Source organism: Clostridium malenominatum (assembly GCF_039521365.1).
In the GTDB taxonomy this organism is placed as follows: domain Bacteria; phylum Bacillota; class Clostridia; order Clostridiales; family Clostridiaceae; genus Clostridium_AW; species Clostridium_AW malenominatum.
Window position 1 is genome coordinate 749,729 of record NZ_BAAACF010000001.1, and the last position, 57,671, is coordinate 807,399.

Here is a 57,671-nt window from a genome sequence, read left to right on the forward strand (position 1 = left end):
TATAACAAGACAACATTTATGGTTTTATAAAGATGGAAAACTTATAACTCAAGGTGACGTAGTAACAGGTAATCCTAATAAAGGAAATTCTACTAAAGTTGGAATCTATATGCTTAATTATAAACAAAAAGGATCAACTTTGAGAGGACCAAATTATGAAGCTGAAGTAACTTATTGGATGCCTTTTAACGGAAATATAGGATTACATGATGCAAGCTGGAGACATTCTTTTGGAGGCAATATATACAAAAGAAATGGAACCCATGGATGTGTAAATGCTCCATTATATTTAGCTAAAACAATTTATGAGAATATAGAAGAGGGAACCCCAATTATTTGTTATGAAGAATAATGGTATAAAATGGTTAAATGTGCTATAATTTTAAACATTACAATTATAGCACATTTAATTTTTACGCTTTTGTAATTAAAGAGGAAGTAAAGATTATATTTAAGGGGGAGAATTATGATAGAGCTACGAAAAATCACAGATGATAATTTTGATGAATGTATTAAATTAGAACCAAAAGAAGAACAAAAAAGTTATGTTGCAAGTAATATAAGTAGCCTTGCAGAGGCGTATGTTGCTTTAACTAATAATGAGTGCATTCCTATGCCTTATGCCATATATGACAATGACATCATGGTAGGCTTTATAATGTTATCATATAATGAAGCAAGTGAGAATGACGATGAAAATTCTTATTGGGTGTGCAGATTAATGATTGACAAAGTATATCAGGGCAAAGGTTATGCTAAGGAAGCTATGGCAAAGGCAATTGAATTGATTAGGACCTTCCCCTATGGAAAAGCTTCGAAAGTTACCCTTTCTTATGAACCAGAGAATGTGGTAGCAAAGAGGCTTTACGCATCTTTGGGTTTTGTGGAAACAGGCAAGATTGAATATGGTGAATTGGTAGCGAAACTGTCTTTGTAGAAGTTATAAAAAATTTACGTTAGAATTCTAGGCTCTATGCATTAAAGCATAGGGCTTTTTTATTATTACGAGTATCTTTCGAAATTCTTCATAATTTATAAGGAAGTTCTTTAAAAATATGTTTTAGAATAAAATTATGAAAAATCTTAGAGGGGAGGTAGTGTTATATGAAGGTAATGGTTGTAATACCTGCCTACAATGAAGAAAAAAATATTTTTAAGGTTGTTCAAGGAGTAAAAGACCACTATCCAGAGGTTGATATTGTGGTAATCAACGATGGTTCAAGGGATAACACTGGACTTGAAGCTGAAAGGGCAGGGGCATTTGTTATAAATCTTACACAAAACCTTGGTATTGGAGGGGCTGTGCAGACTGGATATATTTATGCAAACAGAAAGGACTATGATGTAGTAATACAAATTGATGGAGACGGACAGCACAATCCAAAAGACCTTTCCAAGATGATTGACGCAATTGCGAAAGATGAGGTGGATATGGTTATAGGTTCAAGATTTGTTAAGAAAACTGATTATGAATCAAGCAGTATAAGAAAGGTTGGAATCAATTTCCTCTCAAGGTTTGTATCTTTTGTATGCAAAAGGGATTTCTATGATACCACCTCTGGCTACAGGGCAGTTAATAAAAAGGTTATTGAGCTTTTTTTATGGTATTATCCCAGGGATTATCCAGAAGTGGAAACAATAGTATATGCTTTAAAAAGGGGAGTAAGAATTAAGGAAGTTTCTGTAGATATGGATAAAAGACAGGGAGGAAAATCATCTATAACGCCATTAAAATCAGTCTATTATATGATTAAAGTTACTTGTGCAATTTTACTTCAACCATAATGAAATGAGGTGTTCTTATGAATCCATATATATATTGTCTAGTGCTTTCGGCTTTGTTTTTATCAGGGACATTATACTTCGTTAAGAAAAGAGTACTTGATTTTAAGTACAGCATGTTTTGGATTTTAACAAGCTTGGTACTGATTGTCCTTTCGCTTAATAAGGATCTTACTGAAAATATGGCAAGAGCTGTTAGTATCTCTTATCCGCCAGCCTTTTTATTTGTAACGGGTATTGTATTCATTTTCTTTTTAATATTTTATTTAAACCTTGTTATATCCAAAATGCAAAACAAAATTACACTGCTCGTTCAGGAAATAGGTATATTAAAAAGCTGCGGCAGTGAAGGAGAATGCAAAAAATGATATACATTTTACTTTCGATAAATATAATACTTCTTGTTGCAGGGCAAACCCTGTGGAAAATGGGATTAACAAAAATTGAGTTAAAATTTACCATACAGCATATTGTGAAGATGTTTTTTGATCCCTATATTTTTGGAGGATTAATTATATACGGTGCAGCCACAGTGATATGGCTGTATATTTTATCAAGGAGTGAACTGTCCCTTGTATATCCCCTACAGAGTCTTTGCTATGTGGTAGCAGCAGTAGTGGCTGTTTTAATATTTAAAGAGAATATACCACTTACAAGATGGGTGGGAATTGGACTTATAGTTCTTGGAGCATATTTTGTATCTATTAAATAGGAGTGATTATATGTTTAGCATTAGGAAAGAAGATAAATGGATAAAAATCAGTCTTATGATTATTTTATCGCTGTTTTTTATATTAAATCTCTACTCGGTTTTGAAATATGGAAATTTAAACTATCTTGGGAGCTTTGAGAAATTTGATAACGATGATGTAAAATACATAAGAAGTGCCTGGGAACTTATTGATAGTGGACACTTTATATATCATAAGGTTGATGAACCAACGGTTTTTATAATGCCTGGGTTAATTTATACCCTTGCTTTTTTTATGAAGCTATTTGGAAAGTTTGGTGGGATTACAGCCTTTAGAGTTTTTCAGGCTGTAATTCAAGTGGGGTCAATGTATTTTTTATTTCTCATTGGAAGAAAAGTATTTAACAGCAGGGTGGCACTTATTGGATGCATATTAAATGCATTATATGTTGTTGAATACTACGCACCAACATTGATATTAACTGAAATTATTTTTAAGTTTCTACTCTTGGTTCTAATATATGTTTCCATTTGTGCCGTTGAAGAAAAAAATATGATGTTGTATACTATAGGAGGGGTTGTTTGGGGGCTTGGATGCCTTGTCAGGCCAACAATTGCAGCTTACCCAATAGTTATTCTTATAATGTGGATAATTAAAAAATACACCATTAATGAAATGGTAAAATATACAATAGTTACAACACTTGTATTTTCATTAATAATGGGACCCTGGTGGATTAGAAACTATATTGCATTTGATCGATTCATACCCCTTACCATGTCGTCAGGAAACCCCTTTCTTCAGGGAACCTATGTAAATTACAATCATGAGAATGAATATACCACCTATGAGCTAGGAAAAACAGTTATAGAAACGAATCAAAATGAAATAAATGCAGGGTTATACAGACTTAAAACCTATGGAAGAAAAGAGCCCTTAAAATATATTTATTGGTATACCATAGGAAAGTCATGGTATCTTTGGAACTCCCCTTTCTATTGGAAAAGTGTCTTCGGAGTATCCTTCAACGCTGTAACAATATACCATTACATAGTTCTTTTACTTGGAATAATTTCAACCATAGTTTTATTTAAGAAAAGAGAGAAGAAGTTTATATTTTTGTTTTTAACAATATTGTTTTTTAATCTTATATATTTACCCTACTTTACCTTTTCAAGATATTCCTACCCAATAATGCCAATAGTTTGCATTATAGGTGGTTTTGGAGTATATGAAGTTCTAGTTAAAAGGAGGTTGTGATTTGGATAAGCAGCGAATTTTAATAGTTGATGATGAAGAAGATATTAGAGATTTACTGGAAATATACCTTATTAATGAGGGATATGAGGTTGTTAAGGTTGCTGATGGCTTTGAAGCACTTGAGGTTCTTGAAGGGAAAGAGATTAATTTGATAATACTTGATATAATGATGCCTAAAATGGATGGAATTCAGGCCTGTATGAAAATAAGGAAGGAAAAAAATGTTCCTATAATAATGCTCTCTGCGAAAAGTGAGGATATTGACAAAATACTTGGTTTAAATACAGGTGCGGATGATTATGTAACAAAGCCTTTTAATCCACTTGAGATTGTTGCGAGAGTTAAGTCCCAGCTTAGAAGGTGCACCATGATGAGTACACCCAAAGAAATAAAATCCGATGAGGAAATCGAAATAAGCGGACTTGTAATAAACACTGCAACCCATCAGGTTAGGGTTGATGAAAGAGAAATAAGGCTTACTCCAACTGAATTTTCAATTCTTGAGGTTTTGGCAAGAAATAAGGGAAGAGTTTTAAGTACAGAGGTAATATATGAGAGGGTTTGGAATGAGCCCGCCTATGAATCTGAAAATACTGTTGCAGTTCATATAAGAAACATAAGGGAGAAGATAGAGATAAATCCTAAGGAACCAAGATACATAAAGGTTGTATGGGGGGTAGGCTATAAAGTTGAGTAGTAATAACGAATCAGAAAAGGTCATTGTATTGAAGGGAAAAACATTAAAGATAATATCATTGATAATAAGGCTTTTTATAAGTCTTATTATAGCTTTTATAGGGCAAAGCTTGTTGGTATCTTTATTAAACATATACTATTACCCAATCTTACGTAGTTGGCCATATTTTAATAACTACACACTAATTGGACTCACCATATTTATAGTATGTTTCTTTTTAGGAACTAAAATAAAGAGTATAGGAAATATTTTTACTGCCATATATAAATTTAATATGAAATACATGATGAGAAGCATAGGCATTGAAGTTTTTGTAGCTAATCTCACAAGCCTCATTGCAGCAGGAGTAGTGTATTTTACTTCTTTTAACATTAGTTTTGGAAACAATATTGCAGCAGTACTTTGGGCTGTGCCAGCATATATTTTAGTTTTTCATTTCTTAACCAGGAAAAAGATTAAATACGTAAAGGAAATTACAGATGGTATACAGGAGATTTCAAAAGGCAACCTTGACTTTAAAGTAGCTGAAAAGGGAAATGATGAATTTAAGATTCTTGCAAAAAATATAAACAGGATGTCAGTGGAACTTAAAAACAAGATTGAGGATGAAAGAAAGGCTGAGCAAACGAAAAATGAGCTTATTACCAATGTGTCCCATGATTTGAAGACTCCTCTTACAACAATTATAGGATACCTGACACTTGTTAAGGATAAAAAGTATGATAGTGAAAAAAATATGGATGACTACATTGAAAGAGCCTATTCAAAGTCCTTGAGACTAAAAAAGCTTATTGAGGATTTATTTGAGTACACTAAAATTACCAACGGAGTTATAAAGGTTAATAAAACCAATGTTAACCTGGTTGAGCTTATGGAGCAACTCATCGGAGAAATGTCTGTTTTAGCAAAGGAGAACAATTTATCCATTGAAAGGGATTATTCCAGTGCTGAAATATATGTGAATGTTGATTCGGATCTAATGGCGAGAACCTTTGAAAATATACTTTCAAATTCAATCAAGTATAGTTATAAAGAATTAAATGGAAAAATAAAGGTTACTATAAAACAAGATGGGGATCATGTGACTTTGTCAATTGAAAATCAGGGCGACACAATTCCAACTGAAATGCTGCCGTTGTTATTTGAAAGATTTTATAGAGTTGATAAATCAAGAAATTCAAAGATATTAGGTTCCGGTCTCGGACTTGCAATTGCAAAAAGTATTGTAGAGCTTCATGGTGGAACTATCAATGCAGAGTCTGAGGCCAATAGAGTTAAAATAAATGTTATTTTATAAATAATATCCAATGATAAATGGAGCATAGGTACTGTTAATTTATTTAGTGGAATAATGTAACTTTAATAAGGAAAAACTATGGTTTAGAATTCATATGGAAAGGATGAATAATATGTCTTCAAACCATAGTATTTTTGTTTATAATGAAATTGGAAAATTAAAATCCGTTCTTCTTCATTGTCCAGGTGAAGAAATAGAAAACATAGTACCAGATTACCTAAGAAGACTTTTGTTTGATGAAATTGCATATTTAGATCAGGCCCGCAGAGAACATAATCAATTTGCGGATATTCTGAGAAATGAAGGAGTAGAGGTTATATATCTTACAGATCTAATGGCAGAGGTTTTAGAGGATGCAGAAGTTAGGAAAGAATTTTTAAAGGAATTCATGGAGGAAGGAAAAGTTGTAACAGGAGGGCTTCAAGAGGCTATAATAGAGTTTTTAGACCCTTATTCCCCAAAGGAATTTATAAAGAAATGTATAGCGGGAGTTAGAAAAGAAGAACTTAAACATATAAAGCCTAAATCATTGGGTGATATGGTTAAAAATCCGTATCCTTTTTATTTAGATCCTATTCCTAATATGTATTTCCAAAGAGATCCCTTTGCTTCTATTGGAAATGGAATTTCCCTAAATGTTATGGCTAATGAAACCAGAAATAGAGAAACTATATTTGCAAAGTATATTTTTAAATATCATCCTAGATTTAAAGGTGTACCTAGATGGTACAACAGAGATAAAACTCACCCAATTGAAGGGGGAGATATTTTGGTTCTTTCTGACAAAGTTTTAGCTGTAGGAATTAGTGATAGAACTGAACCGATAGCTATCGAAAGGTTAGCTTACAATCTTTTAAGCTCCCAGGAAAGTTTTGAAACTGTTTTAGCTTTTGATATTCCAAAGACAAGGGCCTTTATGCATTTAGATACAGTATTTACTATGGTTGATTATGATAAGTTTACTATATACCCAGGCATAGAAGCTCCTCTAGACGTATATAGTATTACCAAAGGGAAAAATAATGAAATTAGTATTAAATATGAGCAGGATGATTTATCCAATACATTAAAAAAATACTTAAACTTACCGGCGGTAAATTTAATCAGGTGCGGAGATGGAGATAGTATTGCAGCTAGCAGAGAACAGTGGAATGATGGAAGTAATACCCTAGCTATTTCACCAGGGAAGGTTGTTTGCTATAATCGTAATCGTGTAACAAATGAAGCTTTAAGGAGAAATAATATAGAGGTGCTAGAATTTGAATCCTATGAATTATCACGAGGACGAGGAGGGCCAAGATGCATGAGTATGCCTTTGGTTAGAGAAAATCCATAATAAAGATATTCTTGAAAATTTGTGAAAACTCTTGTATGATATAGATTATAATCAAAATAATTTAGAATTAACATAAGGGGAGTGCTTTATGAGTACGGTAGTTCTTAACTAACCAACTAAATAGTTGTTTCTTAAAAAATTTAAAGCCTGAATATTTTAGGTTTATTTGTTGATAAATTTTTTAAGAGTAAGTTAAGACACGGATAGCATTCAACCTTATTGATATACGTTAATAGACCGTGCTTTTGCACGGTATTTTTATGTTTAAATATAGTATTTAGTCTATATTTTTATAACTATTAGATATATACTAAAGGATTAAAAGGCTGTGGTGATTTTGTGTTGCTATGGCCTTTATATTTTTCTATTCATGTCCTAGCTTACTTTTAGTTGGTTGGTACAAATGTATATATTATTCAAGGAAAATAGAAAAGAGTTATATAAATATGGAGGGAATTAAAATTGAATAATAAATATGAATGGGACTACCTACAGCAAGTAAGTGAAAATGTTAATATAGAGGATGGAAAACAGTGTATAGAAAAAGTGTTGATAAACATTTATTTTAAAGAAGGCATTTCTACTAAGGAGTTGGCAAGAAATAATTTACTACCAATTCCTATAATTACAGCAATTAAAAAGGAATTCATTAAATATGGATTATTAGTACAGTATAAGGGGATAAGGCTTACAACAAAAGGCAAATCTTTTATGGAAGACGAGCTAGGATTTAAAGGATTAAACAAAAATTTATATGCGAAATTGTTATCAGAACCTTGGGAGGAACACGAGGAAATTCTTGATATAAAAGAAGAAGTAAGTGAAATATTTATAAAGCGACCTCAGGCTAATGTGATAATAGATCAATCTAAATGTACTGTTGACACTGCTGTTCGAAGGGCAGTGTTGGCACTTACAAATTCCGTATTAATAAATAAGAAAATTTTATGCATAGGTGACGATGACTTAGTGAGTATAGCCATAGGATTTTTATTGAAAAAATTGTTTGTTGATATAAAGTATTGTAAAACAACGATTTGCGTAATGGATATTGATGAAAGGATTCTTAATTATATTCAAGGAGTAGCTGATAAAGAGAATTTACCTATTAAATGTTATCATACAAATTTTAAGCTACCATTATCAAAAGAATTTAAGGAAGGTTTTGATTGCTTTTTTACTGACCCACCCTATACTCTTCAAGGAATGAACTTATTTATGTCTAGAGGAATTGAAGCTTTAAAAAAGGAGAAGGGTATGCCAATTTTTCTTTCATACGCTCATAAATCACCAGAGTTTGATTTTACAATGCAAAAGAGTTTTATAAATATGGGACTTATGATTTCAAAAATCTTAAGTGCATTTAATAGCTATGAGGGAGCAGGTATAATTGGAAATACAGGACAAATGATTATTCTTAAAACTACTAGTAAAAGCAAACCATTAATAGAAAGTTCTTATAATGGATTAATTTACACAGGGGAATTTAAGATTACAGTTCGACAGTATAAATGTAAAGAATGTGGTGAAATAACTAAAGTAGGTATATCAGAGAATATCAAAACCATAGAAGAACTAAAAGAAAGAGGTTGTGGTAAATGTAATACATCCATATTTAAAATTTGTGAAAAAACAAAAATAGTTTAAAGTAATTGAAGCATCACTATACAAGGCTGCAACAAAGGGCTAAAAACCTTTTGTTACAGCCTTTATATTTAGAAGTTTATTAATTTCGTTATTAAAATCTACATCATTTATATTTTCTAGCCATTTTTCAGAAATTATAATATGTTTGCAGTTATTAGCTTGGCTTTTTAAGTAAGTATATATTATCTGGGCTTCATCTAGCTCCTCTTTTCCTAATTCTTTTGGATCTTCTTCATACTTCTGGTTAAAGTAAAATACAATGTTATCTTTTAAAGTTCTTTTTAGTCTTTCTAAATCTTTTAAAGCATAGTGCTCTCTGAAAAGAATTTTATTTCCTTTGATAAGAAAAAATTTAATATTATCATTGCTTAGAGGTTCAAGTAAAGCTATGTTTTTATTTTCCACTGAGAATTCTAGAACTTTAACTTTGCTTGTTAAGTAATTTACTGCGCTTAAATAATCTCTATATTTAATAGCCTTTTCAAAATCAAATTTTTCTGATGCAGTATTCATATTGAGTTCTAGTTCTTCAACAATGCTTTTATCACTTCCATTAAGTAGGCCTAGTATTTTATTAAATATATGGAAGCACTTTTCCTTAGAATCATTACCCAAACACATGCCAATGCACAAGCCTAAGGAGTAGTTTAAGCAAGAGGAAGCTTTTTTAGAATTATTATTACATTGTATTTTGCAACATTCCTTTATTCCTTCAATGGCTCTTTCTACTGTGTTTTTATGTGTGTATGGTCCAAAATAAAAACCTTCACTGTTTTTGTTATACTCTATTGATAGATCGATATAAGGATGTTTTTCATTGAACTTTGCTTTTAAGTAGCAATAAGATTTAGGGCTTTTCATTTGTCTATTGTACATGGGTTTTATCTGTTGTATTAATTTGCATTCTAACATAAAGGCTTCAAATTCCGTGTCAGTAATTATGTAATCAAAGTCTTTTAGATTTTTAACTAACTTTAAAACCTTAGGAGAATGGGACTTTGAGTTTTGAAAATAAGATGAAACTCTATTTTTTAAGTTTTTTGATTTACCCACATAAATTATGCTGTTAAGAGAATCTTTCATAAGATATACCCCAGGGCAAGAAGGAAGTTTTTTAATTTTTTCTTTTAAGTCCATACTATCTCCTCCTAGAAATATAATAAGATATATCAGTTATATATTGTATTTATAGTATTGCTTAGGGGACAGTTGAAATTCCTTTTTAAAGGCTCTTACAAAGCTAGAATAATCTCCAAAGCCACAAAGGGAGCAAACTTCTCCAGCAGCAATGCCACTTTTTATAAGATCTGAGGCCTTTAAAAGCCTCTTTTTTTGTATATAGTTATACAAAGTATAACCTGTTTCTTCTTTGAATAAATGCATCAAATAATATTTATTTAGATAAACTTTTTTTGAAAGAATATCTATAGATAAATCCTTATCAAGACTTGAATTTATAAAATTCAAAATATGTTCTATCCTAGGGTCGTATTTAATGTCATCTATGTTTTTGTTAATATCCATTCCAAGAAATAATCTATTTATTTTTACCATGAACTGAAGGAATAAAGAATTTCTTAATATACTACTACCAAACGCTCTATCATGTATGGAGTCTTCAAGATCGTCTAAGTTTTGTTTTAATAAGTTTATCTGGTTTTTGTTTACTCTAATAAGATTGAGCTTTCTTTCATATGCCAATTGGAAACAGCTTAGAAGATCACAATTATTTTTATTATGTTCTTCTAAAAATAATGGGTTTAACCAAAGTATCATTCTTTCATAAGGAGCGGTTGGGCTTATTATTGGGAGATGAAGATCATTTTTGCCAACTAATAATATATCCCAAGGCTTTAGTTTATAAGACTTTCCTTCAATTATGTATGTTACTTCTCCTGATATAAAAATAATTATTTTATTAAAATCGTGGTAGTGAAATTCAATTTCATTTTTTTTCTGGTCCTTTAGATTAAAGAAAAGAAAATCTTCGTTAAGATAACCTCTTTTTATCTTTCCTATAGAAACATTATCGTCCATACAAACACCTCTATTATATTATAGCAGTTTATACAATAAATTCAGCATTAAATACAATAAAAATAGCAAATATAGCGAATATAATAATTAATAAGAATTAAAGATTTATAGGAGTTGAATATGTATGGAAAGTTTTTTTAAGAATTATAAAATATCTTTAGTGCTACTTTTATCAATATTACTAGGAGGAGTAATAGGCGTTATTTTAGGACCAAAGGCTACGGCACTTGAACCTTTTGGGCAAATATTTTTAAACTTAATGTTTACTATAATAGTACCGTTAGTGTTCTTTAGTGTAACGTCAGCCATAGCTAACATGAGTGGCATGAATAGATTGGGAAAGATAATGATAAATATTGCAATAATTTTTGTAATTACTGCATTGATATCTGGTATATTGGCTATTGTAGGGGCATTAGTTTTTAATCCAACTAAAGGCTTAAATGGTGAAACTATTAATACTATTTTATCTGGAGCAACAGGGGAAATTGGTAAGGAAGCTCACCAAATGTCCTTATCACAACAGTTAGTAAAGACAATTACAGTAGGGGATTTCTCAGGATTATTTTCAAAAGGAAACATGCTTCAAATAATTGTTTTTTCAGTATTGCTTGGAATAGCAATAGCATTGGTTGGTGAAAAAGCAGCAAATGTAAAAAAACTTTTAAATGAAGCTACAACTGTAATGATGAAGATGGTGGAAATTATTATGTACTACGCTCCAATTGGATTAGGGTGTTATTTTGCTTCCGTTGTAGGGCAGTTAGGAACGCAGATATTGCAAGGGTACTGGAAAGCTTTTCTCTTATATTTAGGGTTGACAGTAATATATTATTTTATATTTTTTAGCATATATTCATATGTATCAGCAGGAAAAATGGGTTTTAAAGCATTTTGGAAAAATTCTATTTCACCAACAGTGACAGCCCTTGCCACTTGTTCTAGTGCGGCATCAATTCCGATTAATCTTGAAACTATCAAGAAAATAGGGGTTCCAAAGGACATAGCAGAGACTGTAATTCCCCTTGGAGCTAACACACACAAGGATGGCTCTGTTATTGGTGGAGTGATAAAAATAGTATTTCTATTTGGTTTGTTTGGAAAAGAAATTAACAGTATTCCAGTACTTTTATCAATACTTTTAGTAAGCTTTTTAGTAGGAGCGGTTATGGGAGCAATTCCAGGTGGTGGAATGATTGGAGAGATGCTTATAATAAGTGTTTATGGGTTTCCTCCTGAAGCACTTCCTATAATAGCTGTTATTAGCACCATCATAGATGCACCAGCCACAGTGTTAAATTCAACAGGAAATATAGCCTGTGGTATGTTAGTTTCAAGATTTGTTGATGGAAAGGAGTGGATGAAGAATAGAGATGCCTTGTGATTTATAAAGGCATCTCTTTATGTTCTTTATTTTTGATATTATCTAATAAGTAGCTTTTCGCATGGGCAAAGTGACTTTCCATAAGTGAGGCCGTTTTATCAAAATCCATAGCTGTAATGGAGGATACAATAGCTTTATGTTCTTTAAAAACCATTGATTGTGTAACTGTGAAATTTTGGTATATAGTTGTTAATATGCTAAATTGACTTCTTATGTTTTTTGAAGCGTTATATAGTCTTGAATTATCAGCATATCTAAAAAAGATATCATGAAAATTATCTGAATGTAATTTAAAATCCCATATGTTTCCTGCTTCTAGTGATTTTTCTTGTAATTCAATGCAACTATTAAGTTCATATATAATATCATCTACTTTTTCACTTTTCAAAGCTAAATTTAGCGCAGCTAAATCTAAATATAGACAGAAGTCATAAATTTCTATAATATCGTTTTCGTTAATATCAATTACTTTTGCGCCCAAATTTGTTATATGATCAATTAACCCTTCTTGACTTAGTCTATTTAAAGCCTCCCTAATTGGTGTTGAACTTGTATTGAATTTTTCTTTGAGAATTTTTAAAGTTAACTTTTCTCCACATTTAATATTTTGATTGATAATATCTTCTCTTAAAATTGTATAAATTTGATCTGCTAAAGTCATTCTCACTACAGTTCTCATTATCTTACCTCTTTAAATGTTAATTATATTTTATAATTGTCTCTATTATATTTTATTATAATCATCTTTATATTAAAACTCAACGATAATGTTTTGCAATATGTATTTTGCATTTTGCAAAATACATATTGCACAATGCAAAACCCTATGTTAGCATTAAATTACAGGATAAACAGTGAAAGTTTGAAAGGAGAAATAAATGTATAATTTTAAGTGGCCTTATCCTTTAGAATGGAATAAGGAAAAAACTATAAATGCAGATGTTCTCGTTCTTGGAGGTGGCATTGCAGGATGCATGGCTGCCATTGCTGCTGCCAGACGTGGTCAGAGTGTTGTACTGGTAGAGAAAGGTGCAACGAAGAGAAGTGGTGCAGGTGGTTCAGGGTGTGATCATTGGGAATCTGCTGCTACTAATCCATGTTCAAAAATAAGTCCAGAAGAGCTTACAAAGGCCATGCTCAATGATAATGAAGGTTTTAATAATGGTATATCTCATTACATTGAATGTCGTGAAGGATATGATAGACTGCTAGATATTGAAAAAATGGGTGGAAAGATAAGAGATACAGAAGATGAGTTCAAAGGAGCAAAATTTCGTGATGAGAATACTAAGCTCATGTTTGCTTATGACTATGAAAATAAATTCACGTTAAGAATATGGGGTTCAACATTTAAGCCTGCTATGTATAATGAACTTAAAAGTCTAGGTGTAAAAATCTATGACAGAATTATGATAACATCATTGCTAACTGAAGATGGGAAGCAAGGGGGCAGGTGTATTGGTGCAACGGGTATTCATACTAGGACAGGTAAGTTCTTTGTTTTTAAAAGCAAGGCCAGTATTATGTGTATGTCTAGGCCTGCACGTATATGGTTATTTTCCGCTTCTTATCCAGGTTTGTGCGAGTTTAGACCAACTCAGTGTATTGGAGATGGACATGCAATGGGATGGAGGGCAGGAGCTGAATTTACAATGATGGAAAAATCAGTAGGGGCAGAGTTTTCAGCTTCAGGAAGAAGTTATCCTCCTTACGGTGCAGGAAATAATCATAATACATGGTACCCTGCATCTATTGTTGATTCGAATGGAAGAGAAATTCCCTATGCAAATAGAGATGGAAGCATATTAAAAGATGTGGAGGATAGATTTAAACCCTCAGAAGGTCAGAAGTTTTTCCTAAAAGGAGGATGTGTAGATTATCCAAAGTATGAATATGAAGGACCAGAAACCTTATCTTTTTCAAAAATGCTAGAAGAGGGTTATAAATTACCTTTTTATGCTGATTTATCAGCGTTACCAGAGCTTGAAAGAAAGGTGATTTGGGGAATGATGGTAGGAGAAGAAGGAAAGACAAAGGTTCCAATTTATAAAAACTATAAAGAGGCAGGTTTTGATCCCGAAAAGCATCTTCTTCAATGTTATGGAACTGGATGGACCTCTGCTGATTTTCTACCACAGGAAAGACAATTATTTGGGCTTCCAGGTGGATTTTTAAATGATTGGACATTAAGTACAAACCTAAAGGGGTTATATGTGGCAGGGGATTCTTTATTTGCTTCAAATTGTTTTGGACATGCAGCAGCTACTGGTTACTATGCGGGAAGACATGCAGCAAAATATGCGGAAACGAATCAGCTAATAGAAATAGACAAGGGCCAGGCAGAGATGGAAAAACAGAGGGTGTATTCACCTATAAAAAACAATCCTCAAAATAGCGTAGGATGGAAAGAATTAAATATGGGTATATCTAAAACCATGCAAAATTACTGTGGAGAAATTAAGCGAGATGAACTATTAAATATTGGATTGGCAAGGTTAAAGGAATATGAAGAAAAAATTATTCCAAATACTTTTGCTTATAATCCTCATGAACTTGTTAGGTTACTTGAAGTTTTTGATATACTCACTGTATCCCAGCTTATTATACAATCCTGCTTGGAGAGGAAAACAAGTTCAAAACCATTATGTTTTAATAGAGGTTACAGTAAAGAAATGAACAAAGAAAGAGATAAAAAGTTTATTACTTTAAAACAAGTTGATAATCAAGTAGTTAGTAGAGGGCTAGGACTTAACTATTTTGGTGATTTGAAAGGAAATTATGAGTATTATAATGAGGACTATGTTAGGGGGGAATAAGGGTGGATAATAGAACAAATTATATGTTGCCAGAAATGCCTATATCTAATCCTATAATATATAACAAGGACAAATGTATAGGATGTAATAGATGCGTAGATATATGTCAAGTAGACATACTAATTCCAAACCCTGAAAGAGGTAAGTCGCCTATTGTGGCATATCCCGGTGAATGTTGGTATTGCGGATGTTGTGTAATGGAGTGTCCCATAGAAGGAGCTATAAAACTTCGTCATCCATTGATGAATGAAGTTCATTGGATTGAAAAAGATCAATTAATAAAGAAACAGAATTATTAAAGAGAGGGGCAATTATTATGATTTTAAAAGAAATAACTCAGGCCTTTGGAGTAAGCGGTTACGAAAGAGAAGTAAGAGACATTATAAAAGAGGAAATTAAGGACTATGCAGATGATATTTTAGTTGATGCTTTAGGTAATTTGATTGTATATAGAAAAGGTTCGGGAGCAAATAAAAAGAAGATAATGCTAGCGGCGCATATGGATGAGATAGGTATTCAAGTAACTAAAGTTGAAGATAATGGAATGATTAAGGTAAAATCCTTAGGTTTTCTTTGGATTCCAACCACATATATGAGTAGAGTTAAATTTAGAAACGGAACAATAGGTATTGTTTCAAGTACGGTAAAGGTAGAAGATTTAAAAAATGATTTTACCAAGCTATATATAGATATTGGAGTTAAATCAAAAGAAGAAGCCTTAAAACATGTAAAGGTTGGAGATGTAGCTTCCTATATAGGAGAATATGCTGAACTTAAAGATAACAATATCACTGCAAAAGCATTGGACAATAGAATAGGTTGCTACATGCTGATTGAGGCTTTAAAGAAGATAGATAATCCGTATAATGATACTTACTTTGTATTTACAGTACAAGAAGAAGTAGGTTGCAGAGGAGCCATAGTGGCATCAGAAAGAATAAAACCTGATTTAGGAATAGCTGTTGATATTACACCAGCTCATGACTATCCTTGTGATTTGGAAGGAAGTAATAAGGTTGGTGAGGGGACTGCAATAAAGGTATCTGATACCTCAGTAATTTGCGATGAGTACCTTGTAGGGGAAATGGTAAAATGCTGTGAAGAAAATAATATAAAATATCAAATGGATGTGATTTATGTTGGGGGTACTGATGCAAGTTCTATTAATAGGTCCAACTTTGGAGTGAGAGCAGGAGGAATATCTGTTGTAACAAGATATCCACATGGACCAAATGCAATAGTAAATATGAAGGATGTAGAGGCGTCTATTGAATTACTAACTAAATATATAGATAGAGAATTTAACTTTGAATATTAATAAAAAATCCTAATGGAAGCTTTATTTATTTAAAAATTTTATTGACAAAACATAAGAAGGGAATATAATAAATTTAGTAATTTAAAGGCAAAGAGGTTACAAAAGATGAATATGTTAAAAGAATGTAGATTATGTCCTAGAGAATGTGGAGTAAATAGAATAAATGGAGAATTAGGTTTTTGTAAAGCAACAGACAAGATTATGATATCAAGAGCGGAGCTTCATTATTGGGAAGAGCCTTGTGTTTCAGGAGAGAAAGGATCTGGCACAGTATTCTTTTCAAACTGCAACTTAAAGTGTGTGTTTTGTCAAAATCACTGTATAAGTCAAGAGGGGCTAGGAGTAGAAGTTTCCATTGAAAGACTTAGTAAAATATTTCTAGAGCTTCAAGGAAAGGGAGCTAATAATATAAATTTAGTAACTCCTACTCATTATGTACCCCAAATAATTGAAGCCTTGAAACTATCGAAATTGGAAGGATTACATATTCCTATAGTTTATAATTCTAATGGATATGATAACATGGACACATTAAAAGCTTTAGAGGGATATATAGATGTATATTTACCGGATTTAAAATATTGTAATCCTAAATATTCTACCAGATATTCAAAGGCAGAGGATTATTTTAAAAAAGCTTCTTTAGTTATAAAAGAGATGTATAGACAGGTGGGAGAAGCAGAATTTGATGAAAATGGTATAATAAAAAAGGGAGTTATAATAAGGCATCTTATGATTCCAGGACTATTTTTTGATTCTAAAAAGATTATAAAATTCATTTATGAAAGCTTTGGAGATGATGTGTATATAAGCATCATGAATCAATATACGCCTATGTTTAAAGCTCCAGAATATGAAGAAATAAATAAGTTTTTAGATTCAAGGCATTACGATGCAGTTATAGATTACGCTTTGGAATTAGGAGTGAAAAATGCTTTTATACAAGAGAGTGGAACTTCTTCAGAGGAATTTGTTCCAGACTTTGAAAGCTTTATTGGAATATAGTTATTTGGACTTACTGTTATAAGTAAGTCCTTTTATTATTTAAAGGTTTTTAAAAAGTTTCTAGCGGGAACAGATAAATATTTATTTTTAAGCCATATTATAGCTGTTTCTGTCATTAAAGATGGTTCATTGATTTCTTTGTGTTTTAAATTTGCAGTTGAAATAAGATCCACCCAAGTAGCTGGTAAAACGGCTATACCCATTCCGCTATTTGCCCAAGATAGCATTGAACGAACGTCATCTCCTACGCAAATTATTTTAGGTTCAAAGCCTATTTTTTCGCAGGCTTCTATTATTAAATTTTCGTATCTTCTATCTACTAATAAAGGTTTATTTGCTAGTTCTAATAAAGTGATATGTTCATTAGACTCTTCCCAGAGAAAATCACTATTAGTTGCAGCTACCATGGGTTCCTTAGGTAAATATATGGATTCAAAAATTTCAGGATTTAAAGGAGTTCTTATAATTCCTATTTCTATCACTCTATTTTTTAATAATTCTAGTATTTCATATGTACCACATTCACGTATTTTAAAGCTTATATTAGGATGGTTTTTATGAAAATTGTCAATTCTATCGTGTAAAAGAGTAGCACCAGCAGTTGGAATAGTACCTATTGATAAGGTTCCTTGAATTCCCTCATTAAAATCCCTTAATTCTTTAACGGTGGTATCGGTTAATTCTATAATTTGTTTTGCTCTACGTTTTAGCATTAGACCTGCATCAGTTATTTGAAATTTTCTGGTAGTTCGTTCTACTAATTTAACATTTAACTCATCCTCAAGAAGTTTTAATTGTTGACTTAGGTAGGGTTGAGCTATATGTAATCTTTCAGCAGCTTTAGTTATGTTTCCTTCCTCAACTATGGCAAGAAAATAGGTAAGTTGCCTGTTATCCATAATAATCACTCCACACAAGTTATTTATATATATTTACTTATAAGTATAATACTTTTTAGATATTTTTAATATATATTATTCCTTGATATAATTATATCATGATAAATAAAAAATAAAAAATTACAGGTTTGATTATACACCGAAACACTGGTTGGTAGTTGCATCTGTCAAGTAATAAATGGGGAGGCGGTAAAACTGTCTCCCCTCCACCTTTTATATGAATGCCAATGTTATAAAAAGTTTGGTATAATAATTATGGTGGTGAAAATAAATGAAGAAATCAATTTTACTAGGAATAGCAGCATCCTTCTTTTTCGCATTCACCTTTGTACTTAATAGGCAAATGAACCTTTCAGGTGGAAGTTGGATTTGGAGTGCATCATTAAGGTATATTTTTATGTTGCCAATTTTATTTGCAATTGTAGGGGCAAAAAATGAACTATCATATGTTTTAAAGGATATAAGAGAAAAACCCATGGAATGGATTTTGTGGAGTACTGTTGGATTTGGATTGTTCTATGCTCCCTTATGTTTTGCTTCTGCGTATGGAGCATCATGGATGGTGGCAAGTACATGGCAAATTACAATTGTGGCAGGGGCATTACTTTCCCCATTATTTTATGAATCCGCAGAAACTGAAAATGGCATTATAAAAAATAGAAATAAAATTCCTAAGAAATCATTGAAAATGTCTTTAATAATTTTGGCAGGAATATTTTTAATACAGTTACAACAAGCTGTAGATGTGTCTTTTTTAAAAACTCTTATGGGAGTAATACCTGTCATTATAGCTGCTTTTGCCTATCCTTTAGGCAACCGTAAGATGATGGAAGTTTGTGATGGAAAGTTTAATACATTTCAAAGGGTGTTTGGAATGACACTATGTAGTATTCCTTTTTGGATAGTATTATCTACCTTTGGGATATTAAAAGTTGGACTACCAGGTAAGGAACAGATTGTACAAGCTTTAATGGTATCTATTTTTTCTGGAATTGTTGCAACTATATTATTTTTTAAAGCTACAGACATGGTTAGAAGTGATTCTCACAAGCTAGCAGTAGTAGAAACAACTCAAGCTGGTGAAGTTATATTTGCTCTTTTAGGAGAAATATTTATATTAAATAGCGATTTTCCTACAGTACTAGGGCTAATTGGAATAATGCTTGTAGTTATAGGAATGATTTTAAATAGCCTCACATCTTCGGAGTGAGGTACATAACAAATAGAAAACTAGATTTAGATATTATTTAATCTAAATCTAGTTTTTTATTTATTACTGTCAATTTAAAAACCTTTCCGTTAACAAAATCCTCTCTTAGATGATTTAATAAATTTAATAAACTGCATTTCATAAGGGTTTAAGTTATAATCGCTTTTGAAAGCAGCATAGTAATCTGAAGCTATGTCTAAGTTTTCTATTTCTATGTTTTTTAAAGTGCCTTCCCTAAGTTCCTTTTTAATGGTAAGTTCAGGTATAAAGGAGATTCCTTTTCCAGATATAACGGATGCTTTTATTGCCTCCATGGAATTAAGTTCATATATTATGTTTAAGTCTTCAATGCTAATATCCTTGCCAGCAAGACTATCTTCTATATCCTTTCTAACTCCAGAGCCTTTTTCTCTAAAGATTAAAGGAAGTTTTTTTAACTCTTGTACAGTTATTTTGTCTTTCATCAAGGGAAGAGAGGTTACTAAAAGCAGCCTGTCCGAAGTAATTTTTTGAGTTTTAATATTAGGGTTTGTACTACTGCTTTGTAGTATACCTATATTTACATTTCTATTTATAATGTTATTTATTACTTCATCTGTATTGCTTATTTCAAGTTGTATGTTTACGTCTTTATTATCCTGTTTAAAAACGTATATGCTACAAGGAAGAGCATATTCCCCAACTGCCTTGCAAGCTCCTATTATTAAATTCTTTTTATTGGTTTTAAGGTTTTTTAAATCTCTTTCTACATTGTCTTGAAGTGAAATTATAGTATTTGCATAGTCAAATACTATTTTGCCTGCTTCAGTCAATTCAACACCTTTATTGCTCCTGTTTAACAGACTCACTCCTAAATCCTTTTCTAAGCTTTGGATTTGCATACTGAGACCAGGTTGAGTGAGGTGAAGTACTTTTGATGCCTTAGATATACTATTTAATTTTACTGTAACAAAAAAAGATTTTAAGTATTGTATGTTCATAATATCACCTATAAATATTCATTATATTAGTTTGATAGTTGAGTAACGAATTGTAAACATAATTTAACAATTAAAAATTAACAATAAATCTAGAAGCTTCAATGAAATTCTCCAATTTATTGTTAATTTTTAATCTATAATTGTTAATTTATTTTAAATTTATTATATCACATGTATATAAAAAAATCATATAAACTTATGCCATAAGTGGAATATATGGGTATAATCTTTGTTAATTATAAGACATACTTATATACATAAATAAGCTTTATTATATTTTTCACCTTCTATGTAATATAATTATTAAGGAATGTGATTAAAAAAATTAATTTTTTGTTTGATATATAACAAACAAAATACATAGGAGGTCAATATGAATAAAGTTGTTTATCCAAAAGAAGTTTTAGATAAAATGAAAGAGATAGTAGACAACTGTATGGGAGACGCTGCGCCTTATTGTGAAGCAACTTGTCCTATGCATACTGATGTAAAAACATATGTTAATTTAATAGGAGACGGAAAAGGCAACGAAGCCATTAAAGTTATAAGAGAAAAGCTTTTTTTACCAGGAACTTTAGGAAGAATTTGCGCTCATCCTTGTGAAGAAAAGTGCAAAAGAGGAGAAATGAGAAATCCTATGGCTATAGCTGCACTGAAAAGATATGCAGCAGATAATTTCGATAATGAAAAAAATTGGGATTTAAACATAGAAAGTGAAAATGGTAAAAAAGTAGCTGTTATAGGTGCAGGTCCAGCAGGCGCACAGGCAGCTCTTGACTTAAGAAAAAAAGGGTACAAAGTTACCGTTTTTGAAAAACTGCCTGTGGTTGGGGGTATGATGAGAGTTGGTATCCCTGAATATAGATTACCAAGAGAAGTTATAGATTTTGAATACAGCCTATTAAACAAGCTTGGCGTAGAAATGAAAATGGGAGTAGAGATTGGTAAGGATATAGCTTTTGATGATATAAAGAAAAATTATGACGCCGTAGTAATAGCGGTAGGTGCTCATAAAGGTGGATTAATCCCAGTAGAAGGAAGTAATCTTGTAGGAGTTACTAATGCAGTAGACTTCTTAAGAGATGCAAGCCTAACTCATAGGGTTGATGGAATAGGTAAAAGAATTGCAGTTATTGGTGGAGGTAACGTTGCTATAGACGTAGCTAGAACTGCTAGAAGAATAGGTGTGGAAGAAGTTCACCTTGTATGCTTAGAAGATAAAGCCCACATGCCAGCTCACACTTGGGAAGTTGAAGAAGCTGAGGAAGAAGGAGTTGTAGTTCACGATGCCTTTGGACCAGATGAAATACTAGGAGCCGATGGAAAAGTAAGTGGCTTCCAAGTTAAAAAATGTGTAGCTATATTTGATAAAGAAGGAAAATTCAATCCTCAATTTGATTTAGACAATAAGAAAGTTTTAAATGTGGACAATGTAGTATTTGCAGTAGGTCAAGCTGTAGACAACGCTTTTGCAGGAGATAAGCTAGAAACAACTAGAGGTGGAAGATTTGTAGTAGATCCTGTAACTCTTCAAACTAAAGATGCAAAAGTATTTGTTGCAGGGGATGCTAGTGGAAGATCAGTTATAGCCATTGAAGCTATGGCAGAAGGAAGAAAAGCTGCTACTTCCGTTGATAGATATTTAAATGGAAAAGATATGACCATAGATAGAGAAAATGAAGGAAGCTATGAAACTCATTTAGAAACAACTATAAAAGAAGATGAACAAAATCTTCCAAGGGTAAAAACTAAGCAGTTAGATCCAAAAGAAAGAATAAAAAGTTTCGTAGAAGTAGACCTTGGATTTAACAAAGAAGATGCATTAAAAGAAGCTGCAAGATGTTTAAAATGTGAATGTAAGCTTTGTATGAAGGAATGCGTAATGTTAAATGATTTCTGTGAATGTCCAAAGGATTTATTCAAAGGAATATTAGAGACTGGAGAAATTGATCCTAAAATACCATATTCCTGTAATATGTGTAGCCAATGTACACTTGCTTGTCCAAAAGACTTTAAGATGAGCGATAGATTCATGGAAATAAGAAAGAAAATGATCGTAGCAAATAACGGTAAATCACCAATGAAGGGACATAGCGCTATTGAAATGCATCAAATGCTAGGTTTCTCAAAGGTATTTAATACAACAGTTGAAGATAGCAGAGAAGCAAAGGTTAAAAGAGTGTTTATTCCTGGATGTTCCTTACCATCCTATAACCCTGAAGCTGTAGGTAATATATTAGAATACTTACAACAAAAATACCCGGGAACATCCGCTATATTAAAATGCTGTGGAAAGCCAACAAAAGCATTAGGACAAGTTGATAAGTTTAAAGAAAGATATGGAGAACTTCAAGCAGAAATAGATAAATTAGGAGCAACAGAAGTAATAGTTGCATGTCAATCCTGTTATTTAACAATAAGCGAATGTAGCCCTAACTTGAAGGTAAGATCCCTTTGGGAAGTACTACCTGAAATAGGTCTTCCAAAAGAAGCTATAGGAGTAGGTAAAGGCAGTGACATAACAATTGCTATACATGATTCCTGTCCAACAAGAAATAAGAGCTCAATACATGATGGAATTAGATGGGCTATGAATGAAATGGGATATAAAGTAGAGGAACCACCTCACACAAGAGAAAATACTAGATGTTGTGGATTCGGAGGAATGGTTGTTCCAGCTAACCCAGAATTAGCATTAAGAATCATGAAGAAGAGAACAGACGAAGTTAAATCAGATTACATGGTTACTTACTGTGCAGCATGTAGAGAATCCATGGTTAAGGGCGGAAAGAAGGCTGTTCATATTCTGGACTTAGTATTTGGAGGACAGTATAATTCTAAGAGAGAATTCCCAGGACTCCCAGGTGGGCCAATAAAGAGCTGGGCAAATAGATATAAGAGTAAACAAGAAATGAAGAAGAGAAAAAAATAAAGTTTTAAGGAAAAGAAAATTAAATCTTTTCTTTATATAAAAGATTAGGGGAGGAACAAAAAAATGAAGAAAATAGTATCAATTTTAGTTGGTCTTGCTTTAACTGTTGGACTTGTTGGATGCGGAAGTAATGCTCCAAAGAAAACAGCAGAAGACTTAAAGAAACAAGAAACAAAGTATACAGCATATGCAAATAAGGATGCATTAATTAGCGCAACAGATGCTAAGGGAATGCTAGACAAAGGTGGAAAGATAGCTCTTTTAGATGTTAGATCTGGTGCAGACTATACATTAGGACATGCTAAAGGTGCAATCAATATCTGGAGACCAGATTTTGAAAGCAAAAACTTTCCATATGGCGGAATGGCTATAGAAAAAGAAGGAATGGAAAAATTACTAGGAAGCCTAGGAATAGATAATGAAACTAAGATACTTATAATAGATGGAGCAGCTGAAATGGATGCAGCAAGAGTTTGGTGGATTCTTGATATGTATGGCTACAAAAACGTTGCTCTAGTTGATGGTGGATTTGCAGGTTGGAAAGCAGCTGGTCTTGAAACTACTATAGCAAAACCAGAAATAAAAGCTACTGAATTCAAATTCCCAGGAGAAACTGATAAGAGTAAGTTCGCTTCATTAGAAGATGTTAAAGCTGCTAAAGACAACAAAGACGTTGTAATATTAGATACTCGTTCAATAGAAGAAGCAACTGGAAAAGATCTTAAGAAAGGTGCTTTCAGAAAAGGTAGAATACCAGGAGCAGTATGGCTTGAATACAAAAAAGCAGTTGGAGAAGATAGCACATTTAAAACTGCAGAAGAGTTAAAGAAATTATTTGAAGAAAAAGGAATCACTCCAGACAAAACTATAATTCCTTACTGTCAATCAGCAGTTAGATCTGCACACACTACTTTTGTATTAACTGAATTATTAGGATACAAAAACGTTAAAAACTATGATGGTTCATGGATTGAATGGAGTTACAATAAAGACCTTCCAGTAGAAGAGGGAGAAATAAAATAATTTAATTTAGAAATCTAGGGTGGGGACTCCATCCCCTCCTATTTTTTTTAAGGAGGCAACAATGGCTAAAGAAGGAAAAAGTAATAGTTCTTTAAAACTTATAATTGCGGTTTTAGTTATAGCTATAGGATTTTTTATAGCATGGAAAACTGGTCTAGTATCAAAAATACAAGATGTTGAAGCAATGCAAGCTTTTTTTAAGAGCAAAGGAATTTTAGGATACGGAATATTTATATTAATATTTATAGTTGTTTGTGTGTTTATGATACCAGGGTCAATGCTTACAATAATAGCAGGTATTGCTTTTGGACCTATAATAGGAGGAGTAGTTTCTCTAATAGGTGCAACTTTAGGTGCTACAGCGGCATTTTTAGTTTCAAAATATGTGGCAAGAAGCATGATTGAAGAGAAAATAGGAAAAAATGAAATGTTTAGAAAGATAGATGATGGTGTGGAGAAAAACGGAACAAGCTTCTTAATATTAACTCGTTTAGTTCCAGTATTTCCATTCTCCTTCCAAAACTATGCATATGGCTTAACTAAAATAAAATTAAGCACATATTTCATAGTATCATTAATTTGTATGGCTCCAGGAGCATTTATATATGCTTACATGGCTGGAGAAATTGTTACTAATGGATTCTCACCAGCGCTATTAGTTAAATTTGCTGGTGCAGGAGTAGCTTTATTCTTAGTTTCTTTAGTACCAAAATACATTGCAAAGAAAAAAGGAATAGATATGTCCAACCTGAAATAATTACATGAAATTAATACCCTCATAAAAAAGACAATACTAAAATCTAGCATTATATAGATTTTAGTATTGTCTTTTTTTGTGGTATATTATATTTATAGGAAAAATTTAGAAATGGAGTGGGCTTATGGAATGGGGAAATGAGAACATTATTGAAATTAGGGATTTATATATGACTTTTGGAGAGAAAGAAGTATTAAAAGGAATAAATTTGGAGGTGAAAAAGGGAGAGATAATAGGATATATAGGGCCAAATGGAGCAGGAAAAAGTACTACAGTAAAAATTATGTTAGGCCTTATTGAAGGATATAATGGTGAAATAAAAATTTTTGGTGAATCCATAAATAAAGGAATTATTGAATATAAAAGAAAGATAGGGTATGTTCCAGAAACAGCGGAAATTTATGATAGTCTTACTGCGGAGGAATATTTAACATTTGTAGGAGAATTGTATGGATTAAGCTCTGATAAAGTGGAGGATAAAGCTAAAAGACTTATGAAAATTTTTGGCATAGAAAGTGCCTATAATTCTAGAATTTCATCCTATTCTAAAGGCATGAAGCAAAAGATTGTAATAATCTCTAGTTTAATACACAATCCAGATATATTATTTTTAGATGAACCTTTAAGTGGTCTAGATGCAAATACAGTAATGATAGTAAAAGAAATTTTATCAAAGCTTGCTAAAAGAGGCAAAACTATATTTTATTCATCTCACATAATGGAGGTAGTTGAAAAGATAAGTAGTAGAATAGTGCTATTGAATAATGGAGAAATAGTAGCTGACGGAAGCTTTGAAGATCTTAAAAATACATGTAGTGAAGGGTCTTTGGAGCAAATATTTAATCAACTTACAGGTTTTAACAATCACGAAAATATTGCAGAAGAATTCGTATCTATAATTGAAGAAGGTGAAAACCATGAAAGAATTTAAAGTATTAAAATTTATAGATAAGTTTGAGTTTCTATTTGATAAATTTGGAGTAGATTATAGAGTTATGAGAAGAATTCTTCAGATAAAACTTATAATGGATGGTAGGAGAGTACCCACTATTATAAATAATCATAAAAAAGATGAAGAAGATGATGAAAATAAATTTTTTAAATCATTATTACATTATTTCTTACTAGGAATATTTTTAATTATACTAGTGGCAATTAGAGGAAATATAATGTATCAAATGACTACATTTTTTGGTATAACTATGTTTATGCTACTAACTACTCTTATTTCAGATTTTTCTTCTGTGCTTTTAGATTTGAGAGATAAAAATGTCATATTTACAAAGCCTGTAGATAGTAGGACTATAAATTCAGCTAAAATTCTTCATATATTGATTTATATGTTTTATATTACTACTGCGCTAACGGGTTTGGCTCTTTTAGCAGCATTAAGACATGGAGTTGTATTTTTTTTAGTATTATTTTTGGAAATAATTCTTATAGATATCTTTATGATTGTAATTACAGCAATAATTTACACTTTTATATTAAAATTTTTCGATGGAGAAAAACTAAAGGATGTAATTAACTATGTTCAAATAGCTTTGACTATATCATTAACTGTAGGATATCAGTTTATGGGAAGGCTATTTAGCTTTGTAGATATCAATGTGATATTTACACCTAAATGGTGGCAGTATTTAATTCCACCCATTTGGTTTGCAGCGCCTCTTGAGATGATTTTTAATAATAACTATAGTAGTTATCTTATGACATTAGCTTTAATGGCCATGATTATTCCCATTATTTCTATAGTAATATACGTTAAACTTATGCCTACTTTTGAACGAAATTTGCAAAAGCTCAATAATAATTCTAATTTTGTTAAGAGAAATAAAAAATCTATAAGTGAAGTTATAGGAGAGCTTATTTGCCTTAATAAAATGGAAAAGATATTTTATAAGTTTACATGTAATATAATGAAAAATGAAAGGGAATTTAAATTAAAGATATATCCTTCTTTAGGGTTCTCCATAATTTTCCCCTTTATATTTTTATTTAATACTATTTCAAGAGGAAGTTCCTTTGGAGAATGGATCACATACTTAAGTTCAACAAAATATTATTTCAACATATATTTTTGTGCATTAACTTCTTCTACGGTGATTATGATGATTAAATACTCAGAAAAGTATAAGGGAGCATGGATTTATAAAGTTGCTCCTATAAAAGAGATTCCTCCAATTTTTAAGGGAACCATAAAAGCCTGCTTAGTAAAGCTTATAATTCCAATATACTTATTTGATGCAATAGTATTCTTGTGGGTATTTGGAATAAAGATATTACCACACTTAATTATAGTGTTTTTAAATATAATATTGTTTGTAATTGTATGTTTTAAGGCTATGAATAAAGCATTACCATTCTCTAAATCATTTCAGATTACTCAGGATGGGGAAGGGCTAACAAATTTTTTGCTAATTATTTTTCTAGGTATAATTGCAGGGGCGCATTACGGGATCACTCACATTGGATTCAATGTTTATGCATACATGGCGATATTATGTATAGGGGTTATTTTACTTTGGAGAAATTCTTTTAATGTATCTATAGAGGGAATACAGTAGAATTTAGATTTTATTATAATATATGGTATAATATTCAATAATAGGTACAATAATAATAGAAAGAGGTTAGAAAAAAGAATGGAGTGATTTAAAATGAAAATATTGTTCTGTAATATAAAATGGATGAAGGAATATAGAGGAATTAATGAAAATGATGAAATTAGTTCTATGACAAAGAGTTCCAATAAAAAAATTAAAAATGCAGAGCAGTATAACTTTTTAAATTTAGATGGTTATTATTATGGATATGTATCTGCTAAAGCTGGAAGTAAGAAGAAAGTTGAATTACTACTAGAAGACATATATCCAGATAGTAAAGGTAAAGAAATAGTAGATGATGTGCTAGTAATTTGGATTGCAAAGAGACCAAATGAAAAAGCAGGTCATAGAATAGTAGGATGGTATAAAAAAGCTAGAGTTTATAAAAGCTATAAAGAGAATAGCTTAGGAGTTTATAATATAAAAGCTAGTGTAGAGGACTGTTTATTAATACCTCCAATATATAGAAACTATTTAATATATCCAGCAAGAATAATAGGAGCAGAAAAGGGATTAGGACAGTCAAATATATGGTGTCCTAGAGGAGAAAATGCAAGGGAAATTGTAGAAAATTGCATAAACTACATAAATAACTATAGTTATGAAAGATTCGATGAACATATTACAGAGGAACAGCTTAACTTTATCACTAAAGATAAATTAGATACATTAGAGTGTTATGTTAAAAAGGGAGAAGAGCTATTACATATTAATCCCCTTAAAACAGTTCAGTACTGTAATAAGCTGATAAATGAAAAGGGCGAGGACTTAACTGCTTTATATAATAAAGCCCTTGGACTAGAAAGCTTAAGATTTTATAGTAAAGCCAGAGAAGTGTTAGGATACATACTAGAAAAAGATGAACAACACAAAGAAGCTAAAGCTAAGATGGATAATATCAATAGATTGCTTAAGAACATAGAAGAGGTTTCTTAAGAAAAAATAAAGTTTCTAAAAGAAATTCCTTAAGAGGAGTTTCTTTTGTTATTATACGAACATTTAAACAGATAATTAAAAAACTAAGTCTATAGTGAATTTAAGCAGGGGGTGCTGTTTTTACTATAGACTTAGTTTTAAATCTATTAACTGTAAATAACCTATTTTGGGGGAATAAATTATTTACATGTGAGTATTAACTTTTATTTTGCTTCACTAGCAGCTTTTAATATAGCATTATAATTAGGTTGTTCTGTTATTTCATCTAGGTACTCGACATATACAATTTTATTGTTACTATCTATAACAAAGGCAGCTCTAGTAAGCAATCCTAATTCTTTAATGTATGTTCCATAATTCTTTCCAACTAATCTATCCTTGAAATCAGATAGGGTAACTACATTTTTAATTCCATGAGCAGCACACCATCTAGCCTGAGCAAAAGGTAAATCCATTGAAAGTGTATATATAGACACATTTGCATGAGCTGTTGCTTTTTCATTAAAGGTTCTAGTTTCTAAATCACAAACGGGGGTATCTAGTGAAGGAACTGTTAAAAGTATTCTAATTCCCTTTGTATCTTTGAAAGACACTTCTTTTAAATCTTTATCTATAGCCACAAAATCAGGGGCTGTATCTCCAACTTTCAATATATTACCTTCAAGGTTTAAAGGACTTCCGTTAAATTTTATAATCATTTTTGTACCTCCTAAGAATATAATAATTATTAATTAATAATTATTATTTATTAATTTGATTGTATCATATGTAAATAATATTTTCAATAGTTTTGATAAATATTCATTATGTGTATATAATAATATTAAAATCTAGTGATAAAGGTGATAAAAGATGAAGAAAAAAGTGGGAATTTTTATAGTAGCGTTAACAATATGCATAGGAATAACTTATAAATATAATACAAGTAATAAAAAAGAGATAGGTGTAACTCAAAAAACAGTGACAGTAAGTAAACAGGAAAAAGAAGAATTAAACAATCACTTTACTATTTTTTCTAAATATAAACTAGAGGAGTTTAGTGAAAATTCATTAAGTGTAGAGAATGCAATAGATTTTGCAGTTCAGTATAATTTCGATAATAACTTTGAAAAATTTTCTATATATAAAGAAAGATGCTGTGCTTATATAGATAAAGAATATATTGAAAAAACGGTAAATCATTATTTTGGAATTAATATTGATACATATAGTAGTACTGAAAAGCATGAATTTATTGAAGATAAATACATTGCACCCCTTGCTAGTGGAGGGTCCTATAATTTTTCAAAAATAATAAATTTATATGAAATAGAAAAAGATAAATTATTAGCGGAATTAGAAATTTATCATGCTGAAGGAAACTTTATGGGAGATATAAATGAGGATAAGGAAGCTTGGGAAAAAGGTGAGGGAGAAGTTCCAAAGCTCATTGGAAAGAAAAAAGCGGTACTAAAAAGGATAAATGAAGGGGGAAAAGGAAGATATATATTATTGTCCTACGAAAATTTTTAAGGAAGGGTGGGTTATGTATATGAAGAAGAGAATAGTTATAATTGGAGGAGTAGCAGGTGGAACAACTGCAGCAACTCAAGCTAGAAGAAATGATCCAGAGGTAGAAATTATTATATATGATAAGGATAAGGATGTATCCTATTCAGGATGTAGTTTGCCTTATTATATAGGAAAAGTAGTTAATAAAAGAGAGTCGGTTGTACCTAGAGAGGGTAAATACTTTAAAGATAAATTTAATGTGGATGTGAAAGTTTTACATGAGGTTCTTTCAATAGATTCTAAAAACAAAAAGGTAAGAGTAAAAAACTTAGTTAGTGGAGAAGAATTTGAGGATTTTTATACCACATTAATCATAGCCACAGGGGCATCGCCTTTTGTTCCTAATAAAGAATGGATTAATAAAGAAAATGTATTTGTATTAAGAAATGTAGAGAGCGCTGATAGTATAAAAAAATATATAGAAGAAAATAATCCTAAGAAAGCTTTAATTATTGGAACGGGATTTATAGGCATGGAGCTATGTGAGAACTTGATGGAAATAGGCATTGAAACTACAGCAGTAGAGCTTAAAGATCAAATAATGCCACCTCTTGATAAGGAAATGGCAGATAGGATAGAAGAATATATAAAAGAAAAGGGTGTAATAGTATATACCGAAGAAGAAGTGAAAGAACTTAGAGGAGAAAAAAGGGTTACAGAGGTAATAACTAATAAAAGAAACCTAGAAACGGATATGGTTATACTTTCTATTGGTATTAAACCAAATACAGATTTAGCTGTAGAAGCAGGGGTAAAGCTAGGAAAAACTAAGGCTATTAGAGTAAATGAAAAAATGAAAACTAATGTAGAAGATATATATTCAGCTGGAGATTGCGCCGAAATTTATTCATTAATACATGAAGATTATGTTTATAGACCTCTTGGAACTACAGCCAACAAAATGGGAAGGGTAGCAGGGAAAAATGCTACAGGAGAAGATGTTTCTTTTGAGGGAATTCTCTCTACGGGTATATTTAAAATTTTTGATAAAACCGTAGCTTTTCTAGGTATGAGCGAAAAAGAGGCAAGGGGATTAAAGAAAGAAGTAGAGATATATAATATAAAGACATACAATAAACCACCTTTTATGAAGGGCGCCTCTATTATGTATATAAAAATAGTTGTGGAAAAGTTAAGTGAAAGAATATTAGGTATACAAATAATTGGAGGAGAAGGAGTAGATAAGGCAATAGATACTTATGCAGCGGCTATAACCTTTGGTGCTAAAAAAGGAGATTTAGCCACTATTGACCTATCCTATTCCCCACCTTATTCTACGGTAAATACTCCAGTTGTTCAATCTGGAATTATAATGGAGGGAAGTTTAGATAAATAAAACTTTGGAGGGCGAACTATGAAGAGAAGAACTGTAGAAAGAAATTTTAGAAAAATAAAAAATGAAATAGCCCACATAGAAAATTTAGTTAAAAACACAAAAAGTATAAATGGATTATGGGAACATGAAGGAGCAATTAGAAGGAAACTGCGGCATCTAAAGGAATTTGAAGGAGAAGATTTAAGAGACTTTCAAAAGATTTACGATAGATATTTAGAGGCATTAGAAAATGTATCTACTAAATTAATCAATGATTATAATAGAAAAAATAAGACAAATTTTACTTTTCATGAAGTAGTTAGAGGTAATTATGAGGCTTATTTAAAGTCAGGAATAATGAGTGTTTTAATAACTAGCCACATACCCAAGCTAGTTTTTAAAGAATTTGATGAAGTATTTCCTCAAAACCCTAAAGAGGAATATGAAGATGCAAGAAAAATTAAAAGAAATTTCTATCTTCACTTAGGGGAAACTAATACAGGAAAAACTTACAATGCAATGGAACGATTAAAAGAGGTAAAAAAGGGGATATATTTGTCCCCTTTAAGAATATTAGCTCTTGAAAATTTTGAAAAACTTAATAGAGAAGGGGTAAAGTGCCACCTTCTAACAGGAGAAGAAGAAATATTAATTGAAGACGCAACACATATTTCTTGCACTATAGAAAAGCTAAATTTAAAAGAACAATATGATTTAGCAATAATAGATGAAATACAAATGATTAACGATGACTCTAGAGGAGCTGCTTGGACTAGAGCTCTATTAGGATTAAACTGCAAGGAAATACATGTATGTGGTGCAATAAACTCTAAGGAAATATTAATAGATATAATAGAGGACTGCAGAGATAATTACGAAATTAAAGAGTATAAAAGAAGTGTTCCACTGGAAATTCAGCATAGAAGTTTTTCATACGGGGATATAGAAGCAGGAGATGCCTTGGTGGTATTTTCTAAAAAAAGAGTGTTACAACTTGCTTACTACTATGGTGACTTAGGTATAAAAGCTAGTTTAATTTATGGAGATTTACCACCAGAGGTTAGAAGAAAGCAATATGAGCAGTTTATTAACAAAGAAACCACTATTTTAATAACCACAGATGCTATTGGCATGGGAGTTAATCTGCCTATAAGAAGAATAATATTCATGGATGTTAAAAAATTTGATGGCAATGAGGTAAGATTTTTAACATCTCAAGAGGTGAAACAAATTGGTGGTAGAGCTGGAAGAAAAGGAATATATGAAGTAGGATATTTAACTTCCTTTGGAAGTGGTCAAAGTTTTATTGAGGAAATGATAAATAGTGAAGATGAGATAATAGACACTGCGGTTATAGGCCCTAGTGAGGCCATACTTAGAATTAAAGGACTACCATTAAAAGAAAAATTAGCACTATGGAGTACAAGGGAAGAAAAAACTCCGTTTTATAGAAAGATGGATATAAGCGAATACTTAATAGTTTTAGAAAGCATTAAAGGATATAAACTAGAAGAAGCCCTCCAATGGCAAACATTAAAAATTCCTTTTGATGTGACAACTCCAGAAATAATGGAGCAGTTTTTAAACTATATGGATGAATTATTTATAGCTAGAAGAAAGGCTATTACACTTCCGAAATTCAAAACAAAAGAACTTTATGAGCTAGAATTATATTACCAAAAGATAAATCTTTATTATTCTTTTTCAAAGGTTTTCGAATTACCTTTCGATGAAGAGTGGGTTTATGAAGAAAGAATTAGGGTTAGTGAGGAAATAAATAATATTTTGAAAGGAATATAAGGGAGGAACTGTTTTGAAAAATAAACATATTATGTATTATAAGATCCTTCCTTGAAATAATATAACTTTTACTATATGGGAAAACATTATTACTACAGAAATCAAAGGATAAACTACTGGCAATTCTTATTGTTAGTAGTTTTTTGTTTAATGTTATCGAATAATATTGAATATTATAAAAGATATATGATGCTGAATTTATTAAAGAAATCCTTGGAAAATCAGAAAAATATCAAAAAAGAATCCGTTAAAAAAGAAAAAAATAGAAAAAACTTGGAGGTGAAGAGGAAAGGTTATATTAGTGGGGAACATAAGGAAGGATTAATTGTAGCGGATGAAAAAAAGAATATTGCCCATGATTTTCCAAACCATATTTCAAAATTTAAAGGTGAAACAGTAACAATATTTGTATCAGCCGGTGGAAGAGCTTCAGAAGGTTTTACAGGTGTATTTTTAAACTCAAATAATGATTTTGTAACACTTATATCAATAATAAGTTCTTCGGAGAAATGTATTAAAGATAGCCTTGGAAGTATTGTTGATATTCCAATAGAGAAAATAGTGGCTTTTGTTCATAACACTGTATAGAAATTCAGTAACATGTTTAAAACCTCCACATAGTATATATTAAGGTTAAAAGCCTAAAAATTAAATGCAATAGGAGGTAAAGTGATTATGAGTTGCGGACAAGATCCTAATTTTGTAGACCATATATCTAGATTTATAGGAGAAGTTGTAACAGTATATACTACTAGCGGTGGAGACTCTGGAGAAGGGTTCACTGGCGTTCTTTTAGCAGCAAACAGGAACTTTATAAGATTATTAACAAGAATAGGCCCTGCTCCAGCATGTGCTTTAGGAAGCTGCTGTGATAGAGACAGAGATAGAGATGACAGAGGCAGAGATAGAGATGATAGAGGAAGAATAAATTGTAGATTTAGTAATACTGGATCTGTAGTTGATATTCCAGTTGATAGAATAGCTTCTTTCGTTCACAATACACTTTAAATTTAGATAAGCTACAGGATATGATTTGATAAATTTTAAAGATCATAAGATAATAATTACAAATTAATGTGGGAATAAGGGCTAGAGGAAAGGAGTTGTTGTAACCCAAATATCCTCTAGTCTTAAATATTTGCAAAAAATATTTGTTTTGTAAATTATTTTAGTAACAGCTTAGAATAGACTACATACTATATATTAGGCGTAAAAGCTATAAAATATAAATACTGTAGGAGGTAAAGTGGATTATGGGTGAATTTGTAAATCATATGACTAGATATATAGGAGAAGTTGTAACTGTATATACTACTAGTGGTGGAGATTCAGGAGAAGGTTTCACAGGAATTCTTTTAGCAGTGAATAATAACTTTATAAGATTAGTAGATAGAATAGGCCCAGCTCCAGCATGTGCTTTAGGAAGTTGTTGTAGAGATAGAGACAGATGTAGAGAAGGATCAGATAGAAGAGATGACGGAAGAGAAGACAACCAGGGAAGACCAAGTTGCGATGTTAGAACTACAGGAGCTATTTCAGATATTCCAGTTGACAGAATAGCTGCTTTTGTTCACAACACATTATAGATAATCTAAAAAAACTAGTTGGGATAGCTTAGATTTAGCTATTTTCAACTAGTTTTTTATTTATGATACTTATTTTTATTTTGTAATTAATTCAAATATATGTAAATAATAATAGAGGATTTTGGTGGAAATTTTAGCATAGCTACGATAGTACAAGCTATTTTTTTATAACAAGGCACCATAAACTTACATTGGTAGAAAACTGATAATAACCTCCTTTATTTACTTCTTGCCAACTGCTAATATATATATTATGTTTTGAAACGTACAAAATTCAATAAGATTCAAAAATGATTCGACTTTGAATAAGGAGAATGTATTTTCATATTATGTATAAACTAAAAGAGATTTTTGAAAAGAGGTGGTGTCTGTGAAAAGAGAAATAGAAAGCTTAATAGCTTTGGATCAAGAATTGGTCAGCTATTTAGAAATAAAAGAAAATGAAATAATAAAGGAGAAGGAAGGTGTAAAAAATAAAATTGAAAAGTTATGGGCAGAGGTTGAGGATGAGCTAAAGGCTTTAAGAGAAAGAACTTCAGAAGAATATGATAAAAAAACCCATGATGAAGTAATAACTTTAAAGACAGAGACAAGAAATAAGGTTGAAGAGTCAAATAAGAAATATCAGGCAATAAAAGAAGCTCTAATAAAAGATACTATGGATTATATAATTAATTCCTCTAAGGGGGAGTAGCTATGGGAAGTATAACTAGATATGCAGCTATAAATTCTAAACTTAAAGCAATGGAAAGAAGATTTTTAAGTAAAGAGCAATACAGGAAAATTTTCCAATGCATGAGCTATGAAGAAGTTGCAAACTATATAAAAGATTATACCTTGTATGGTGAAGTTTATAAAAATTATTTTGGAGAAGAAATTCAAGAAGAAAATATTCAATATGCTTTAATGAAGGAGCATATAAATAACTTTCACAGCATTAGTAGCTTTTTTAACGGTGAATATAAAAAGTTATTTAATATTATGTTTATGAAATATCAGTTTGAAGATTTAACATTAGTAATTAGGGAAAAACACACAGGGAGAAATCATATAAATATAAAATCTCTAATAACCTACGACAGCCCATTAAACAAAATACCCTTTGAAAAGGTCATAGGTGCTAAAGATGTAAATGAAGTTATGAGTATATTAAAGGATAGTGCCTATAAAAAATATCTTCACAGTAATATAGACTTCCAAAATGATGAAAGTTTATTTAGACTAGAAATGTCTTTAGACTATATATATTATACAGAGATAATAAAAGTTTTGGATAGATTAGATAGGGAAGATAAAGTCATAATGAAGGGCATGGTAGGAGTTTATATAGACCTTTTAAATCTACAATTTATTTATAGAGCTAAGAAATATTATAATCTTACACCAGAAGAAATCTTGAACAGAACAATACCTAATGGATATAAAATCAATATAAATAAGTTAAAAGAATTATGTTACACTAAAAACCTTGATGAGTTTATAAGTATTTTACAGAAAACTAAATACAAAGACTTATTTAAATATGGGTTGAAAGAAGATTATATGCTACAAAGAGATATTTTGGATTACATAAGAAAAATTCATCTAAAGTATAAAAAAGAGCATAAAAACAATATAGGCACAGTTTTTTCATATCTTCAACTGGCATTATTTGAAATAAAAGACATTATATCCCTCATGGAAGCGAAGAGATATAATGTAGCCGATGAAGAATTGTTAAATTATATAAGCTTTAATATTGATTGAGAGGTGAGTTTATGGCAATAGAAAAAATGATGATGATCAACATGGTAGCGTCCATAAGTTTAATGGAAGAAGTAACTAAAAAAGTAGTATTAACAGAAATGTTTCATCCAATAAATGCTTTAGAAGAAATCAACCATGGAAACTTTAAGATAACTACCACAGAAGATAATCTAGATACTTTAATTGATGTAAATTATGTAAAGCCCTACTCAGAAAAAAGAGATTATTCTAGAATAAATAAGGAAATAAAGAACCTTTTAGAAGTAGTTGGCAACAGAAAAGATGAAAAAATTAACCGAGAAAATTTAATTTTTAATTATGGTGAATTAGAGGGTAAAGTAGTAGAACTATCAGAAAAGTATAAAGAATTACATGAAAAACAAATATCCATTGAAAATAAAAAAAAGGAATTAGAAGAATATAAGAATAGCCTCAAGTATGTATTAGAAGTAGACATTCCTATGGAACAATTCTATGAGCTAAAAAACTTTGAAATGGAACTATATAAGATAAGGGATGAAAAGCTTAATATATTAAAGGCTAATTACGAAAATATACCAGCTATGGTAAAAAAGATTTATAAAGGTAATGGTTATTCAATAATAATGGTTTTATGTACAAAGGTATTAAAAATAGATTCGGATAGAATATTGAATTCTCTGAATTGTGAATTAATTAATATGCCACCTTTGGAATATAAAGGGACTCCAAGAGAAATAATAGAAGTGATTGAAAAGGAATTAAAAGATATAAGTAATGAAATTGTTACTATTGAAAGAGAAATAGACAATTTTTATAAAGAAAATAAGTTGGAAATTGAAGCCATGTTAAAGAGCTTCGAATTGGAGAAAAGCTCTGAGAAATTAAAAGAATACGTAGCCTATAGCAATGATTTCTTCTATTTATCTGGTTGGGTTACTGAAAGAAGCTTAAAGAAATTTGAAGAAGAAGTAAAAAGAATTGATGAAAAAATAATATTTCTTCAAAAAAAAACTGAAGAAATAAAACTAGATATATGCCCCCCAACTAAGCTAAAAAACAACTTTTTGGTAAAACCTTTTGAAATGTTGGTTAATATGTACGGGGTACCTAGTTATGATGAAACAGACCCAACTTCATTTTTAGCTATAACTTACATGATAATGTTTGGAGCTATGTTTGGAGACGTAGGTCAAGGGGCTGTATTATTTCTTGCGGGCTTCCTTATGAAATATAAGGATAAAAATTCTACTGCAGGAAGCATACTAAAAAGATTGGGGATAACCTCAACTATATTTGGATTCTTGTACGGAAGTATATTTGGATTTGAACATATTATACATCCAATTTTAATAAATCCTATGGAAAATATAGAAACAGTGCTTATTTCTGCCATAATTTTTGGATGTGTACTTTTACTAATAGGTTTTACTTATGGAATTATAAATAACGTAAAGAGTAGAAATCTAGAAGAGGGACTTTTTGGTCACAATGGATTAGCTGGAATGGCATTCTTCATAGGACTTTTAATCTATGCTTATTCAACTATAACTTCAAATCATATAATAAATGGCAACATTTTAATAGTTATGTTGGTTGCATTGATGGCTCTAATGGTATTAAGGCAACCACTTGCACATTTATTAATGAAAAAGGGATTTACTTTTTCAGAGAGTAAAACAGATTATTTTATAGAAAGTGGATTTGGAGCTGTTGAAACTCTTTTAAGTATGTTTTCAAACACTCTATCCTTTATAAGAGTTGGAGCCTTTGTTTTGAATCACGTAGGTTTATTCATAGCATTTTCAGCTCTAGCAAATATGATGAAAAATTCCCTTGGAAGCATACTAATTTACATTTTAGGTAATGTGATAATAATAGTTTTAGAGGGACTTATAGTTTTAATACAAGGCCTTAGACTTGAATACTATGAATTATTTAGCAAATACTACAATGGATCAGGTCTGGAATTTAAGCCTATAACAATTAATAATGGAGAGTATATTTAGGAGGTAATTTATAATGATATATTTATTAATGGTAACTTTTATAATAGCAATTGGAACAATAACTTATGGATTTGTAGAAAAATCAAAGGCGGATATTAAAGGAACTGGTAATGTTAAAAAGGCTTTGAAGATAAACCTTTCAACCTTTATACCAGCTATAAGTGCAGCATTAATTTTCATGATTCCAAATATAGTACAGGCAGCAGGAGAAGCAAATTTAGGAACAGCTACAGGTCTTGGATATATAGCAGCAGCTCTTTGTACAGGTCTAGCAACAATTGGTGCAGGATACGCCGTTGGTGCCGTTGGTTCATCAGCATTAGGAGCAGTATCTGAAGATCCTTCAATACTTGGTAAAACATTAATATACGTTGGACTTGCAGAAGGTATAGCTATTTACGGACTAATAATATCTATAATGATATTATCTAAAATTTAATTATAAGGATTTGAGGTAAATATTATGAAAATGTATTTAATAAGTGACAACATAGATACTATAGTTGGACTTAAAATTTCAGGAATAGATGGAGAGATTGTAAACACAAAAGAGGAAGCTTTAGAATGTATAAATAAAATTGTAGCTTTAAAGGATATTGGGATTATAGTAGTAACGGAAAAAGTTAAGGCAATGATTCCTGAAAGAATTAGTGAGTTAAAGCTCTCCAAATATTTGCCTCTAATAATTCAAGTTCCAGATAGACATGGAAATGATCAGGAAAAGGATTGGATTTTGCACTATATAAAAGAGGCAATAGGTATAAGGATTTGAGGTGATAGTATTGGTTACTATAGAGGAGAAATTACATCTTTTTGAAAAAATATTATATGATAAAACGAATTCTAAAATAAATGATAAGCTTACGAAGGCTAGAGAAGAAATAAATAGCGAAATAGCAAAAGAAGAAAAAGCTATACAGGCTTACAAAGAAAAGATTACAAAGGAAATATATAAAAAGCATAAAGGGAACTACGAAAAGGAGCTCTTTAAAGCTAAATTTGAATCAGAACAAGAGCTTATAAATTTAAGAGAAGAGTTAATCAAGGAAACTGTTGATGGTATAAAAGCTAATTTAATTCAGTTTATTAATTCAAAGGATTATGAGGAATATATATTTTCAAATATTGATAATACATTAAAGAATATTAAAAATGAAAACTCCCTTGTTATATATTTTAATAATGAGGACTTAAAGAGATTTAAGGAAAGATTAGAAAAAGAAGGACTTGCAGATAATGTTCAAATAAGTCCAGAGAGTAAAAATATATTAGGGGGCTACATCCTAGAGGCTGAAAATATGAGATTTAGAATAGACTGTAGCTTAGATAGTAGCATAGAGGAATGTATTGAAAAAGTAGGAATCAAAATAACTGAGATATTGGTATAGATAGGAGTGGTTCTATTGGAAAATCTAGTAGGAACTATTGTTGGAATAAATGGTCCTGTTATTAAAGGAAAAAACATGGCCAAATTTAAAATGAGAGAAATGGTAATGGTAGGAGCTAAAAAGCTTATAGGAGAAATAATTGCTCTAGAAAAAGACTTAGCTACCATACAGGTTTATGAAGAAAGTTCAGGATTAAAAGTAGGAGAAGACATTTTTTCTACTGGAATGCCACTATCCTTAAAACTAGGGCCAGGAATAATAGGAAATATATTTGACGGTATAGAAAGGCCTCTTAATAAAATAAATGAAATTTCCTACGGTTTTATAAAAGAAGGAATTGGTCTTATTTCCATAGATGAAAAGAAAGAATGGTTTGTAAATATCACTTGCAAAGAAGGAGATATTTTGCAAGAAGGAGATGTCTATGGAGAGATTCAAGAAACCAATATTATAAATCATAGGCTTATGGTACCCCCAGGAATTAAGGGACGGGTAATAAAAGTTAAGCAAAGTGGCTTATATAATATAGAAGAAAAAGTTGTTACATTAAAAGATGGAGAAAGGGAGCATGAGTTAAGTCTGTATCAGATATGGCCAGTTAGAACTCCTAGACCTATCAAAAAAAGAAAGATTTTAAGCAAGCCTTTGGTTACAGGGCAAAGAATATTAGATGTGTTCTTCCCTATAGCAAAGGGAGGAACCGTTGCTATACCAGGAGGCTTTGGTACAGGAAAAACCATGACTCAACATCAATTAGCAAAATGGTCTGATGCGGATATTATTGTTTATATTGGTTGCGGGGAAAGAGGAAATGAAATGACAGAAGTTTTGGAGGAATTTCCTAAACTTATAGACCCTAAAACTAATACTTCATTGATGAACAGAACGGTTTTAATAGCAAATACCTCTGACATGCCGGTTGCAGCCAGAGAAGCTTCAATATATACAGGAATTACCATAGCAGAATATTTTAGAGATATGGGATATGATGTAGCTATTATGGCGGACTCCACTTCCCGTTGGGCAGAGGCTTTAAGAGAAATATCAGGAAGACTTGAAGAAATGCCAGCGGAAGAAGGATATCCAGCATACTTGCCTTCAAGAATAGCAGAATTTTACGAAAGAGCAGGTTATGTGGAAAATTTAAATAGCACAGAAGGTTCAGTAACTGTAATAGGAGCGGTTTCACCAGCAGGAGCAGACTTTTCTGAACCAGTAACTCAAAATACTAAAAGATTTGTTAGTGCTTTCTTAGGATTAGATAAGAAACTTGCTTATGCAAGACATTATCCTGCAATAAATTGGCTATCTAGTTATAGTGGATATACTCAAATGCTTAAGGAATGGTATGAAGAAAATGTATCTTTAGATATTATGGATTTAAGAAGCAAAATGCTTAAAATATTATTTGAAGAAAATAAACTACAGGAAATAGTAAAGCTTGTAGGAGAAGATGTCCTGCCAGACGACCAAAGACTTATTTTAGAAGCAGCTAAAATATTAAAGGTAGGATTCCTTCAACAAAATGCTTACCATGATATAGATACTTACGTACCCCTTGAAAAGCAATATAAAATGTTAAAGACTATAGAGCTATTCTATGATAAGGCTTATGAATGTGTAAAGATGGGAGTTCCTATTTCTAAGATTAGACAGGGAGAAATCTTTGGAGAGATGATAAAGATGAAATATAATATATCCAATGATGATTTATCAGGCTTCAAGAATATAGAAGAAAAAATATCCTCATACTATGAGGAATTAATGAAAAAATATAGACAATAACAAGGGAGGGGAAATTGTGAAAAAGGAATATTTAGTATTAGACAGAGTTCAAGGTCCCTTGATTGTGCTATCTGAAGTTGAAGGAGTTTCATATGATGAAATTGTAGAGATAAAGGTAAAAGATGGGGGAGTAAAAAAAGGAAAAGTTGTTCAGCTGTATGAGGATAAGGCTATAATACAGGTGTTTGAATCAACTTCTGGAATATCCCTTCACAATACATCTGTTTCTTTTAGTGGAAAACCTTTGGAGATTAGTCTTTCTAGAGGAGTTTTAGGAAGGGAATTTAATGGTGTAGGAAAACCTATAGATGGCAGGGGAGAGGTTTTTAGTTGTAAAAAATACAATGTAAATGGAAGACCTATAAACCCTGTAGCGCGTAAATATCCAAGAAACTTTATTCAAACAGGTATTTCATCTATTGATTGTCTATCTACGTTAATAAGAGGGCAAAAGCTTCCTATATTTTCAGGTAACGGCATACCTCATAATGAGTTAGCCGCTCAAATAGTAAGGCAAGCTCGTATTGGAAGTGATTCTGATGAAAAGTTTGCTGTAGTTTTTGCTGCCATGGGTATAAAGCATGATGATAAAGAGTTTTTCAGAAAAAGCTTTGAAGAAGCAGGAGTAATGGATAGACTCGTAATGTTTACCAATTTAGCAGATGACCCAATTGTAGAGAGATTAATAACTCCAAGAGCTGCATTAACCACAGCTGAGTATTTGGCCTTTGAAGAAGGTATGCACATATTAGTTATCATGACAGATATAACTAACTACTGTGAAGCGTTGAGAGAATTATCATCCTCAAGAGAAGAGGTGCCTAGTAGAAAAGGTTACCCAGGATATCTTTATTCAGACTTAGCATCCCTTTATGAGAGAGCAGGTATGATGAAGGATAAAAAAGGATCTATAACGCAGTTGCCTATTTTAACTATGCCAAATGAAGATATAACTCATCCTATTCCTGACTTAACTGGATATATAACAGAAGGACAGGTGGTTTTAAGTAAAGACATTTCAGGAAAGGGAATATACCCTCCTGTAAATATTCTGCCTTCCTTATCTAGGTTAATGAAAGATGGTATTGGAGAAGGATACACTAGAGAAGACCATGCGGAAGTATCAAATCAATTATTTGCAAGTTACTCTTATGTTCAAGATGTAATAGCATTATCACAGGTTATAGGTGAAGATGAGCTTTCTGATGTGGATAAAATATATATGAACTTTGGAAAAGAGTTTGAAGGAAGATTCTTAAACCAAGGTTTTGAAGAAAACAGAGATATATTTAAAACTTTAGATTTGGCTTGGGAAATATTATCTATATTACCTGAAGGAGAGTTAGATAGAATAAGCCCTGAAATTTTAAAAAAGTATTACAGGGGTGGTACTAATGCTTAATATTGCTCCAACTAAAGCAAATTTAATAAGCGCTAAAAACTCACTGGAATTTTCTCAGAAGGGTTTTGAATTATTAGATAAAAAAAGAAATGTTCTTATAAGAGAGCTTATGTCTTATGTAGATTTATCAAAAAAATTACAGGGACAAATTGACGAGGCTTTTAGGGACGCTTATGAAGCTTTAAAAAAAGCTAACATAACTATGGGATTAAAGGAAGTTCAAGAGGTAGCCGCAACTATTCCAGAGGCCATGGATTATGAAGTTATTTTTAAATCCGTTATGGGAGTGGAAGTTCCTATAATAAAATATGAAGAAAAAGATATAATGCCAAGATACAGTATGTATAAAACTAACTCAGCTATGGACTTAGCTTATATGAAATTTAACAAAATAAAATATTTAATCTATACCTTAGCCCAAGTTGAAAATGCTGTATATAGGTTGGCCATGGAGGTTAAGAAAACTCAAAAGAGAGCAAATGCCCTTGAAAACATTCAAATCCCTAAGTTTAAAGAAATAATAAAGAGCATAAGTGGAATTTTAGAAGAAAAAGAAAGAGAAGATTTCTTTAGGTTGAAGGTTGTTAAGAAAAAAAAGAATTAAATATTATGACAAATAGACTTATAATATTATAATTTATGTGATATAATATATTATGTAAAAACATATATTTTATCAAAGAGTAGAGGCCGCATTTAGGGTAATCCTGATGCGGTTTTTATTTTTTTGAGTTTTATTGCAAAAAAGAGTAGAAAAATTGCAAAGCAATTTTTCTACTCTTTTCTATGAGACTTTGAATCAGGGAAAGTGCCATCCCACTTCTCTATGCGAGATTTCATGTTCATAATTATCTCATCAGCTTTTTCTTTAGGCATCTTACCTTCTTCTACTTTTTTGTTTATTCTATTTGTCTTATCTTCTATAATGATATTTTTAGCTTCTTTAGGGGACAGTCCCTTCTTTTCTTTAATGATATCAAATATAGATTTGCCAGATTCTTTAGCTAAGCGCATATCATCTTTAGTTATTCCAAGCTTCTCCATAGTGTCAGGATGAATAAAGCCTTTATGCTTATGCTCTCCATTTTTCCCTTTACAATCTTTACGATCCTTGCAATCCTTAGAGCCTTCAATTTTATTATTAGGATTTTTGTTTTCATCAGACTTTGGGGTTGTAAGGGCCAAAGCACTTGAGCTTATTCCTAATGATAAAGTAATACATAGAGTTGCTATTAAACTAGAATTTTTTCTAAGCATTAAAAAACCTCCATAAAAAATTATTTAAACATATTGTACATTTAATAGTATGTGCATAAAATTATAAAATAAATATGCAAAAAATGATAATTATTTTTGTTTTTGTAACATAGGTTACCGATTCAAAGTATATCTTTTTAGTATAATTTGAATTGTCGAGGGACAGTTAATGATAATTAAGTGTCTGATGGACAGTTAGTAATAAATCAGAAAGAAAATATTAAAAAAATATATAAAAAATAATTGAAAAAAACGGAGGAATTAATAATGAGTATGTTTTGTTATCAATGTCAAGAAGCAGCTGGTTGCACAGGTTGTACAATAAAGGGTGTCTGTGGAAAAGACGAAAACCTAGCAAAAGCTCAAGATTTATTAATATATGTAGTTAAAGGAATCGCAGTTTACGGAGCTAAAGGAAGAGAAGTTGGAGTAGTTAATAAGGAAGTAGATACTTTTGTTATGGAAAGTCTATTTGCTACAATAACTAACGCTAACTTTGATAGAAATGTTTTCATAGAAAGAATTAGAAAAGGATTAAAATTAAGAGAAGAATTAAAGAGTGAGTTAATAAAAGCTGGTGTAAGCATAGAAAATTCAAATGCTAACGAAAATTGGTTAAACAAGATGCTTTCTTTTGTAGGATTTAAGAAGGAAGAAGAATCAAAATTACCAGAAGCAGCTACTTGGTTTGCTGATAATGTAGAAGAATTCAATGCAAAGGCTGAAACTGTTGGAGTATTAGCAACTAAAGATGAAGATGTAAGATCTTTAAGAGAACTTATTACTTACGGATTAAAAGGATTAGCAGCATATGTTGAACATGCAAACAACTTAAGCTATAGAAACAATGAAATATTTGGATTCATGCACAAAGCATTAGCAGCAACTTTAGATGATACTTTAGGAGTAAATGATTTAGTAGCATTAACTTTAGAAACAGGTAAGTACGGGGTAGAAGGTATGGCTATACTTGATAAAGCTAATACTGAAAGCTACGGACATCCAGAAATTACAAAGGTTAATATAGGAGTTAGAAACAATCCAGGAATATTAATAAGCGGACATGATTTAAAAGATTTAGAGCAATTATTAGAACAAACAGAAGGAACTGGAGTAGACGTTTATACACATAGCGAAATGTTGCCAGCGCACTACTATCCGGCATTTAAGAAGTATTCACACTTCGCAGGAAACTACGGAAATGCTTGGTGGAAACAAACCGAAGAATTTGAGAAGTTTAATGGTCCAATCCTTATGACAACTAACTGTTTAGTGCCACCTAAGGATTCATACAAGAATAGAGTTTACACTACAGGCGTAGTTGGATTTGATGGATTAAAGCACATAGATGCAAATGAAAAAGGAGAAAAAGATTTCTCAAGCTTAGTTGAACATGCAAAGAAATGCGCTGCCCCAATTGAAATAGAAAAGGGAGAAATCATCGGTGGATTTGCTCACAATCAGGTATTTGCATTAGCGGACAAGGTTGTTGATGCAGTTAAGAGCGGAGCAATAAAGAAATTCTTTGTTATGGCTGGATGTGATGGAAGAGCTAAGAGCAGAAACTACTACACAGAATTTGCTGAAAAACTTCCAAAGGATACAGTAATTTTAACAGCAGGATGTGCTAAATATAAATACAATAAATTAAACTTAGGAGATATTGGAGGAATTCCAAGAGTATTAGATGCAGGACAATGTAATGACTCATACTCCTTAGCTTTAATAGCACTAAAATTAAAAGAAGTATTTGGATTAGATGATGTTAACAAGTTACCAATAGCATACAACATAGCTTGGTACGAACAAAAGGCTGTTATAGTACTACTTGCGTTGTTACACTTAGGAGTGAAGAACATTCACTTAGGACCAACACTACCAGCATTCCTCTCCCCGAATGTTGCTAATGTTTTAGTTGAAAACTTTGGAATAGGTGGAATAACAAACGTAGAAGATGACATGGCAATGTTCTTAGGATAATAAAATAATAATAATAATGAAGAGGCTTTCCCATAAGGGTAGCCTCTTCTGTTTTTTGGGGGACGGTTAATAACTAATTTACTTTAGGTATTGTTTAATAAATATTTAAGAATTATAAAAGGTAGAAATTAAGAATTTTAGGATAATATTATTGATAATAACAGATAGATTGTAGATAACACAGGAGAAGATAATGGATAAAGGTATAAGTTTTTTAAAAAGTTATAAAAGGTTAATTATATGGATTTTAGTAATATCGATTTCAATAATATTGTCATTTATATTTAAAAATGAAATCAGTTATGGGTTAACTTTATTAAAGGATGGAGAAAGAATTAAAAAATTTCTAGATTCTTTTGGTCCTTTAGCGAAAATAGTATTCATTTTACTGCATATAATTCAGGTTGTAATTTTTATGATACCTGGAGAAATAATACAAACTGCAGGTGGATATGTATTTGGCACGTGGAGGGGAACCTTATTGTCAATAATAGGAATTAATATAGGCGTTTCCATATTATTTTTATTAACGAAAAGGTATAAAGAAAGTCTGGTAAATAAACTTATCCCGCAGGCTTTTAGAGAGAGAGTTGAAAAAATATTAAATTCTAAAAGGATAACTTTAATAGTATTTTTAGTCTATTTATTACCAGGTATTCCAAAGGACGGCTTGGTTTTAGTATGTGGTTTATCAAGAATAAATTTTAAAAATTTCATGATATATTCAACTCTTGGAAGGATGCCTGCACTAATTATGTCATCTTATTACGGACAAAATCTGGCTTTAGGAAATAAATCAATTGTAGTGATAGTGACTATAATTATAGTAGGAGTGTTTACCTTAGGACTTATTTTTAAAGAATTTATTTTTAAACGCTTAGAAAAGGTGAAATAAACAAACAGCTTTTAAAGTTTTAAAGGGACGGTTAACAACTATTTAATTATTTAATAATTGCTTAATAAATAATTAAGAATTACTAAAAGGAGAAATTAAGAAATATAGGATAATATTATTGTGAATAGTAGGTAAATTATAAATAACATAGGAGGATTTAATGAATAAATTTATAAACTTTCTTAAAAATTATAAAACCTTAATTATATGTATTTCTGTAATATCAATTTCAATAGTATTATGCTTAACATTTAAAAATGAAATCAGTTGGGGTTGGGAATTACTAAAAGATAAGGAGAGATTTAAAGAATTTCTAGATTCTTTTGGTCCTTTAGCGAAAATAGTATTTGTATTATTACACATAATTCAAGTTATAATTTTTATGATACCTGGTGAAATAATAGAAGCAGCTGGTGGATATGTGTTTGGAGCATGGAGAGGAATTTTGTTATCCCTAATAGGAATTAACATAGGTGTTTCTATATTATTTTTATTAACTAAAAAGTATAAAGAAAGCCTGGTAAATAAACTTATTCCTAAGTCTTTTAGAGAGCAATTTCAGAAAATACTAAGTACTAAAAAGTTAACTTTAATAGTGTTTCTAATTTATTTATTGCCAGGTATCCCAAGAGACGGTTTGGTTTTAATATGTGGATTATCAAAAATAGATTTTAAAAATTTTATGTTCTATTCAACTCTTGGGAGGATGCCAGCACTGATAATGTCATCTTATTATGGGCAAAATATAGCATTAGGAAACAAGGGCATTGTGATAATGGCTACAGTAATTATAGTATCGATATTTGCCATAGGTGTGATTTTTAAAGAATCTATTTATAAAAGTTTAGAAAAGGTTAATTAAAAAATAGTAGCTTTAATTATAAGCTACTATTTTGGCTTAAGTGGGATTAAGGGACGGTTAATGTTTTTTTGTATTACTAAATTGTAAGATTAATAATAACTTTGTAAGTTAGAAGATATACATTCAATTCTTAAAATTAAAGTATAATTAGGATAAATTTAAGAAAAAATATTTAAAGATAGATTTTTAAGATAAAACTCACATCAAGGAGGAATTAAAATGATGAAGTATAGGAAAGCATTTCTTTTATTTATGGGAATGACTGTATTGATAGTTGGATTTTACGCTTATTATATTATTTAGGGACAGTTAATAATTATTTAGTATTTAACATTTATTCATTATTAATAAAATAAACAAAATAGCTTGTACTAAAAAACATTAAAAAAGAAAATAAATGATTAAATATAATTTATGAATCCAATTAATAAAATTAGGAATAGCAAAGCTAAGGTGTATAAGATGTACAACTTAATTATATATTTTTATTGATTTTTAAGCGCTATGCAGAGATATAAAATCATATATAATATCTTTGAATTTATTATCCTCTTTAATAATATTCGCACCCATGGTACAAAGGGTAGATACTCGAGATTGAGTTATATTACCTAAGATTTCACAGATGTCTTTACACCGAAAATCGCATAATGATCTCATCAGCAAAGCTGCCAACGCTCTAGCTTTTGTATAATCTCTGTGGTTTTTTATATGAAGTTTTATTTTGTTAATTTGAAGTTTGCTAGCTATGAAATTAATAATATCCATAGGATTAAAGTTTCTAACAAGAAGTGTTTTTTCACTTTTATATTCAGTCTTGTTATCTTCAATTTTAAGTTCTTTTTCTAATAATTCATCATTGCCGAATAACAAAAACAAATACTGCTTCCTAGATTTTTTTACATTATCATTTAATAAAGTCATAATAAAATCTTCTTCAACGATTTTAAAAGGATCTTTTTTCAAGCCTAAGTAAGTTGATAGGCTTGAGTACTTATATTTTTCTGGACAAGATTTATATTGATTAATTGCCATGGGGTTTTTGTGAATATATGCAGAAGCTAAAAGTAAGTATCTATCACTATGAATTATCTTGCTTTTAAATCTATCTTTAAAAAGAGGACCTTCACGTTTATACTTTTTATTAAAAGTCATAGCAAATTTAAAATTAATACTATGCATAATTTTAGATATATCAGCTCCATTAGGATCTATTATAAAGTGAGCGTGATTACTCATAAAACAATATGCATAAACTCTAAATTTATAAATAGTTTGATAATGTTTCATTATAGAAATATAGTCGTCTTTATCACAATTATTATTAAATAGATATACCTCACTTATACTTTTAATAATTATATGATAAACAGCGTTTTCAGGTTTAACTCTAGCAGCTCTAGGCACTGAAATCACCTCTTTCTATTACTTTATTAGTAATTATTACCATGTACCTGGTAAATATACAAAAAACAGAGAAAAGAAGAGGATATTACCACTTATGTATAGACGTAAAGTACTAGGAGGTGGTTTTATGAATAAACAAGAATTTATAGCTAAATACAAAGTAAGTCCTTTAGAATTTCAAAGAGCACTTGACAATCACATTAATTTTATGGGGTATTGTTCTATGGATTTAAAGTCATATACTGGTGCTCAGTATTCAATAATATATGATAATAATAAAGATGAAATAGTAATAGTGGATATTGAGTTGACCGAAGAAGAATATAAGGAACGATAGGAGGAGTTGGAGGTGATAGAATATATGGAGTTGGAAGATATAGAAAATGAACCTTTTGTATATGAGAATTGGAGATTTTAATAATCTATTGCCTCTGGTGTTTCCAGGGCTTTTTTTATGTCAAAATTTAGTTGAAAACAAATTATTGTTAACTGTCCCTTAAAGCTAAATAATTATTAAAAAGTTATTAACCGTCCCTTAACCTTACAGCTTAGTAAGATAAATCTTTTTCTTTGTAAGCTATATGACATGGAGTAAGGAGAAGAGGTAAAGTATAATGAGAATATGTTAACGAGAAAATAATTAAAGTGATCAAAGGGAGAGGTATAAATGGAAATACTAAAAGTGGAAAATTTAAGCAAGGTTTATGGTAAGGGAGAAAATAAGGTAGAGGCCTTGAAAAATATAAATTTATCTGTGACTAAAGGTGAGTTTGTAGCTATAGTAGGGGCATCAGGTTCTGGTAAAAGTACTCTTCTTCATTTATTAGGAGGTTTAGATAGACCTACTAGCGGAGAAGTCGTTGTGGATGGAGAGAGTATTTATAAATATAAGGAAGAAAGACTTGCTATATTTAGAAGAAGAAAAATAGGATTTATATTTCAGTTTTTTAATCTATTACCGATTTTAGATGTAGAAGAAAATATTGCTCTTCCAGCGCTGTTAGATAAAGATAAGATAGATAGAAAATATTTAGAGGAGCTTATAGAAATATTAGGACTTAAGGATAGAAAAACTCATCTTCCATCTGAGCTATCTGGAGGACAGCAACAAAGAGTATCCATAGGTAGGGCCTTGCTTAATAAACCATCCATAATACTTGCTGACGAGCCAACAGGAAATCTTGATAGTAAAAACTCGAAAGAAGTTATTGAGTTATTAAAGTTTACGGCTAAAAGGTACAATCAGACGTTAATACTTATAACTCATGATATCAATTTAGCTTCTATGGCAGATAGAATAATTACCATAGAAGATGGGGAAATAACTTCTGATAAAAAGTTGAGAAATAACTAGGGGGTGAAGGCATGATAACAAATTATAATCAGCTCACGGGCAAATATTTAAGGGCAAATAAGAAAAGAAATATATTGACTGTCATAGGAATAATTTTATCTGTTGCTTTAATATCTTCCATAGGACTTTTTATTAAGGGTATGCAAGACTTACAAATAGAAGATGCCAAAAATTCTAGAGGAGCTTATCATTTAATATATAAAAAGGTAGACGAGAGTTTAGCTTTAAAGCTAAAAAGTAACCCTAGTGTTGGTAGAAGTGGGCTGTACAAAATCGGGGAAAAATTTACTATAAATAATGAATTAGTGATTGAAGAAGTTATAACAACGGATTCAGCAATTGAACTATCACCCTATAAAATTAAAGAAGGAAAAATACCTGAGATCAATAATGAAGTAGCAGTTGAAAAATGGGTACTAGAGACTATTGATAAAAATATTAAAATTGGGGATAAATTTAAAATTACAGATAAAGAGTATAAGCTTGTTGGAATACTTGATGATGTTATAAAAAACCAAATGGATACAAATGGAGTATTGTTAAGAAAAGACAATAATATTGATGAAAAGAATTCAATGATGCTAATAGAAATAAGCTCAAAGGCCAACTTAAAGAAAGCTTTAAAAGAATTAAATGAGTTAGCTCCTGTTGAAACCATTGTTCCAAATACCGTACTTCTAGAAATGCAGGGGGCTGGGGGATTCAACTCAGCGTTAGGAGGACTTTATACAACTGTTGCAGTAATAATCTCTATTGTTGTAGTGGCAACTATTGCTGTAATATATAACTCATTTTATATCAGTGTAGTAGAAAGAATAAAGCAATTTGGACTACTAAGAGCAATAGGGACAACTCCAAAGCAAATTAGAAACTTAGTGTTTAGAGAAGCCTCTGTTTTAGCCCTTATAGGTGTACCCATTGGTCTAATATGTGGAGTTATAGCTATATGTGGTATTGACTTAGCCTTCAAACTTATTGCAAAGGATGCGTTCCAAATAATTAAACTTTCTCTATCACCTAGGATTTTGGGCATAAGTGGATTAATAGGATTATTAACTATATATATGTCCGCTTTTATACCTGCTCATTTTGCTGGCAAGCTTTCACCTTTAGTAGCTATAAGCAGTAGAAATTCAATAACCAAAGAAAAAATAAAAAGAAGAAAAAGCTTAATTATGGGAAGTTTGTTTGGGTTTGAAGGGTCGTTAGCATCAAAAAACATAAAGAGAAATAGAAAAAGATATAGAGTAACAGTTTTTTCAATAATAATAAGTGTGGTTTTATTTATTACATTTAAATCTTTCATGGATTTATCATTTAATATTGGAAATAATCTTAATGAATCTATGAAAACCCACTTTTCAGTAATAATAAGTGATGACGGAATTAACAAATATGAAGCTATTGATGACAATATAATAAATGATATAAAATCTTTAAGTTCCATAGATAAAGTATATAAAGTTTACGACAATTACAGCTTCCTTAATGTAATTGCCAAAAATAAAGAGATAGATGAATTCAAAAACTTCCCAGTATATGAAGGTTCAGAGGATATTTATAGAAATATAAATATAGATGGTGGGGACAAAACTCTTATGAGCTCTTCTATAGCTATATATGATAAAGAAGCCATCAAAGTATGTAAAAAATATATAAAAAGTGGCAATATAGATGTAGAAAAATTAAATAAAGAAAAAGGGGTAATATTAATAGGGAAAAATATAGTATTTAACCCTCAAACAAAAAATAACTTTTATGGACCTATTGCTGATATAAAAGTTGAAGATGAAATCCCCCTTCAATATATAAATCCGTCAAAAGATCCTGTGGAATTTGGAAAAGGGGAAGTAAAAAAGGTTAAAGTAATGGCAATTTTAAAAGATGAACCATTTTTCTTTAGAGGAAGTCAAAATGGACTGAAAATTATTGCCACAGAGGAAATAGCAAAAGAATTAGTTGGTGCAAAAGAAATACAACCTGTAAATTTAAATATAATGATTAAAGATGAAAAAAACTCAGAGAAGGTAAAAGAAGAAATTGAAGGGGTTATAAAATCAAATTCTTCATTAAGAATAATTAATCATATTGATAATAATAGAGAGGGCAATTCTGCAATATTGATGGTTAAAATATTATTGTATGGATTTGTTATCGTAGTATCTTTAATTGGAAGCGTTAATATTATAAACACACTGACTACAAATATTATACTTAGAAAAAAAGAGTTTGGCATGTTAAAGGCCGTTGGATTAACTCAAAAAGGATTGAAGAAAATGATAACCTTAGAAGGGCTTTTGTACGGTGTAGTAGGAACGGTTTATGGTTCAGTAATAGGGACGGGGCTATCTTATTTAACATTTAGCGGCATGAACAGATTAAGGGAATCTGCATGGGTAATCCCTTGGGATTCAATAGCTATTGCAGGAGCAGCGGCTATAATTATTGGATATGTTTCAGTACTTGCTCCCCTTAGAAGAATTGAGAAAGAAAATTTAATTGACGGCATAAGAGAAGAGTATTAAAAGTAAAATAACCTTACATCAAAACAATAGATGTAAGGTTATCTTTTATCTAAGAAAGGGTTAGGATATAATTAATAATAGTAAGAACATTTAAATGAGGTGAAAAGCTTGAATAGATTATTATTGGTTGAAGATGATGAGTCTTTAGCTCTTGGTATAGAATTTACTTTAGAAGATGAAGGATACGAAGTGACTAGAACAGCTACAGTGGAAGAAACAAAGAGTATATTAAGAGAAGAAAATTTTAGTTTAATTTTACTAGATGTAAATTTACCAGATGGCAATGGTTATGAATTATGTAAATTTATAAGAAAAGATAGTGATGTGCCGATAATTTTTTTAACTGCTCGTGATGATGAAGCGAATATAGTTTTAGGACTTGAAATAGGTGGAGATGATTATATAACTAAACCTTTTAGGGTAAAAGAATTACTTTCAAGAATAAAAGCGTTAATAAGGAGAAATTCTAAAAAACTTGTAACAGGAAATAAACTTTGTAGTGGCAATATATTGCTAGATACTTCAACGGCCACAATAAAGAAAGATGAAGAAAGTATTACTTTGACATCACAAGAATATAAGTTATTATTGGTATTTATGAATAATCCTAATGTGTTGATGAAAAGAGACCATATACTCACTGAATTATTAGAAGGAGAAGAACCTTTCTTTGATGAAAATACCTTGTCTGTGTATATAAAAAGAATAAGAGAAAAAATAGAAGATAATCCTAAAGAACCTAATTTCATAGTTACTCAAAGAGGAATGGGATATAAATGGAATATGGATGTTACTAAGGAGTAGAAGCTTATGAAAGATTATTTTATTAACCCAGAGCTAAAGAAAAGTTCCCTTGTATTAGTATTTTTGATGAGTTCATTTTTAATTATAACCTCTATTGTATTTAAGCATCATCATAATCAATTAAAAGAGGACTATATAAGAAGCTTAGGGGCAATTACCGTAAGAATAATAGAAAAAGAGCCAAGTTTAGAAAAAGAGATTATTCCATTGATAACAAGAGAAGCTTCAGAAGAAGAGATAATAAAAGGAATGGATATTTTAAATTCTTATGGTTTAAGTGGAGAATTAGATAATCATCTGTTTCCATACATAGATAGAACCATATATATAAATAATTATTCTGTTGTTTTTATATTTGTAATCATGGTGTTAACTTTATTTATTATGAATTGGTTTCAACACGCATTCTTTTACAAGAGAATTAGAAGCTTAACTATGGCTGCCAAGAGAGTAGTAGAAGGAGAGTATAATTTATCTATAGAAGAAGATAAAGAAGGAGATTTTTCTAAACTTGCTACTTCTTTTAATTCTATGAGGGAGATAATTAGAAATAATTTAGAACAGTTACAAGAGGAAAAAGAATTTTTAGTAAATTTATTATCGGACATATCTCACCAATTAAAAACTCCATTATCGTCTATGATAGTTTATAATGACATAATGTTACAAAAGGAGTTATCTAGGGAGAAAAGGGAAGTATTTTTAATAAATAATCAAAATCAGCTTAGTAGGATGGACTGGCTCATTAAAAGCATACTAAAACTTGCTAAGCTAGATGCAAAAGCCATTGAGTTTTATAAAGAAAACCTAAGCCTAAATGATACCTTAAAGGATTCCATAGAAGGCTTAGAAGATAAAGTTTTAGGGGGACGGTTAACAATTAATATGGTTGAAAAAGATCAAATAGCCTTTATCCATGATAGGCTATGGATTGAAGAAGCTTTAATAAATATTATAAAAAACAGTATCGAACATAGTCCTCAGGGAGGAGTAATAAATATTGAGTTATATGAAAACCCTGTCTATAGAAGAATTACTATAGAGGACAATGGTGAAGGTATAGGGGAAGAGGATCTTCCTAATATTTTTAAGAGATTTTATAAAGGAAAGACATCGAAAAAAAGCGATTCTATCGGCATTGGTCTTGCACTGGCAAAATCCATAGTTGAATCCCATAATGGTAGCATTGAAGCTCATAGTAAGATAGGAAAAGGAACAAAATTTGTAGTAACTTTTTTTAAATATTGAAGAATTGATAAAACGTGATAAAAGGGGACGGTTAATGATTTTGTTTAGCTATGCTAACAAATTTTCATTAACCGTCCCTTTTTACTTTTTACTTTTATAGTATTATATATTAAATTTATTTAATTCATCTTCTAAGGCTAAAGCAAGCTTTTTAAGATTATTGGCATAGGATACGAATTGCTCCATGGTTGCAGCCACTTCTTCTGTAGAAGCGCTAACTTCTTCAGTTCCTGCAGCAGTTTCTTCAGAAATTGAAGAGATATTTTCCATTTGATGAGTTAAGTGTATCTTTTTTTCATCTAAATCCGTAGTAAGGTTTTTTATTCCAGAAACTTTATCTATGATCATTTTCATTGATGAAAGTATATCGTTAAATATCTCTTCAGTTGCTTTTACAGAGCTTTCTTGAGCTTGTACAGCTTCATTTGCTTTATTTATAGCTAGCACTGCTCCATGGGATTTTTGCTGTATTTCATTTATAATTTCTTTAATTTCTTTAGCAGAATCTCTAGATTGTTCAGCCAAATGCCTTATTTCCTCTGCTACTACAGAAAAACCTCTACCAGCCTCGCCAGCTCTTGCAGCTTCGATGGCTGCATTTAAAGCAAGAAGATTAGTTTGTTCGGTTATTTGAGTTATGGTTTCTGTAATACTAGTAATATCCTTAGTGCTTTTGTCAACATCTTCAACAATTTTACCTACTTCTAAAGATGAGGTAAGAGTTTCTTTAGATTTTTCAGTTAGTTTTTCTACAATAATCAAACCTTGATTAGTAATATCATTTGTCTTATATACTATAGAATCCATATCCATAGTATATTGATTTATATTACTAACTTTATCCGAAAACTCATTTATAGCCAAAGAGCCCTCTTCAGTACTAGCTGCTTGTTCCGCTGTTCCCTTAGCAATTTCCTGCATAGTAGCAGCCATACCATTTATGGAATGAGAAACTTCTTCTGATACTTTAACGAAGTTTGAGGATGTTTCTAATACTTCCTGTGAAGATTTTGCGGTATTTCTTATTAAGTTTGAAATACTAACCATCATATTATTAAAGCTATTAGCTAAATCTAAGAATTCATCCTTTGATGTAACGCTTACAGTGGTAGTTAAATCACCTTCAGATGCTTTTTCAATAGCTCCTTTTATTGAATAGATGTTTTTGGTTAGGCTTTTGCTTATAAATATTGAAATAACAGCACAAATTATACTAGATATTAATACTAAAAATAAAGTAGTGTTTCTAAGAGTTAAACTATCATTTAAAAATTCTGATTCATCTAGAGAAGCCATGAGTTTCCATGATGTTTTTTCATTTGTAGTAAATACACCTATTTTATTTGAATTATTAAAATTATACTTTGTATAACCATCAATCTTATAGTATACATCTTCCCAGTAACTTTGCTTAGTAGCTTCATCTGTTCCAATAAGTTCTGTATTAGGATGAGCTAACATGACCCCTTTTAGATTAAAGACATAAACATAACCTTCTTTACCTATTTTTGTTTGAGAAAGCTTACTAGATAGCTTGCTAGCATCTAAATCCATAGAAATTACCCCAACAAGCTTTCCGTTAAGTTCAACGGTTTTGGATATAGTTATTACCAATTTACCGGTTAATACATCTTTGTAAGGGTCGCAATAGGTTATTTTTCCGCTGTTTTTTATAGCATCATTATACCAAGGCCTTGTAGTTGGATCAAACTGTCTATTTAAATCTGTTTTAGGATATTCAAAAAACTTTTTTGAGATAGTTCCATAATATACGGAAGTGATAATATCCTCATTTGACTTACCGGCATTTTCTAGTAAATGGTCTAAAGAAGAAGCGGAGTCAGGTTTTTCTTCTATATTAGTAAAATCAATGTTTTGAGATAACATGTTTAATTGACTTTCGAATCTCTCAAAATAATTACTCAATCCTCTATTGACTTCCAATAAAGTTTGCTCCGAAGTAATCTTAAATTTATTTTCAAGTACCGAATAAGTTTTTGTGTAAGAAAAATAGCCTAATATTATGAGAGGAATTATGGAAAGTAGCATCAATATTGTTGTTAATTTTATGCCGATTTTATTGAGATTATTTTTCGACCTTTTCCTATGGCTTTTCATATAATTTTACCTCCGATGTGAAAATATTGTCATATTGGATTATATC

General features: G+C 30.8%; 54 protein-coding genes (1 of these 54 cut by a window edge). 45 read left to right on the forward strand and 9 right to left on the reverse strand.

All coding sequences use genetic code 11. The features are described 5' to 3' along the window. From ABDZ69_RS03760 to ABDZ69_RS03805, 10 genes are all read left to right on the forward strand, one after another. A protein-coding gene (locus ABDZ69_RS03760) for a L,D-transpeptidase family protein (protein ID WP_343766757.1) crosses the window boundary here: on the forward strand, positions 1-352 show its end. Its footprint begins 1,043 nt before the window's first position; the window shows 352 of its 1,395 coding nt (coding positions 1,044-1,395); the start codon falls outside the window, past its left edge; its stop codon occupies positions 350-352. Positions 353-466: 114 nt separating this feature from the next. Then, on the forward strand, positions 467-937 hold the full coding sequence (locus ABDZ69_RS03765) for a GNAT family N-acetyltransferase (protein WP_343766759.1): 471 nt from the start codon (positions 467-469) through the stop codon (positions 935-937). Positions 938-1,104: 167 nt separating this feature from the next. Then, positions 1,105-1,785 carry a glycosyltransferase family 2 protein gene (locus tag ABDZ69_RS03770; protein ID WP_343766762.1) on the forward strand — a complete coding sequence of 227 codons (681 nt, stop codon included), beginning with the start codon at positions 1,105-1,107 and terminating at the stop codon, positions 1,783-1,785. A 17-nt stretch (positions 1,786-1,802) separates the two neighbouring features. Next, positions 1,803-2,150 carry a DUF2304 domain-containing protein gene (locus ABDZ69_RS03775; RefSeq protein WP_343766764.1) on the forward strand — a complete coding sequence of 116 codons (348 nt, stop codon included), beginning with the start codon at positions 1,803-1,805 and terminating at the stop codon, positions 2,148-2,150. Then, the gene (locus ABDZ69_RS03780; RefSeq protein ID WP_343766766.1) at positions 2,147-2,494 is read left to right on the forward strand and encodes an EamA family transporter; all 348 of its coding nucleotides are present in this window, start codon (positions 2,147-2,149) and stop codon (positions 2,492-2,494) included. Before ABDZ69_RS03775 ends, ABDZ69_RS03780 begins: the two co-directional genes overlap by 4 nt. A gap of 10 nt (positions 2,495-2,504) precedes the next feature. After that, on the forward strand, positions 2,505-3,734 hold the full coding sequence (locus ABDZ69_RS03785; RefSeq protein ID WP_343766768.1) for an ArnT family glycosyltransferase: 1,230 nt from the start codon (positions 2,505-2,507) through the stop codon (positions 3,732-3,734). A gap of 1 nt (position 3,735) precedes the next feature. Further along, entirely contained in the window at positions 3,736-4,431 is a 696-nt protein-coding gene (locus tag ABDZ69_RS03790) for a response regulator transcription factor (RefSeq protein WP_343766771.1), read from the forward strand. Beyond that, complete coding sequence (locus ABDZ69_RS03795; RefSeq protein ID WP_343766772.1) at positions 4,424-5,728, forward strand: sensor histidine kinase; 1,305 nt, start codon at positions 4,424-4,426, stop codon at positions 5,726-5,728. Before ABDZ69_RS03790 ends, ABDZ69_RS03795 begins: the two co-directional genes overlap by 8 nt. A gap of 112 nt (positions 5,729-5,840) precedes the next feature. Further along, the gene (gene arcA, locus ABDZ69_RS03800) at positions 5,841-7,064 is read left to right on the forward strand and encodes an arginine deiminase (RefSeq protein ID WP_343769577.1); all 1,224 of its coding nucleotides are present in this window, start codon (positions 5,841-5,843) and stop codon (positions 7,062-7,064) included. A gap of 462 nt (positions 7,065-7,526) precedes the next feature. Next, the gene (locus ABDZ69_RS03805; RefSeq protein WP_343766774.1) at positions 7,527-8,711 is read left to right on the forward strand and encodes a bis-aminopropyl spermidine synthase family protein; all 1,185 of its coding nucleotides are present in this window, start codon (positions 7,527-7,529) and stop codon (positions 8,709-8,711) included. A 39-nt stretch (positions 8,712-8,750) separates the two neighbouring features. Here ABDZ69_RS03805 and ABDZ69_RS03810 read toward each other — a convergent pair whose 3' ends face one another. Both ABDZ69_RS03810 and ABDZ69_RS03815 read right to left on the reverse strand, forming a co-directional pair. Next, the gene (locus ABDZ69_RS03810; RefSeq protein WP_343766777.1) at positions 8,751-9,848 is read right to left on the reverse strand and encodes a GIY-YIG nuclease family protein; all 1,098 of its coding nucleotides are present in this window, start codon (positions 9,846-9,848) and stop codon (positions 8,751-8,753) included. 36 nt (positions 9,849-9,884) lie between these two features. Next, the gene (locus tag ABDZ69_RS03815; protein WP_343766780.1) at positions 9,885-10,748 is read right to left on the reverse strand and encodes an AraC family transcriptional regulator; all 864 of its coding nucleotides are present in this window, start codon (positions 10,746-10,748) and stop codon (positions 9,885-9,887) included. 124 nt (positions 10,749-10,872) lie between these two features. On the opposite strand from ABDZ69_RS03815, the gene ABDZ69_RS03820 reads away from it, so the two are divergent. Further along, the gene (locus ABDZ69_RS03820) at positions 10,873-12,132 is read left to right on the forward strand and encodes a dicarboxylate/amino acid:cation symporter (protein WP_343766783.1); all 1,260 of its coding nucleotides are present in this window, start codon (positions 10,873-10,875) and stop codon (positions 12,130-12,132) included. 1 nt (position 12,133) lies between these two features. Here ABDZ69_RS03820 and ABDZ69_RS03825 read toward each other — a convergent pair whose 3' ends face one another. Further along, positions 12,134-12,811, reverse strand: a complete 678-nt coding sequence (locus tag ABDZ69_RS03825; RefSeq protein ID WP_343766786.1) for a GntR family transcriptional regulator — start codon at positions 12,809-12,811, stop codon at positions 12,134-12,136. A 199-nt stretch (positions 12,812-13,010) separates the two neighbouring features. Between ABDZ69_RS03825 and ABDZ69_RS03830 the strand changes: the two genes are divergently transcribed. The 4 genes from ABDZ69_RS03830 (at position 13,011) to ABDZ69_RS03845 (ending at position 17,271) form a co-directional block, all read left to right on the forward strand. Next, complete coding sequence (locus ABDZ69_RS03830) at positions 13,011-14,948, forward strand: FAD-dependent oxidoreductase (RefSeq protein ID WP_343766789.1); 1,938 nt, start codon at positions 13,011-13,013, stop codon at positions 14,946-14,948. Positions 14,949-14,950: 2 nt separating this feature from the next. Beyond that, on the forward strand, positions 14,951-15,247 hold the full coding sequence (locus ABDZ69_RS03835; protein ID WP_343766791.1) for a 4Fe-4S dicluster domain-containing protein: 297 nt from the start codon (positions 14,951-14,953) through the stop codon (positions 15,245-15,247). 17 nt (positions 15,248-15,264) lie between these two features. Continuing rightward, complete coding sequence (locus ABDZ69_RS03840) at positions 15,265-16,266, forward strand: M42 family metallopeptidase (protein WP_343766793.1); 1,002 nt, start codon at positions 15,265-15,267, stop codon at positions 16,264-16,266. Between the two features lie 105 nt (positions 16,267-16,371). Beyond that, positions 16,372-17,271: a radical SAM protein gene (locus ABDZ69_RS03845; RefSeq protein WP_343766795.1), complete on the forward strand. Its 900-nt coding sequence runs from the start codon at positions 16,372-16,374 to the stop codon at positions 17,269-17,271. A gap of 35 nt (positions 17,272-17,306) precedes the next feature. Here the strand turns inward: ABDZ69_RS03845 and ABDZ69_RS03850 are convergent, their stop codons facing one another. Continuing rightward, on the reverse strand, positions 17,307-18,170 hold the full coding sequence (locus ABDZ69_RS03850; RefSeq protein ID WP_343766798.1) for a LysR family transcriptional regulator: 864 nt from the start codon (positions 18,168-18,170) through the stop codon (positions 17,307-17,309). 271 nt (positions 18,171-18,441) lie between these two features. On the opposite strand from ABDZ69_RS03850, the gene ABDZ69_RS03855 reads away from it, so the two are divergent. Beyond that, the gene (locus ABDZ69_RS03855; RefSeq protein ID WP_343766799.1) at positions 18,442-19,380 is read left to right on the forward strand and encodes a DMT family transporter; all 939 of its coding nucleotides are present in this window, start codon (positions 18,442-18,444) and stop codon (positions 19,378-19,380) included. Positions 19,381-19,469: 89 nt separating this feature from the next. Here the strand turns inward: ABDZ69_RS03855 and ABDZ69_RS03860 are convergent, their stop codons facing one another. Further along, on the reverse strand, positions 19,470-20,360 hold the full coding sequence (locus ABDZ69_RS03860) for a LysR substrate-binding domain-containing protein (protein WP_343766801.1): 891 nt from the start codon (positions 20,358-20,360) through the stop codon (positions 19,470-19,472). A 373-nt stretch (positions 20,361-20,733) separates the two neighbouring features. Here ABDZ69_RS03860 and ABDZ69_RS03865 point away from each other — a divergent pair, with 373 nt between their 5' ends. From ABDZ69_RS03865 to ABDZ69_RS03890, 6 genes are all read left to right on the forward strand, one after another. Further along, on the forward strand, positions 20,734-23,292 hold the full coding sequence (locus ABDZ69_RS03865) for an FAD-dependent oxidoreductase (protein ID WP_343766803.1): 2,559 nt from the start codon (positions 20,734-20,736) through the stop codon (positions 23,290-23,292). Positions 23,293-23,355: 63 nt separating this feature from the next. Then, positions 23,356-24,315, forward strand: coding sequence for a sulfurtransferase (locus tag ABDZ69_RS03870; RefSeq protein ID WP_343766805.1), 960 nt, complete (start codon positions 23,356-23,358; stop codon positions 24,313-24,315). Between the two features lie 61 nt (positions 24,316-24,376). Beyond that, on the forward strand, positions 24,377-25,072 hold the full coding sequence (locus ABDZ69_RS03875; protein WP_343766807.1) for a TVP38/TMEM64 family protein: 696 nt from the start codon (positions 24,377-24,379) through the stop codon (positions 25,070-25,072). A 124-nt stretch (positions 25,073-25,196) separates the two neighbouring features. Then, positions 25,197-26,003: an ABC transporter ATP-binding protein gene (locus tag ABDZ69_RS03880; RefSeq protein WP_343766809.1), complete on the forward strand. Its 807-nt coding sequence runs from the start codon at positions 25,197-25,199 to the stop codon at positions 26,001-26,003. After that, complete coding sequence (locus tag ABDZ69_RS03885) at positions 25,990-27,639, forward strand: hypothetical protein (protein WP_343766810.1); 1,650 nt, start codon at positions 25,990-25,992, stop codon at positions 27,637-27,639. The genes ABDZ69_RS03880 and ABDZ69_RS03885 overlap by 14 nt, the downstream gene beginning before the upstream one ends. A gap of 93 nt (positions 27,640-27,732) precedes the next feature. Next, the gene (locus ABDZ69_RS03890) at positions 27,733-28,614 is read left to right on the forward strand and encodes a hypothetical protein (RefSeq protein ID WP_343766812.1); all 882 of its coding nucleotides are present in this window, start codon (positions 27,733-27,735) and stop codon (positions 28,612-28,614) included. Positions 28,615-28,817: 203 nt separating this feature from the next. On the opposite strand, the gene tpx is transcribed toward ABDZ69_RS03890, so the two are convergent. Further along, positions 28,818-29,312 (reverse strand): thiol peroxidase, encoded by a 495-nt coding sequence (gene tpx, locus ABDZ69_RS03895; RefSeq protein ID WP_343766814.1) that lies wholly within the window; start codon positions 29,310-29,312, stop codon positions 28,818-28,820. Between the two features lie 154 nt (positions 29,313-29,466). Here tpx and ABDZ69_RS03900 point away from each other — a divergent pair, with 154 nt between their 5' ends. From ABDZ69_RS03900 to ABDZ69_RS03970, 15 genes are all read left to right on the forward strand, one after another. Next, a complete protein-coding gene (locus tag ABDZ69_RS03900; RefSeq protein WP_343766816.1) occupies positions 29,467-30,126 on the forward strand; it encodes a hypothetical protein in 660 nt (219 codons plus the stop codon). Positions 30,127-30,145: 19 nt separating this feature from the next. Beyond that, entirely contained in the window at positions 30,146-31,501 is a 1,356-nt protein-coding gene (locus tag ABDZ69_RS03905) for an FAD-dependent oxidoreductase (protein WP_343766817.1), read from the forward strand. 18 nt (positions 31,502-31,519) lie between these two features. Further along, the gene (locus tag ABDZ69_RS03910) at positions 31,520-33,280 is read left to right on the forward strand and encodes a helicase-related protein (RefSeq protein WP_343766820.1); all 1,761 of its coding nucleotides are present in this window, start codon (positions 31,520-31,522) and stop codon (positions 33,278-33,280) included. A 150-nt stretch (positions 33,281-33,430) separates the two neighbouring features. Further along, positions 33,431-33,868: a hypothetical protein gene (locus ABDZ69_RS03915; RefSeq protein WP_343766821.1), complete on the forward strand. Its 438-nt coding sequence runs from the start codon at positions 33,431-33,433 to the stop codon at positions 33,866-33,868. Positions 33,869-33,955: 87 nt separating this feature from the next. After that, entirely contained in the window at positions 33,956-34,288 is a 333-nt protein-coding gene (locus ABDZ69_RS03920) for a hypothetical protein (protein WP_343766822.1), read from the forward strand. Between the two features lie 245 nt (positions 34,289-34,533). After that, positions 34,534-34,866 carry an LSm family protein gene (locus ABDZ69_RS03925; RefSeq protein ID WP_343766824.1) on the forward strand — a complete coding sequence of 111 codons (333 nt, stop codon included), beginning with the start codon at positions 34,534-34,536 and terminating at the stop codon, positions 34,864-34,866. 370 nt (positions 34,867-35,236) lie between these two features. After that, positions 35,237-35,560 carry a hypothetical protein gene (locus ABDZ69_RS03930; protein WP_343766826.1) on the forward strand — a complete coding sequence of 108 codons (324 nt, stop codon included), beginning with the start codon at positions 35,237-35,239 and terminating at the stop codon, positions 35,558-35,560. A gap of 2 nt (positions 35,561-35,562) precedes the next feature. Continuing rightward, positions 35,563-36,612, forward strand: a complete 1,050-nt coding sequence (locus ABDZ69_RS03935; protein WP_343766828.1) for a V-type ATPase subunit — start codon at positions 35,563-35,565, stop codon at positions 36,610-36,612. A gap of 11 nt (positions 36,613-36,623) precedes the next feature. Further along, on the forward strand, positions 36,624-38,600 hold the full coding sequence (locus ABDZ69_RS03940) for a V-type ATP synthase subunit I (protein ID WP_343766829.1): 1,977 nt from the start codon (positions 36,624-36,626) through the stop codon (positions 38,598-38,600). Between the two features lie 13 nt (positions 38,601-38,613). Next, a complete protein-coding gene (locus ABDZ69_RS03945) occupies positions 38,614-39,039 on the forward strand; it encodes an ATP synthase subunit C (protein WP_343766831.1) in 426 nt (141 codons plus the stop codon). A 24-nt stretch (positions 39,040-39,063) separates the two neighbouring features. Next, entirely contained in the window at positions 39,064-39,372 is a 309-nt protein-coding gene (locus tag ABDZ69_RS03950) for a V-type ATP synthase subunit F (protein ID WP_343766833.1), read from the forward strand. Positions 39,373-39,382: 10 nt separating this feature from the next. After that, the gene (locus ABDZ69_RS03955) at positions 39,383-39,988 is read left to right on the forward strand and encodes a V-type ATP synthase subunit E (RefSeq protein ID WP_343766837.1); all 606 of its coding nucleotides are present in this window, start codon (positions 39,383-39,385) and stop codon (positions 39,986-39,988) included. A 6-nt stretch (positions 39,989-39,994) separates the two neighbouring features. Then, positions 39,995-41,773, forward strand: coding sequence for a V-type ATP synthase subunit A (locus tag ABDZ69_RS03960; protein ID WP_343766840.1), 1,779 nt, complete (start codon positions 39,995-39,997; stop codon positions 41,771-41,773). A gap of 16 nt (positions 41,774-41,789) precedes the next feature. Continuing rightward, on the forward strand, positions 41,790-43,175 hold the full coding sequence (locus ABDZ69_RS03965) for a V-type ATP synthase subunit B (protein WP_343766843.1): 1,386 nt from the start codon (positions 41,790-41,792) through the stop codon (positions 43,173-43,175). Next, on the forward strand, positions 43,168-43,779 hold the full coding sequence (locus tag ABDZ69_RS03970; RefSeq protein WP_343766845.1) for a V-type ATP synthase subunit D: 612 nt from the start codon (positions 43,168-43,170) through the stop codon (positions 43,777-43,779). Before ABDZ69_RS03965 ends, ABDZ69_RS03970 begins: the two co-directional genes overlap by 8 nt. A gap of 170 nt (positions 43,780-43,949) precedes the next feature. Here the strand turns inward: ABDZ69_RS03970 and ABDZ69_RS03975 are convergent, their stop codons facing one another. After that, the gene (locus ABDZ69_RS03975; RefSeq protein ID WP_343766847.1) at positions 43,950-44,432 is read right to left on the reverse strand and encodes a hypothetical protein; all 483 of its coding nucleotides are present in this window, start codon (positions 44,430-44,432) and stop codon (positions 43,950-43,952) included. Between the two features lie 267 nt (positions 44,433-44,699). On the opposite strand from ABDZ69_RS03975, the gene hcp reads away from it, so the two are divergent. The 3 genes from hcp (at position 44,700) to ABDZ69_RS03990 (ending at position 48,169) form a co-directional block, all read left to right on the forward strand. After that, complete coding sequence (hcp, locus tag ABDZ69_RS03980) at positions 44,700-46,412, forward strand: hydroxylamine reductase (protein WP_343766851.1); 1,713 nt, start codon at positions 44,700-44,702, stop codon at positions 46,410-46,412. A gap of 193 nt (positions 46,413-46,605) precedes the next feature. Next, complete coding sequence (locus ABDZ69_RS03985; protein ID WP_343766854.1) at positions 46,606-47,307, forward strand: TVP38/TMEM64 family protein; 702 nt, start codon at positions 46,606-46,608, stop codon at positions 47,305-47,307. 160 nt (positions 47,308-47,467) lie between these two features. After that, on the forward strand, positions 47,468-48,169 hold the full coding sequence (locus ABDZ69_RS03990) for a TVP38/TMEM64 family protein (RefSeq protein ID WP_343766857.1): 702 nt from the start codon (positions 47,468-47,470) through the stop codon (positions 48,167-48,169). A 495-nt stretch (positions 48,170-48,664) separates the two neighbouring features. Here ABDZ69_RS03990 and ABDZ69_RS03995 read toward each other — a convergent pair whose 3' ends face one another. Further along, positions 48,665-49,576 (reverse strand): transposase, encoded by a 912-nt coding sequence (locus ABDZ69_RS03995; protein WP_343766860.1) that lies wholly within the window; start codon positions 49,574-49,576, stop codon positions 48,665-48,667. A gap of 127 nt (positions 49,577-49,703) precedes the next feature. On the opposite strand from ABDZ69_RS03995, the gene ABDZ69_RS04000 reads away from it, so the two are divergent. The 5 genes from ABDZ69_RS04000 to ABDZ69_RS04020 all read left to right on the forward strand — a co-directional run bounded on the left by ABDZ69_RS04000 (position 49,704) and on the right by ABDZ69_RS04020 (position 55,507). Continuing rightward, a complete protein-coding gene (locus tag ABDZ69_RS04000; RefSeq protein WP_343766862.1) occupies positions 49,704-49,913 on the forward strand; it encodes a hypothetical protein in 210 nt (69 codons plus the stop codon). 330 nt (positions 49,914-50,243) lie between these two features. Beyond that, positions 50,244-50,930 carry an ABC transporter ATP-binding protein gene (locus tag ABDZ69_RS04005; protein ID WP_343766864.1) on the forward strand — a complete coding sequence of 229 codons (687 nt, stop codon included), beginning with the start codon at positions 50,244-50,246 and terminating at the stop codon, positions 50,928-50,930. Positions 50,931-50,941: 11 nt separating this feature from the next. Beyond that, entirely contained in the window at positions 50,942-53,455 is a 2,514-nt protein-coding gene (locus ABDZ69_RS04010) for an ABC transporter permease (RefSeq protein WP_343766867.1), read from the forward strand. 108 nt (positions 53,456-53,563) lie between these two features. Beyond that, complete coding sequence (locus ABDZ69_RS04015; protein ID WP_343766869.1) at positions 53,564-54,259, forward strand: response regulator transcription factor; 696 nt, start codon at positions 53,564-53,566, stop codon at positions 54,257-54,259. A 6-nt stretch (positions 54,260-54,265) separates the two neighbouring features. Continuing rightward, the gene (locus ABDZ69_RS04020; protein ID WP_343766870.1) at positions 54,266-55,507 is read left to right on the forward strand and encodes a HAMP domain-containing sensor histidine kinase; all 1,242 of its coding nucleotides are present in this window, start codon (positions 54,266-54,268) and stop codon (positions 55,505-55,507) included. A 102-nt stretch (positions 55,508-55,609) separates the two neighbouring features. Here ABDZ69_RS04020 and ABDZ69_RS04025 read toward each other — a convergent pair whose 3' ends face one another. Further along, the gene (locus ABDZ69_RS04025) at positions 55,610-57,625 is read right to left on the reverse strand and encodes a methyl-accepting chemotaxis protein (protein ID WP_343766873.1); all 2,016 of its coding nucleotides are present in this window, start codon (positions 57,623-57,625) and stop codon (positions 55,610-55,612) included. Positions 57,626-57,671: the final 46 nt, after the last annotated feature.

Coding starts and splice junctions, on each gene's coding strand:
- ABDZ69_RS03815 (WP_343766780.1), bottom strand. CDS start 10,748: ATGGACGATAATGTTTCTATAGGAAAGATAAAAAGAGGTTATCTTAAC.
- ABDZ69_RS04005 (WP_343766864.1), top strand. CDS start 50,244: ATGGAAATACTAAAAGTGGAAAATTTAAGCAAGGTTTATGGTAAGGGA.
- ABDZ69_RS04025 (WP_343766873.1), bottom strand. CDS start 57,625: ATGAAAAGCCATAGGAAAAGGTCGAAAAATAATCTCAATAAAATCGGC.
- ABDZ69_RS03985 (WP_343766854.1), top strand. CDS start 46,606: ATGGATAAAGGTATAAGTTTTTTAAAAAGTTATAAAAGGTTAATTATA.
- ABDZ69_RS03810 (WP_343766777.1), bottom strand. CDS start 9,848: ATGGACTTAAAAGAAAAAATTAAAAAACTTCCTTCTTGCCCTGGGGTA.
- ABDZ69_RS03850 (WP_343766798.1), bottom strand. CDS start 18,170: ATGGATAACAGGCAACTTACCTATTTTCTTGCCATAGTTGAGGAAGGA.
- ABDZ69_RS03940 (WP_343766829.1), top strand. CDS start 36,624: ATGGCAATAGAAAAAATGATGATGATCAACATGGTAGCGTCCATAAGT.
- ABDZ69_RS03845 (WP_343766795.1), top strand. CDS start 16,372: ATGAATATGTTAAAAGAATGTAGATTATGTCCTAGAGAATGTGGAGTA.
- ABDZ69_RS03990 (WP_343766857.1), top strand. CDS start 47,468: ATGAATAAATTTATAAACTTTCTTAAAAATTATAAAACCTTAATTATA.
- ABDZ69_RS04020 (WP_343766870.1), top strand. CDS start 54,266: ATGAAAGATTATTTTATTAACCCAGAGCTAAAGAAAAGTTCCCTTGTA.
- ABDZ69_RS03785 (WP_343766768.1), top strand. CDS start 2,505: ATGTTTAGCATTAGGAAAGAAGATAAATGGATAAAAATCAGTCTTATG.
- ABDZ69_RS03765 (WP_343766759.1), top strand. CDS start 467: ATGATAGAGCTACGAAAAATCACAGATGATAATTTTGATGAATGTATT.
- ABDZ69_RS03830 (WP_343766789.1), top strand. CDS start 13,011: ATGTATAATTTTAAGTGGCCTTATCCTTTAGAATGGAATAAGGAAAAA.
- ABDZ69_RS03935 (WP_343766828.1), top strand. CDS start 35,563: ATGGGAAGTATAACTAGATATGCAGCTATAAATTCTAAACTTAAAGCA.
- ABDZ69_RS03900 (WP_343766816.1), top strand. CDS start 29,467: ATGAAGAAAAAAGTGGGAATTTTTATAGTAGCGTTAACAATATGCATA.
- ABDZ69_RS03770 (WP_343766762.1), top strand. CDS start 1,105: ATGAAGGTAATGGTTGTAATACCTGCCTACAATGAAGAAAAAAATATT.
- ABDZ69_RS03860 (WP_343766801.1), bottom strand. CDS start 20,360: ATGAACATACAATACTTAAAATCTTTTTTTGTTACAGTAAAATTAAAT.
- ABDZ69_RS03910 (WP_343766820.1), top strand. CDS start 31,520: ATGAAGAGAAGAACTGTAGAAAGAAATTTTAGAAAAATAAAAAATGAA.
- ABDZ69_RS03950 (WP_343766833.1), top strand. CDS start 39,064: ATGAAAATGTATTTAATAAGTGACAACATAGATACTATAGTTGGACTT.
- ABDZ69_RS03905 (WP_343766817.1), top strand. CDS start 30,146: ATGAAGAAGAGAATAGTTATAATTGGAGGAGTAGCAGGTGGAACAACT.
- ABDZ69_RS04000 (WP_343766862.1), top strand. CDS start 49,704: ATGAATAAACAAGAATTTATAGCTAAATACAAAGTAAGTCCTTTAGAA.
- ABDZ69_RS03885 (WP_343766810.1), top strand. CDS start 25,990: ATGAAAGAATTTAAAGTATTAAAATTTATAGATAAGTTTGAGTTTCTA.
- arcA (WP_343769577.1), top strand. CDS start 5,841: ATGTCTTCAAACCATAGTATTTTTGTTTATAATGAAATTGGAAAATTA.
- ABDZ69_RS03820 (WP_343766783.1), top strand. CDS start 10,873: ATGGAAAGTTTTTTTAAGAATTATAAAATATCTTTAGTGCTACTTTTA.
- ABDZ69_RS03855 (WP_343766799.1), top strand. CDS start 18,442: ATGAAGAAATCAATTTTACTAGGAATAGCAGCATCCTTCTTTTTCGCA.
- ABDZ69_RS03920 (WP_343766822.1), top strand. CDS start 33,956: ATGAGTTGCGGACAAGATCCTAATTTTGTAGACCATATATCTAGATTT.
- ABDZ69_RS03780 (WP_343766766.1), top strand. CDS start 2,147: ATGATATACATTTTACTTTCGATAAATATAATACTTCTTGTTGCAGGG.
- ABDZ69_RS03880 (WP_343766809.1), top strand. CDS start 25,197: ATGGAATGGGGAAATGAGAACATTATTGAAATTAGGGATTTATATATG.
- ABDZ69_RS03945 (WP_343766831.1), top strand. CDS start 38,614: ATGATATATTTATTAATGGTAACTTTTATAATAGCAATTGGAACAATA.
- hcp (WP_343766851.1), top strand. CDS start 44,700: ATGAGTATGTTTTGTTATCAATGTCAAGAAGCAGCTGGTTGCACAGGT.
- ABDZ69_RS03825 (WP_343766786.1), bottom strand. CDS start 12,811: ATGAGAACTGTAGTGAGAATGACTTTAGCAGATCAAATTTATACAATT.
- ABDZ69_RS03775 (WP_343766764.1), top strand. CDS start 1,803: ATGAATCCATATATATATTGTCTAGTGCTTTCGGCTTTGTTTTTATCA.
- ABDZ69_RS04010 (WP_343766867.1), top strand. CDS start 50,942: ATGATAACAAATTATAATCAGCTCACGGGCAAATATTTAAGGGCAAAT.
- tpx (WP_343766814.1), bottom strand. CDS start 29,312: ATGATTATAAAATTTAACGGAAGTCCTTTAAACCTTGAAGGTAATATA.
- ABDZ69_RS03890 (WP_343766812.1), top strand. CDS start 27,733: ATGAAAATATTGTTCTGTAATATAAAATGGATGAAGGAATATAGAGGA.
- ABDZ69_RS03925 (WP_343766824.1), top strand. CDS start 34,534: ATGGGTGAATTTGTAAATCATATGACTAGATATATAGGAGAAGTTGTA.
- ABDZ69_RS03840 (WP_343766793.1), top strand. CDS start 15,265: ATGATTTTAAAAGAAATAACTCAGGCCTTTGGAGTAAGCGGTTACGAA.
- ABDZ69_RS03865 (WP_343766803.1), top strand. CDS start 20,734: ATGAATAAAGTTGTTTATCCAAAAGAAGTTTTAGATAAAATGAAAGAG.
- ABDZ69_RS03875 (WP_343766807.1), top strand. CDS start 24,377: ATGGCTAAAGAAGGAAAAAGTAATAGTTCTTTAAAACTTATAATTGCG.
- ABDZ69_RS03975 (WP_343766847.1), bottom strand. CDS start 44,432: ATGCTTAGAAAAAATTCTAGTTTAATAGCAACTCTATGTATTACTTTA.
- ABDZ69_RS03970 (WP_343766845.1), top strand. CDS start 43,168: ATGCTTAATATTGCTCCAACTAAAGCAAATTTAATAAGCGCTAAAAAC.
- ABDZ69_RS03915 (WP_343766821.1), top strand. CDS start 33,431: ATGTTATCGAATAATATTGAATATTATAAAAGATATATGATGCTGAAT.
- ABDZ69_RS03870 (WP_343766805.1), top strand. CDS start 23,356: ATGAAGAAAATAGTATCAATTTTAGTTGGTCTTGCTTTAACTGTTGGA.